The 57671-nt window shown below is 72.5% G+C and carries 50 protein-coding genes and 2 riboswitches (2 of these 52 running past the window's edge); of the genes, 18 read left to right on the forward strand and 32 right to left on the reverse strand.

Going from position 1 to position 57671, the window contains the following annotated elements; translation table 11 throughout:
• The 7 genes from gcvT to IOD16_RS28090 form a co-directional block, all read right to left on the reverse strand.
• Positions 1-715 carry the 5' portion of a glycine cleavage system aminomethyltransferase GcvT gene (gene gcvT, locus IOD16_RS28060; protein ID WP_201441607.1) on the reverse strand. The gene continues 428 nt to the left of window position 1, outside the view, so the window shows 715 of its 1143 coding nt (coding positions 1-715); the start codon lies at positions 713-715; the stop codon falls past the left edge of the window.
• 125 nt (positions 716-840) lie between these two features.
• A riboswitch (glycine riboswitch) is annotated at positions 841-935 on the reverse strand.
• 1 nt (position 936) lies between these two features.
• A riboswitch (glycine riboswitch) is annotated at positions 937-1024 on the reverse strand.
• 63 nt (positions 1025-1087) lie between these two features.
• Positions 1088-1390 (reverse strand): DUF3817 domain-containing protein, encoded by a 303-nt coding sequence (locus tag IOD16_RS28065; protein WP_123746210.1) that lies wholly within the window; start codon positions 1388-1390, stop codon positions 1088-1090.
• A gap of 14 nt (positions 1391-1404) precedes the next feature.
• Entirely contained in the window at positions 1405-1782 is a 378-nt protein-coding gene (locus IOD16_RS28070; protein WP_201436764.1) for a hypothetical protein, read from the reverse strand.
• A gap of 104 nt (positions 1783-1886) precedes the next feature.
• Positions 1887-2375, reverse strand: a complete 489-nt coding sequence (locus IOD16_RS28075; protein ID WP_123746208.1) for a helix-turn-helix transcriptional regulator — start codon at positions 2373-2375, stop codon at positions 1887-1889.
• A 201-nt stretch (positions 2376-2576) separates the two neighbouring features.
• Positions 2577-2738 (reverse strand): hypothetical protein, encoded by a 162-nt coding sequence (locus IOD16_RS28080; RefSeq protein WP_170185260.1) that lies wholly within the window; start codon positions 2736-2738, stop codon positions 2577-2579.
• Positions 2739-3140: 402 nt separating this feature from the next.
• Positions 3141-4265 carry a CaiB/BaiF CoA transferase family protein gene (locus IOD16_RS28085; RefSeq protein WP_201436765.1) on the reverse strand — a complete coding sequence of 375 codons (1125 nt, stop codon included), beginning with the start codon at positions 4263-4265 and terminating at the stop codon, positions 3141-3143.
• A complete protein-coding gene (locus IOD16_RS28090) occupies positions 4265-5389 on the reverse strand; it encodes an acyl-CoA dehydrogenase family protein (RefSeq protein WP_442978063.1) in 1125 nt (374 codons plus the stop codon). The genes IOD16_RS28085 and IOD16_RS28090 overlap by 1 nt, the downstream gene beginning before the upstream one ends.
• Before the next feature lie 168 nt (positions 5390-5557).
• Between IOD16_RS28090 and IOD16_RS28095 the strand changes: the two genes are divergently transcribed.
• From IOD16_RS28095 to IOD16_RS28105, 3 genes are read left to right on the forward strand one after another with little or no spacing between them, the layout of a single operon-like run.
• Entirely contained in the window at positions 5558-6010 is a 453-nt protein-coding gene (locus IOD16_RS28095) for a GNAT family N-acetyltransferase (RefSeq protein WP_201436767.1), read from the forward strand.
• Between the two features lie 56 nt (positions 6011-6066).
• Complete coding sequence (locus tag IOD16_RS28100; RefSeq protein ID WP_201436768.1) at positions 6067-7269, forward strand: acetyl-CoA C-acetyltransferase; 1203 nt, start codon at positions 6067-6069, stop codon at positions 7267-7269.
• Positions 7269-9332: a 3-hydroxyacyl-CoA dehydrogenase NAD-binding domain-containing protein gene (locus IOD16_RS28105; RefSeq protein WP_201436769.1), complete on the forward strand. Its 2064-nt coding sequence runs from the start codon at positions 7269-7271 to the stop codon at positions 9330-9332. Before IOD16_RS28100 ends, IOD16_RS28105 begins: the two co-directional genes overlap by 1 nt.
• A 143-nt stretch (positions 9333-9475) precedes the next feature.
• Here the strand turns inward: IOD16_RS28105 and IOD16_RS28110 are convergent, their stop codons facing one another.
• Positions 9476-10459, reverse strand: a complete 984-nt coding sequence (locus IOD16_RS28110; RefSeq protein WP_123746203.1) for an AraC family transcriptional regulator — start codon at positions 10457-10459, stop codon at positions 9476-9478.
• A gap of 246 nt (positions 10460-10705) precedes the next feature.
• Positions 10706-11257, reverse strand: a complete 552-nt coding sequence (locus tag IOD16_RS28115) for a DM13 domain-containing protein (protein ID WP_201436770.1) — start codon at positions 11255-11257, stop codon at positions 10706-10708.
• Positions 11258-11377: 120 nt separating this feature from the next.
• On the opposite strand from IOD16_RS28115, the gene IOD16_RS28120 reads away from it, so the two are divergent.
• The 5 genes from IOD16_RS28120 to IOD16_RS28140 all read left to right on the forward strand — a co-directional run bounded on the left by IOD16_RS28120 (position 11378) and on the right by IOD16_RS28140 (position 15589).
• Entirely contained in the window at positions 11378-11773 is a 396-nt protein-coding gene (locus tag IOD16_RS28120; protein WP_201436771.1) for a hypothetical protein, read from the forward strand.
• Positions 11770-12873 (forward strand): winged helix DNA-binding domain-containing protein, encoded by a 1104-nt coding sequence (locus IOD16_RS28125; protein WP_201436772.1) that lies wholly within the window; start codon positions 11770-11772, stop codon positions 12871-12873. Before IOD16_RS28120 ends, IOD16_RS28125 begins: the two co-directional genes overlap by 4 nt.
• A gap of 73 nt (positions 12874-12946) precedes the next feature.
• Positions 12947-13327: a hypothetical protein gene (locus IOD16_RS28130; protein WP_201436773.1), complete on the forward strand. Its 381-nt coding sequence runs from the start codon at positions 12947-12949 to the stop codon at positions 13325-13327.
• 77 nt (positions 13328-13404) lie between these two features.
• On the forward strand, positions 13405-14520 hold the full coding sequence (locus IOD16_RS28135; protein WP_201436774.1) for a GNAT family N-acetyltransferase: 1116 nt from the start codon (positions 13405-13407) through the stop codon (positions 14518-14520).
• A 37-nt stretch (positions 14521-14557) separates the two neighbouring features.
• Entirely contained in the window at positions 14558-15589 is a 1032-nt protein-coding gene (locus IOD16_RS28140; RefSeq protein ID WP_201436775.1) for a LacI family DNA-binding transcriptional regulator, read from the forward strand.
• A gap of 91 nt (positions 15590-15680) precedes the next feature.
• On the opposite strand, the gene IOD16_RS28145 is transcribed toward IOD16_RS28140, so the two are convergent.
• From IOD16_RS28145 to IOD16_RS28160, 4 genes are all read right to left on the reverse strand, one after another.
• Complete coding sequence (locus tag IOD16_RS28145) at positions 15681-17099, reverse strand: GH1 family beta-glucosidase (protein WP_201436776.1); 1419 nt, start codon at positions 17097-17099, stop codon at positions 15681-15683.
• A gap of 8 nt (positions 17100-17107) precedes the next feature.
• Positions 17108-17941, reverse strand: a complete 834-nt coding sequence (locus tag IOD16_RS28150) for a carbohydrate ABC transporter permease (RefSeq protein ID WP_123748426.1) — start codon at positions 17939-17941, stop codon at positions 17108-17110.
• A gap of 5 nt (positions 17942-17946) precedes the next feature.
• Positions 17947-18807, reverse strand: coding sequence for a carbohydrate ABC transporter permease (locus tag IOD16_RS28155; protein ID WP_236595231.1), 861 nt, complete (start codon positions 18805-18807; stop codon positions 17947-17949).
• 119 nt (positions 18808-18926) lie between these two features.
• Positions 18927-20210: an extracellular solute-binding protein gene (locus IOD16_RS28160; RefSeq protein ID WP_123746197.1), complete on the reverse strand. Its 1284-nt coding sequence runs from the start codon at positions 20208-20210 to the stop codon at positions 18927-18929.
• Positions 20211-20708: 498 nt separating this feature from the next.
• Here IOD16_RS28160 and IOD16_RS28165 point away from each other — a divergent pair, with 498 nt between their 5' ends.
• Positions 20709-20852, forward strand: coding sequence for a hypothetical protein (locus tag IOD16_RS28165; RefSeq protein ID WP_201436778.1), 144 nt, complete (start codon positions 20709-20711; stop codon positions 20850-20852).
• A 73-nt stretch (positions 20853-20925) separates the two neighbouring features.
• Here IOD16_RS28165 and IOD16_RS28170 read toward each other — a convergent pair whose 3' ends face one another.
• From IOD16_RS28170 to IOD16_RS28190, 5 genes are all read right to left on the reverse strand, one after another.
• Positions 20926-23448 carry an ABC transporter permease gene (locus tag IOD16_RS28170; protein ID WP_201436779.1) on the reverse strand — a complete coding sequence of 841 codons (2523 nt, stop codon included), beginning with the start codon at positions 23446-23448 and terminating at the stop codon, positions 20926-20928.
• A 4-nt stretch (positions 23449-23452) separates the two neighbouring features.
• Complete coding sequence (locus tag IOD16_RS28175) at positions 23453-24205, reverse strand: ABC transporter ATP-binding protein (RefSeq protein ID WP_123746195.1); 753 nt, start codon at positions 24203-24205, stop codon at positions 23453-23455.
• Between the two features lie 89 nt (positions 24206-24294).
• Positions 24295-27330, reverse strand: a complete 3036-nt coding sequence (locus IOD16_RS28180) for a helix-turn-helix transcriptional regulator (RefSeq protein ID WP_201436780.1) — start codon at positions 27328-27330, stop codon at positions 24295-24297.
• Positions 27331-27341: 11 nt separating this feature from the next.
• The gene (locus IOD16_RS28185; protein ID WP_201436781.1) at positions 27342-27530 is read right to left on the reverse strand and encodes a hypothetical protein; all 189 of its coding nucleotides are present in this window, start codon (positions 27528-27530) and stop codon (positions 27342-27344) included.
• Between the two features lie 180 nt (positions 27531-27710).
• Positions 27711-30056 (reverse strand): chitinase C-terminal domain-containing protein, encoded by a 2346-nt coding sequence (locus IOD16_RS28190; RefSeq protein WP_201436782.1) that lies wholly within the window; start codon positions 30054-30056, stop codon positions 27711-27713.
• A gap of 304 nt (positions 30057-30360) precedes the next feature.
• Here IOD16_RS28190 and IOD16_RS28195 point away from each other — a divergent pair, with 304 nt between their 5' ends.
• The gene (locus tag IOD16_RS28195) at positions 30361-30999 is read left to right on the forward strand and encodes a hypothetical protein (RefSeq protein WP_201436783.1); all 639 of its coding nucleotides are present in this window, start codon (positions 30361-30363) and stop codon (positions 30997-30999) included.
• A gap of 27 nt (positions 31000-31026) precedes the next feature.
• Here the strand turns inward: IOD16_RS28195 and IOD16_RS28200 are convergent, their stop codons facing one another.
• The 4 genes from IOD16_RS28200 to IOD16_RS28215 all read right to left on the reverse strand — a co-directional run bounded on the left by IOD16_RS28200 (position 31027) and on the right by IOD16_RS28215 (position 36383).
• Positions 31027-33882 (reverse strand): AfsR/SARP family transcriptional regulator, encoded by a 2856-nt coding sequence (locus tag IOD16_RS28200; protein WP_201436784.1) that lies wholly within the window; start codon positions 33880-33882, stop codon positions 31027-31029.
• A 615-nt stretch (positions 33883-34497) separates the two neighbouring features.
• On the reverse strand, positions 34498-35148 hold the full coding sequence (locus tag IOD16_RS28205) for a DedA family protein (protein WP_201436785.1): 651 nt from the start codon (positions 35146-35148) through the stop codon (positions 34498-34500).
• Positions 35149-35325: 177 nt separating this feature from the next.
• Entirely contained in the window at positions 35326-35517 is a 192-nt protein-coding gene (locus tag IOD16_RS28210) for a DUF397 domain-containing protein (RefSeq protein ID WP_123746190.1), read from the reverse strand.
• Between the two features lie 17 nt (positions 35518-35534).
• Positions 35535-36383, reverse strand: a complete 849-nt coding sequence (locus tag IOD16_RS28215; protein WP_201436786.1) for a helix-turn-helix domain-containing protein — start codon at positions 36381-36383, stop codon at positions 35535-35537.
• A gap of 168 nt (positions 36384-36551) precedes the next feature.
• Between IOD16_RS28215 and IOD16_RS28220 the strand changes: the two genes are divergently transcribed.
• Positions 36552-36875 carry a hypothetical protein gene (locus IOD16_RS28220; protein ID WP_201436787.1) on the forward strand — a complete coding sequence of 108 codons (324 nt, stop codon included), beginning with the start codon at positions 36552-36554 and terminating at the stop codon, positions 36873-36875.
• A gap of 208 nt (positions 36876-37083) precedes the next feature.
• Here IOD16_RS28220 and IOD16_RS28225 read toward each other — a convergent pair whose 3' ends face one another.
• The 3 genes from IOD16_RS28225 to gndA all read right to left on the reverse strand — a co-directional run bounded on the left by IOD16_RS28225 (position 37084) and on the right by gndA (position 41687).
• The gene (locus IOD16_RS28225) at positions 37084-39288 is read right to left on the reverse strand and encodes a SulP family inorganic anion transporter (RefSeq protein ID WP_123746187.1); all 2205 of its coding nucleotides are present in this window, start codon (positions 39286-39288) and stop codon (positions 37084-37086) included.
• 317 nt (positions 39289-39605) lie between these two features.
• On the reverse strand, positions 39606-40223 hold the full coding sequence (locus tag IOD16_RS28230; RefSeq protein WP_201436788.1) for a rhomboid-like protein: 618 nt from the start codon (positions 40221-40223) through the stop codon (positions 39606-39608).
• 24 nt (positions 40224-40247) lie between these two features.
• On the reverse strand, positions 40248-41687 hold the full coding sequence (gene gndA / locus IOD16_RS28235; protein WP_201436789.1) for an NADP-dependent phosphogluconate dehydrogenase: 1440 nt from the start codon (positions 41685-41687) through the stop codon (positions 40248-40250).
• A 123-nt stretch (positions 41688-41810) separates the two neighbouring features.
• Here gndA and IOD16_RS28240 point away from each other — a divergent pair, with 123 nt between their 5' ends.
• The 3 genes from IOD16_RS28240 to IOD16_RS28250 all read left to right on the forward strand — a co-directional run bounded on the left by IOD16_RS28240 (position 41811) and on the right by IOD16_RS28250 (position 46366).
• Positions 41811-42818, forward strand: a complete 1008-nt coding sequence (locus tag IOD16_RS28240) for a LacI family DNA-binding transcriptional regulator (RefSeq protein ID WP_201436790.1) — start codon at positions 41811-41813, stop codon at positions 42816-42818.
• A gap of 223 nt (positions 42819-43041) precedes the next feature.
• Positions 43042-44877, forward strand: a complete 1836-nt coding sequence (locus tag IOD16_RS28245) for a ricin-type beta-trefoil lectin domain protein (RefSeq protein WP_201436791.1) — start codon at positions 43042-43044, stop codon at positions 44875-44877.
• 100 nt (positions 44878-44977) lie between these two features.
• Positions 44978-46366, forward strand: coding sequence for a hypothetical protein (locus tag IOD16_RS28250; RefSeq protein ID WP_201436792.1), 1389 nt, complete (start codon positions 44978-44980; stop codon positions 46364-46366).
• A 117-nt stretch (positions 46367-46483) separates the two neighbouring features.
• Here IOD16_RS28250 and IOD16_RS28255 read toward each other — a convergent pair whose 3' ends face one another.
• Together IOD16_RS28255 and IOD16_RS28260 are read right to left on the reverse strand one after the other, a co-directional pair.
• Complete coding sequence (locus IOD16_RS28255; RefSeq protein WP_201436793.1) at positions 46484-48280, reverse strand: sigma-70 family RNA polymerase sigma factor; 1797 nt, start codon at positions 48278-48280, stop codon at positions 46484-46486.
• Positions 48281-48349: 69 nt separating this feature from the next.
• Positions 48350-48970, reverse strand: a complete 621-nt coding sequence (locus IOD16_RS28260; RefSeq protein WP_236594433.1) for a LysE family translocator — start codon at positions 48968-48970, stop codon at positions 48350-48352.
• A gap of 41 nt (positions 48971-49011) precedes the next feature.
• On the opposite strand from IOD16_RS28260, the gene IOD16_RS28265 reads away from it, so the two are divergent.
• Together IOD16_RS28265 and IOD16_RS28270 are read left to right on the forward strand one after the other, a co-directional pair.
• Positions 49012-49518, forward strand: coding sequence for an Lrp/AsnC family transcriptional regulator (locus IOD16_RS28265; RefSeq protein ID WP_201436794.1), 507 nt, complete (start codon positions 49012-49014; stop codon positions 49516-49518).
• A gap of 10 nt (positions 49519-49528) precedes the next feature.
• A complete protein-coding gene (locus IOD16_RS28270) occupies positions 49529-50914 on the forward strand; it encodes a pyridoxal phosphate-dependent decarboxylase family protein (RefSeq protein ID WP_201436795.1) in 1386 nt (461 codons plus the stop codon).
• On the opposite strand, the gene IOD16_RS28275 is transcribed toward IOD16_RS28270, so the two are convergent.
• From IOD16_RS28275 to pyk, 3 genes are read right to left on the reverse strand one after another with little or no spacing between them, the layout of a single operon-like run.
• On the reverse strand, positions 50904-51464 hold the full coding sequence (locus IOD16_RS28275) for a Uma2 family endonuclease (protein ID WP_201436796.1): 561 nt from the start codon (positions 51462-51464) through the stop codon (positions 50904-50906). The genes IOD16_RS28270 and IOD16_RS28275 overlap by 11 nt on opposite strands.
• Positions 51465-51511: 47 nt before the next feature.
• Entirely contained in the window at positions 51512-52435 is a 924-nt protein-coding gene (gene tesB, locus IOD16_RS28280) for an acyl-CoA thioesterase (protein WP_442978064.1), read from the reverse strand.
• Between the two features lie 8 nt (positions 52436-52443).
• On the reverse strand, positions 52444-53868 hold the full coding sequence (pyk, locus tag IOD16_RS28285) for a pyruvate kinase (RefSeq protein ID WP_123746177.1): 1425 nt from the start codon (positions 53866-53868) through the stop codon (positions 52444-52446).
• An 82-nt stretch (positions 53869-53950) separates the two neighbouring features.
• On the opposite strand from pyk, the gene IOD16_RS28290 reads away from it, so the two are divergent.
• On the forward strand, positions 53951-54301 hold the full coding sequence (locus tag IOD16_RS28290) for a VanZ family protein (protein ID WP_201436797.1): 351 nt from the start codon (positions 53951-53953) through the stop codon (positions 54299-54301).
• Positions 54302-54497: 196 nt separating this feature from the next.
• Here IOD16_RS28290 and IOD16_RS28295 read toward each other — a convergent pair whose 3' ends face one another.
• Positions 54498-55154, reverse strand: a complete 657-nt coding sequence (locus IOD16_RS28295; RefSeq protein ID WP_201436798.1) for a DUF2461 domain-containing protein — start codon at positions 55152-55154, stop codon at positions 54498-54500.
• A gap of 92 nt (positions 55155-55246) precedes the next feature.
• Here IOD16_RS28295 and IOD16_RS41120 point away from each other — a divergent pair, with 92 nt between their 5' ends.
• Positions 55247-57202: a helicase-associated domain-containing protein gene (locus tag IOD16_RS41120; RefSeq protein ID WP_201436799.1), complete on the forward strand. Its 1956-nt coding sequence runs from the start codon at positions 55247-55249 to the stop codon at positions 57200-57202.
• Positions 57203-57223: 21 nt separating this feature from the next.
• Here IOD16_RS41120 and IOD16_RS28305 read toward each other — a convergent pair whose 3' ends face one another.
• Positions 57224-57671: the 3' portion of a hypothetical protein gene (locus IOD16_RS28305; RefSeq protein ID WP_201436800.1), read on the reverse strand. Its footprint extends 293 nt past the window's final position; 448 of the gene's 741 nt are visible here — the last part of the coding sequence; its start codon lies off the right edge, out of view; its stop codon occupies positions 57224-57226.

The raw sequence follows: 57671 nt of genomic DNA on the forward strand, positions 1-57671 counted from the left end.
CGGCGGGCTTGAGGTCGTGCGGCGCGCCCGCCTCGAGCAGGGCCTGCCAGACGTGCGCGGCGTCGTCCGGGGCGACGAACAGCTCGAAGCCGTCCTCGCCGGTGTAGCCGGTGCGGGCCAGCAGCACGGGCTTGCCGGCGACCTCGGTCGGGTACGACGCGTAGTACTTCACCGCGGCCAGGTCGGTCGGTGTGAGGCCGGCGAGGATGGCGGTGGCCTTCGGGCCCTGCACGGCGAGCAGCGCGTAGTCGGTCGAGGCGTCCGTGACGGTCGCGTCGAAGCCCTCGGCCCGCTCGACCAGGGCCGCGTGCACGACGGCGGCGTTGGAGGCGTTGGCCACGACGAGGTACTCGTCGTGGCCGGCCGACGTGCGTCCCCCGGCGGTGGGCGCGGAGGGGTCGAGGCGGTACACGATCAGGTCGTCGATCACCCCGCCGTCGGCCTCGCAGATCATCGTGTAGCGGGCGCGGCCGACGCCGATCGCGGACGCGTGGCCGACCAGGGCGTGGTCCAGCGCGGCGCCCGCCTCCGGGCCGGTGAGCAGGATCTCACCCATGTGGGTCAGGTCGAACAGGCCCGCCGACGTGCGCACCGCGTGGTGCTCGGCCAGCTCGCTGTCGTAGCGCAGCGGCATCCGCCAGCCCGCGAAGTCGGTGAACATGGCCCCCAACGCCTCGTGTTCGGCGTGCAGGGGCGTGCGGCGGCTTTCCATCAGGCGGGCCCTCCCTGGGTGCGGACATGCCGATGGGCCGACCGGTCGGGTCGACGGGCGGGCACGTCCGAGAGATTCACGAGCGAAAGGATGACACGGTCCACCGGAGACTCCTCGTCGAGTGAGCCTCCCCCTCTGCCATGAGCCTGAGAGCTTCGCCACCGGGTGAGGGCGGCTTGCACCGTGGGCGAGGCGCACCGGGTGCGCCTGCTTTCCAGAGTTGCCTTCGTCGCGCGGTACCTGGGCCTGAGAGATTCCGGGGAGGAGTTGCTCCTTCGGCGCCCCGCTCGGGGACTCTCCCGCGCGACATCGACGGCCGTGTTCAGTTGGTACCGCCAGACGCTAGGGGTGCCCGGCGGGCGGGGTCAAGCCCGGTCACAGGCTCTTCTCGGCCCGGACGCTCTCGACCACCTTGCGCTCGGCGTAGAACGACACGAACGGGATCGTGCCCGCGAGCAGCACCAGCACCGTGCCCTTGATCGACCAGCGGGACTTGAGCGCGAGGTCGACGGTGAGCACCAGGTACACCGCGTAGAGGAAGCCGTGGATGGGGCCGATGACCTGCACCATGCCCGCGTTGCCGCCCGCGTACTTGGCGATCATGCCGACCACGAGCAGCAGCAGGCCGACACCGACCACGTAAGCCATGAACCGGAACCTGGTCAACGCGCCGCTCATCGCCCTACCTTCGCTCACCGCTGGTCCCGCGCGTTGAGTTCGGCGAGCATGCGGTTGTAGGCCGCGAGCTCTTCGTCCTCGTCGTCCCGCACGGGCGCTCTGACGGGCTCAACGGTAACGACCGGCCGCGACGGCGCGGCCACCGGCTCCGGCGCGGCCTCGTCGGCGGCCTCGGCCCGGCGGCGGGCGTCCAGCCTGCGGATGCGCCACACCATGAACGCGGGGAAGAGGCCGAACAGCGGCCACTGGAACACGTAACCCAGGTTCTGGAACGTGCCGCCGGCCTGGGAGAACCGGTCCCACTGCCAGTAGGCCAGGCCGCAGCACACGACCAGCGACGCCAGGCAGACGGCCCCGATGGCCAGGCGCTGGGGGGTGATGAGGCCTCGCACGCCTCAAGAGTACTTCGCACGGGGCTGGGGCTCCCCGCACGGGAGCCCGCACCCTCCACGGTGAGGGCTCCTCGACCTCAGGAGCCCGCCCCGACTCGTCGGACCTAGGCCACGCCGTCCCGGCGTTGCCTCTGCAACCTGGCCACGCACCAGGCCGCCGCGCTACCCCGACGCAGGTGCTGGAGCACCGTCATCGGGCCGAGGCGACGACCGAGGTCGGCGGGCGAGAGCCCGGCCGCCCGGTAGTCGAGAGCGCGCTGGTCCAGCGGGCTGATGCCCGCGTCCCACCACTGCTCCGCCTCGGACAGGTCGCCCACCAGCTGCCAGTAGCTGGCGGCCGCGGCGAGCAGGGGCTCGGGCACCTCGGGCGCCCGCTTCCGCATCGCCGCCACGTACGCCGGATCCGCGGACTCGACCTTCACCAGGCCGCGGGGACCGCCATTCGCCCGCTGCACCGGGATCCCCGGCGCGGACGGCGGCGCTTCCGCGAGCCACGCGTCCTTGATCCGGTTCACCTCCTGCAGCTCGGCGTCGTCCGAGCGCTCAGCCGCCCACTGCCGCAACAGCTCGTCGACTCCGGAGTCCTCGACCATTCTGCCTCCTCATCGGTCGAAGATCAGCCAATGCGACGCACCGTATTAGCGGGTACCGACAACCGCTAGACCCTGGTTTGTCAAAAACCCTGTTACCAGGGCGTTATAGCCCTCATTCCACCCGTACGGTGCAACGTTCGAGGGCCGTGGTCACCGATCGTGACCGCATTGAGCGGAGTTCGCGGGGCTGCCGCGCGTCCCCTAGGCGAAGAGGCTGCGAACGAAGGTGATGATCGACTCGGCGCCGGACTGGAGCCACCCGACCGCGGTCCGCACCGCTTCGGCGGACTCGTTCGGCTGGGTGATCAGGAGGAACAGCACCAGCGCGACCGCCGCCAGCGTCACCACCTTCTTGACGTTCACTGATCGGTCTCCGTCCGTCCGACTGGGAGGTGCGGCCGTGCGCCGCACCGGTCGTGTCAACGGCCATGGTCCCTCATTCACCCGGATGATGACGATCGAACCCGCCGCCGTCCCTCGACCGGTCGCACGAACACCACGCAACCACGCCTGAGGGACCCCGAGCGTCACCCGAACGGACGATCAAGGGGACCAGTGGTCCCGCCGATCACCAAGGTACGGGCCACTCGCCCACCCCCTGGCACGGACACCGAGGTTCTTCAGACACTGCCACCTCTGCACAGCCCATCACCTGATTGCGCCGAAGCACGCACCGAGCGTGACAAAGGTCGATGACGGCTGCCTCTCATTTCCGTTACCCCTTCAGGTGATTTCGCGCGCCTTTTTCCTTGCTCGATCGGGTCATCACCCGATCACGCCGGACGCCCGCAGCGCGGCGATCTCGTCCTCGCCCAGCCCCAGCCCGGTCAGCACCTCGGCGGTGTGCTCGCCGACCGCGGGCGGCGGGGTCGGCGTGGCCGCGGGCGTGCGACCGAAGCGCGGCGCGGGCGCGGGCTGCGCCACCCCCGCGACCTCGACGAACGTCCCCCGCCCGGCGTTGTGCCCGTGCCCCGGCGCCTCCCCCGGCGCCAGCACCGGCGCGAGGCACGCGTCCGTGCCCTCCGCGAGCGCGGCCCACTCGTCCCTGGTCCGGGTCGCCACCGCGGCGGCGATGCGGGCCCGCAGCTCCGGCCAGTTCGCCGGGTCGTGCCGGCCGGGCAGCCCGGCGTCGGCGAGCCCCAGCACGACCAGCAGCTCGGCGTAGAACTTGTCCTCCAGGGCGCCGACGCTGACGAACCCGCCGTCGGCCGCCTCGTACACGTCGTAGAACGGCGCGCCGCCGTCCAGCAGGTTCGTCCCGCGCGCGCCCGGCCAGGCGCCCACCGACGACATCCCGTGCACGAACGTGGTCAGCAGCGCCGCGCCGTCGACCATGGCGGCGTCCACCACCTGCCCGCGCCCGGACCTCCCCCGCTCGTACAGCGCCGCCAGCACGCCCAGCGCCAGCAGCAGCCCGCCGCCGCCGAAGTCGCCGACGAGGTTGAGCGGCACGGTCGGCGGCGCGCCCGCCCGGCCGATCGGCTCCAGCGCGCCCGCCACCGCGATGTAGTTGATGTCGTGCCCGGCGCGGTCGGCCAGCGGCCCGTCCTGGCCCCAGCCGGTCATCCGGCCGTAGACCAGCCCCGGGTTGCGGGCCAGGCACTGCGCCGGGCCGATGCCCAGCCGTTCGGTCACGCCGGGCCGGAAGCCCTCGACCAGCACGTCCGACTCCGCGACCAGGCGCAGCACCAGCTCGGCGCCCTCGGGTCGGCGCACGTCCACGCCGATCGAGCGCCGCCCGCGGCCGAGCAGCGGCACCTCCGTGCCGCCGCCGACGCGGTCCACCCGGACCACCGACGCGCCGAGGTCGGCCAGCACCATGCAGCCGAACGGCGCGGGCGCGAGACCGGCCAGCTCGACGACCTTCAGCCCCTCCAGCGGCCCCGGCACTAGAGCGACCTCGCGATGATTTCCTTCATGATCTCGTTCGTCCCGCCGTAGATCTTCTGCACCCGCGCGTCCGCCCACGCGCGCGCGATCGGGTACTCGGCCATGTAGCCGTAGCCGCCGAACAGCTGCACGCACTCGTCCACCACCTGGCACAGCCGCTCGGTGGCCCACCACTTGGCCATCGCGGCGGTGGGCACGTCGAGCCGGCCCGCCAGGTGCTCCTGCACGCACTCGTCGACGAAAGCCCTGGTCACGCGGGCCTCGGTGGCGCACTCGGCGAGCTTGAACCGGGTGTTCTGGAACTTGATCAGCTCCCGGCCGAACGCGGTGCGGTCCTTGACGTAGGCCACCGTGAGGTCCACCGCCGCCTCGATGCCCGCGATCGACGCCACCGCGATGATCAGCCGTTCCTGCGGCAGCTGCTGCATCAGCTGGATGAACCCCTGGCCCTCGCCGGTGCCGAGCAGGTTCGCCGCGGGCACGCGGACGTCGTCGAAGAACAGCTCGGCGGTGTCCTGGCCGTGCATCCCGATCTTGTCCAGCACCCGGCCCCGGCGGAAGCCCGCCGCCTGGGCGGTCTCCACGACCAGCAGCGAGATGCCGGTCGCGCCCTGGCCGGGGTCGGTCTTGGCGACCACGACGACCAGGTCGGCCTGCGCGCCGTTGGTGATGAACGTCTTCGAGCCCGACAGCAGGTACTCGTCACCGCGCCGCAGCGCCCGCGTCTTGATGTTCTGCAGGTCGGAGCCGCCGCCGGGCTCGGACATGGCGATCGCGCCGACGTACTCGCCCGAGGCCATCTTCGGCAGCCAGCGCCGCTTCTGCTCCTCGGTGCCGTAGGCGTTGATGTAGTGGGCGACGATCCCGCTGTGCACGCTGTTGCCCCACGCCGTGTCGCCGCACCGGGCCTGCTCCTCCAGCAGCACGGCCTCGTGCGCGAACGTGCCGCCGCCACCGCCGTACTCCTCCGGGATGGACAGGCACAGCAGGCCGAGCCCGCCCGCCTGGCGCCAGAAGTCCCGGTCCACCTGCTTCTGCGCGGCCCAGCGCTCCTGGTGCGGGACGGCTTCCTTCTCGAAGAACGTGCGGGCCAGCTTGCGCAACTGGTCCAGGTCCTCGGTCATCCATGCGGAACGGCGAGTTGGCATGTCCCGACGGTCCCACCGGCCGGCCCGCGCCGCCATGACCGCAGCGCGCTGCGTCCGGGTTGATCGTGAGCGCAAAAGTCAGTGTCCGTCGTCGCCGCCGCGCGGCGACGGGCGAGGTCGCGCGGACTTGCGGCACACTGGGGTATGCGACTGCGGCGGCTCGGGCCCGACGACTGGGCGACGTGGCGTGACATCCGGCTCAGCGCGCTGGGCAGCGACCCCGAGGCGTTCGGCTCGACGTTGGCCCTGGAGCGGCGGTTCGACGAGGCGCGGTGGCGCGAGCTGCTGACACCGGAGCGCGGGGTGAAGGTCGTCGCCGGGGACCCGGAGCCGGTCGGGCTCGTCGCCGGTGTGCCGCACGAGGTCGACCCGACCGTGCTGTACCTGTACTCCATGTGGGTCAAGCCGGAGTTCCGGCGGCGGGGCGTCGGCGAGGCGCTGGTCGGCGACGTGCTGGCGTGGGCGCGTGAGCACGGGTGGGCGCGGGTGCAGCTGCGCGTGTTCCGGGGCAACGACACGGCCCGGCGGCTGTACTCGCGGCTGGGGTTCGCCGGCGAGGGCGAGATCATGGACCACCGGCTCGCCCCGGTGAGCTAATAAGTCACCTCGGCAGGTCATGGGCAACCGAGGCCGCGCTGCCTACCGTGGAGTACATGAGCGAAGCCTTGATCTTCGACGCGGTGCGCACACCGCGTGGCAGGGGAAAGCGCGGTTCGCTGCACAGCGTCAAGCCGATCACCCTGGCTTCCGGGGTGCTCGCGGCGTTGGCGCGGCGCAACGACCTGGACACCTCCGCCGTGGACGACGTGGTGTTCGGCGTCGTGTCGCCGGTCGGCGAGCAGGGCGCGGACATCGCCCGCACGGCGGTGCTGGCGGCCGGGTGGGACCTGCGGCCGGCGGGCATGCAGCTCAACCGGTTCTGCGCGTCGGGCCTGGAGTCGGTGAACCTGGCCGCGGCCAAGGTCGCGTCCGGGTTCGAGGACCTGGTGGTGGCGGGCGGCGTCGAGTCGATGTCGCGGGTGCCGATGGGCTCCGACGGCGGCGCGTGGATGGCCGACCCGGAGACCAACATGGCGGTCAACTTCGTGCCGCAGGGCGTGAGCGCGGACCTCATCGCCACGCTGGAGGGGTTCAGCCGCGAGGACGTGGACGCGTTCGCGCTGCGCTCGCAGCAGCGGGCCACGCTGGCCCGGGACAAGGGGTACTTCGACCGGTCGCTGGTGGCCGTGGTCGACCAGAACGGCTCGGTCGTGCTCGACCACGACGAGGCGATCCGCCCGGAGACCACGCTGGACGGGCTCGGCAGGCTCAAGCCGAGCTTCGCGTTCCACGGCGACCTCGGCTTCGACGCGGTGGCCATCGACCGCTACCCGACCGTGGAGCGCATCGACCACGTCCACACGCCGGGCAACTCGTCGCAGATCGTGGACGGCGCGGCGGCGATGCTGATCGGCAACGAGCGCACCGGCCGCGAGCTGGGCCTCACGCCCCGCGCCCGGATCATCGCCACCGCGATCGTCGGCTCCGAGCCCACGATCATGCTGACCGGTCCCGCGCCGGCCTCCCGCAAGGCGTTGGACAAGGCCGGGCTGACCGTCGAGGACATCGACCTGTTCGAGATCAACGAGGCGTTCTCGTCGGTGGTGCTGAAGTTCCAGCGCGAGCTCGACCTGCCCGACGAGAAGGTCAACGTCAACGGCGGCGCGATCGCCATGGGCCACCCGCTCGGCGCGACCGGCTGCATGATCCTCGGCACCCTGCTCGACGAGCTGGAGCGCCGGGACCTGCGCCGGGGTCTGGCCACGCTGTGCGTGGGCGGCGGCATGGGCATCGCGACGATCATCGAGAGGGTCTGATGGCTATCCACTTCGAGCGGGACGACGAGGGCGTCGTCACCCTCACGATGGACATGTCCGGCTCGGCGAACGTGATGAACGCCGAGTACCACCAGGACATGGGCGACGCGGTCACGCGGCTGGAGGCGGAGCGCGACGACATCACCGGCGTGGTGCTGACGTCGGCCAAGAAGACGTTCTTCGCCGGTGGCGACCTGAACCTGCTGATCACGATCACGCCGGAGAACGCGGCCGACGCGCTCGGGTTCCTGGAGGAGATCAAGGGCCAGCTGCGGCGGCTGGAGCTGCTGGGCAAGCCGGTCGTCGCGGCGATCAACGGCAGCGCGCTCGGCGGCGGCCTGGAGATCGCGCTCGCGTGCCACCACCGGGTGGCCCTGGACGACGACCGGATCAAGCTCGGCCTGCCCGAGGCGACCCTCGGCCTGCTGCCCGGCGGCGGCGGCGTGACCCGGATGGTGCGGCTGCTCGGCGTGCAGCCCGCGTTGCCGCTGCTGATGGAGGGCAAGCAGCTGCGGCCGGCGCGGGCGTTGCAGGCCGGGATCGTGCACGAGCTGGCGTCCTCCCGCGAGGAGCTGATCGCCAAGGCGCGCGCGTGGATCAAGGAGAACCCCGCGCCGCAGCAGCCGTGGGACAAGCCGGGGTACGCGGTGCCGGACGTGCGGGTGGGCGACCCGAACCTGTACGGGCTGCTCGCCGCCGCGCCCGCCGTGCTGCGGAAGAAGACGCACGGCGTGTACCCGGCGCCGGAGAAGGTGCTGGCCGCCGCCGTCGAGGGCGCGCTGGTGGACTTCGACACCGCGCTCAAGATCGAAGCGCGGTACTTCCTGGAGCTGGCCGCGGGCCAGGTCGCCAAGAACATGATCACCACGTTCTGGTTCCAGCTGAACGAGATCAACGCGGGCGGGTCGCGGCCGGCCGGGGTCGAGCGGTCGACGGTGACCAAGGTCGGCGTGCTCGGCGCGGGCATGATGGGCGCGGGCATCGCCGAGGTCACCGCCAAGGCCGGGATCGAGGTCGTGCTGAAGGACGTGACGCTGGAGGCGGCGCGGCGCGGCGCCGGCGACACACCGGGCATCACGCCGACCGACTCCGACGCCGACCTGGCGGGCTGCGACCTCGTGATCGAGGCGGTGTTCGAGAACCGCGAGCTGAAGAACCGGGTGCTGCCGTCGGCCGAGGCCTCGGCGCTGCCGGACGCGGTGATCGCGTCGAACACGTCGACGTTGCCCATCACCGGGCTCGCGTCGGCGGTGGGCGACCCGTCGCGGTTCATCGGGCTGCACTTCTTCTCGCCGGTGCCGAAGATGCGGCTGGTGGAGATCATCCGCGGCGAGAAGACGTCGGACGAGACGTTGGCGCGGGCCTTCGACTACGTGCTGCGGATCGGGAAGACGCCGATCGTGGTGAACGACAGCCGCGGCTTCTACACGTCGCGGACGTTCGGCACCTACGTGACCGAGGCCGTCTCGATGGTGGCGGAGGGCGTGTCGCCGGCGTTGATCGAGAACGTGGCCCGGCGGGCGGGCATGGCCGTGGGCCCGCTCGCGGTGTCGGACGAGGTCACGCTGACGTTGCAGCTGAAGATCCGCGACCAGGCGTTGGCCGACGACCCGGCCGCGGCGGGCGCCTTGGGCGAGCACCCGGCGTTCAAGGTGCTGGAGGAGCTGGTCGCGGAAGGACGCACGGGCAAGTCCGGCGGCGCGGGGTTCTACGAGTACCCCGAAGGCGGCCGGAAGTTCCTCTGGCCGGGGCTCTCGCGGTACGCGCGGGCCGACGCGGGCGTGACCGAGCAGGACGTCGAGGACCGGTTGCTGTTCATCCAGGCGTTGGAGACGGTGCGGTGCCTGGACGAGGGCGTGCTGACGTCCGTCGGTGACGCGAACGTGGGCAGCGTGTTCGGGTTCGGGTTCGCCCCGTGGAGCGGCGGCACCGTCCAGTTCGTCAACTCCTACGGCCTCACCGGCTTCGTGGAGCGCGCCGACTACCTGGCCGACACCTACGGCGAGCGCTTCCGCCCGCCGACCTCCCTGCGCGACCGCGCCACCACCTCCACCCCCTTCTAACCCGCGTGTCCTACGTTCGGAACGCGCGTGTCCTACGTTCCGGTACCCCATGTTGAACGCTCAGGGTCGTCAGGCCTGTTCTGAACGTTCAACATGGGTGTTCCGAACGTAGGACACGCGTGACGCGAACGTAGGACACGCGGTCAGGTGGTGCGGTAGGTGCCGGGGCTCGTGCCGGTCCACCGCTTGAACGCGCGGTGGAAGGCGCTCGCCTCGGAGAAGCCCAGGCGCAGCGCCAGCTCCTCCACCGACTCGCCGCCGCGCACCAGGCTCGCCACGGCCTGGTCGCGCAGCAGCTGCTCGCGCACCTCGCGGAACGACGTGCCCTCCGCGGCCAGCTTCCGCCGCAACGTCGGCGCGCTCATCCCCAGCCGCGCCGCCACGTTCTCCAGACCCACCACGCCGCCGCCGAGCATCCGCCGCACCTGGCTGGACGCGTCCGCGCCGTAATCGCGCCGGGACAGCAACTCGGCCGGTGAATTGCGCAGGAACCGCCTCAACGCGGCTTCGTCCTGCACTACCGGCATCCGCAGGAACCGCGCGTCGAAGGTCAACGTGGTCGCGGGTGCGGAGAACCGCAGCGGAGCGCCGAAGATCAGGTGGTACTCCGCGCCGTGCGGCGGTTCGGGATAGGCGAGGTCGACCCCGCGCAACGGGATGCGGCGGCCGATCAGCCACGACGAGAACCGGTGCCAGAGCACCAGCAGCGACTCGACCAGGAACCGGTCCGGGTCGTCGACGCCCGCCGCCGACAGGGTGAACGCGGCGACGCCGTCGTGCTCGTCCAGCGCCATCCCCGGCCGCACGTCGAACAGCTCGTAGAACGCCAGACCGCGCCGCAGGGCGTCGTCCAGTGACGCGCAGTGCACGGCGAGCAGGCACATGGTCGGGAACGTGCCGCGCTTGCTCGGCCGCGGCCCCAGGCCCATGAACTCGTCGTCCAGCGCGTCCCAGAGCGCTTGGACGAGCTTGGTGTACTGGGCTGGAGTCACGCGGGCGCGCTCGTCGGAGACCAGGGCCTCGCCGATGCCCGCGGTCGCGAGCAGCCGCGTGACGTCGACGCCACGCCGCACGGCGCCACGCAGCGCGGCGTTGACGTAGTGGATGGCGATGGTCCTGGTGAGCATCACTCACAGTGTGCAGCACGGCGGGCCGCGGGCCGTGAGCGGCGGCGCGGAACGGGGAGAGAAAGCGCCGCGCCGCCGCCAACGGTGGCCCACCCCAGTGAGCCGGCTCCTCGTCGATGGGGCATCCGCCCGCCCATCCACGAGGGACGTTGTGCCCCCTACTGTAGGTGGTCTAGACCAGATACGTCAATACGGCGAAAAGGCTATAAATGGACCAGACCACCGCGCATTTGTTTCCCCTATGTGTCAGCCCTGTTCCAACGGGGCCACCGCGAAACCGGCGGAAAACCTCTTGCACCAGATCACGACGCTGCGGACGGTGCTCAAGTCGGTGTCGGCGGGCACCGCGTACACCTGGTTGCCGCGATTCGCCTTCAGTTCACCCAGGTTCGTGAAACCGGAGCCGAAGGCCGTTTCGGGCGAGTCCGACGGCTTGTCCGACAGGTACACGTAGAGGTCCGGTCCGTCGCTCGTGTCCAACGCCTCGAACTGCACCGCGTGACCGCCCTCGGGCAACCGGACCAACGTGGCGCTCCCGGTCGTCGCGTGCTCCAGCGAGCGGAACGGCCCGGAGGCCAGCGCGACCGGGCCCGGGGGCGGGGCGGGCGTCGTGGTGACCGGGACCGACGTCGTCGACCCGGCCGCCGAGGTCGTGGTCGTGGTCGAGGCCGGCAACAGCAGCGCCTCGTCGGCCGTCCGGTCGGTCAACAGCCGCCACGGCTGGAACAGGTACAGCCCCACCACCAGGGCGACCACCAGCACACCGGCCACACCGATCACCACTACCCGCTTGGACATCTCACGCCTTTCCGGAGTCGACTGCTACCGGACAACTCTGGCGAACCGGACGCCGGTTGGCGGCCGGAACGCGATTACGAAGTTCTGACGTCTGCCGTCCCGCGTTGTTAGGGTCGCCGGGTGGGTGAACGGGCCGGGTTGGCGATCGTGTGCGCGCTGATGCTGACCTGCGCCGCCCTCGGACCCTTCCCGCACCCGGTGCCGCTGCTGTTCGTGATCGCCGCGGTCGGCGCCGCCAACGCCGCGTTCCCGCTGATGCGCACGTTCGGGTCCGCGCTGCTCGGCGGGGTCGCGGCGGCCAGCATCGGCCTGGCCTCCGTGCCGTACGTGACCTGCTCCTCGGACAAGTTCACGAACGTGTTCACCTGCACGGGTGACGCACCGACCTGGCACATGACCGGCGCCGTGCTCGTGGCCGGGCTGTCCGGCGCCGGTCTCGTGCTGGCCCGGGTGCTGGGCACGGCGGTGCTGGAACGCAGGCTCGCCGCCGGTCCGGACCGGGCCGGGCGCCGGTGAGCGTGACGTGGCGGCAGGTCGCGGCGTGGCGCACCCGCAGGCACTTCCTCGACGCCCGGCGACCGGCCGGCGAGGCGTGGGAGGTGGTCTCGCGGCTGTGCGGGCTGCACGCGCAGCTCATGCCCTCGGCCGAGGCGACGTTGCGCGCACGCGTCGACGGGCTCGCGGACGACGCCGTCGACCGGGCGCTGTGGACCGACCGCACGCTGGTCAAGACGTGGTCGATGCGCGGCACGCTGCACCTGCTGCCCGCCGCCGAGTACCCGCTCTGGCAGGCCGGGTTCGCCACCTACCGGCACTACCTCAAGCCGGTGTGGCTGCGGAACTTCCACATCGGCGCCGAGGAGCTGACCGCGCTGGTCGACGCGGTGGGCGAGGCGTTGGCGGACCGCGTGCTGACCCGTGCCGAGCTGGCCGACGAGGTCGCCGCGCGCACGTCCGCGCACATCGGCGAGAAGCTGCGGGAGAGCTGGGGCGCGTACCTCAAGCCAGCGTCGTTCCAGGGCAGGCTGCTGTTCGGGCCGGGCGAGGGCCGGTTCGTCCGGTTCACCGCGCCGCGCACGTGGCTCGGGGTCGACCCGGCGGGGGCGGGGGCGGGCGCGGTCGAGGAGATCGCGTTGCGGTTCCTGGCCCAGCAGGGGCCCGCGACCAGGGAGGACTTCGCGCGCTGGTGGGGTGTGAGCCCGGCCGACGGCGGGCGGGTGTTCACCGCGCTCGGCGACCGGATCCAGCCCGTCGACGTCGAGGGCGCGCCGCACTGGGCGCGGGCGGAGGACGTCGCGGGCCTGCGCGCGGCGGAGCCGGTGAAGACCGTGCGGCTGCTGCCGGCGTTCGACCAGTACGTCGTCGCAGCAACACGCCACGCCACGCACCTTCTCGATGGTGGGACACCCGAAATGGTGTACCGACCGCAGGGATGGCTGTCTCCCGTACTCATGGTGAACGGAATGCTCGCCGGCGTCTGGTCGCAGGAGCGCAGGGGCGGCCGGGTGGTCGTCACCGTCGAGCCGTTCCGCTCGTTGTCCGCTGCGGCACGGAAAACCGTGCTCACCGAGGTGGACCGGATGACGGACCCGACCGAGGTGCACTGGGTCGGGTGAGACGGGTCCGGCGGGCTGTACTGTTCAGCCGCTCACCGTTGCGCCACAAGTGCGTTCTGTTAGGAGGCTTGCTGTGCGGGTGCTGTGGGCCACGTGCGGCTTGGCCGTGGCGGCGTCGGCGCTGGTCGGTGTCCTCATCGGGGTGTACCTCGACGGGGTGACCGACGAGCAGCAGGCCGACACCCCCGCCTCGACGTGGATCACCGATCGGCCGACGACCAGCAGCGTCACCACGCCGCCGAGTTCCGCCACCGCGGACGCCATCTCGTCGCCGGCGAGCTCGACCACCGCGGTCCGGACCACCACGACGACGACGCCACCACCGGCCGCGCCGCCGCCACCGGAGACGTCGACCGAGGCGCCGCCGACGACCACCACGACCACGACGGTGAAGAACACCGAGTGGCCGTGCAGCCCGCTCAACCCGCTGCCGCCACCGCACTGCCGGGACTGAGCGCCGGAGGGCCATCCCTCACGTCGCCGAAACGCCCGCGTCCCCGCGCCGCAACCTGGGCCGTCCAGCCTGGGCGCATGGACACCACACCGAACACCTGGCGGCTGCGCGTCGAGCTGGACGACAGTCCCGGCGCCCTGGCCCGGGTGACCATCCGGCTGGCGCACCAGGACTGCAACGTGCTGGCGCTGTCCGTGATCCCGGTGCCCGGCGGTGTGCTGGACGAGCTCGTGGTCCAGGCCGCGCCCGGTCTGCTGCCCGCGGACCTGGTGGACGCGGTGCGCGCCGAGGGCGGCCGGTGCGTCGGCATCACGGCCGCCGACCTGCGCGACCTGGTCGACGCGCCGACGGCGGCGTTGCGCGCCGCCGCGCTGGCGCTGCGCGACCCGAACGCCGTCGGCGAGGCCCTGCGCGTCGTGATGGGCGCCGACTCGGTGGTCGTCAAGCCCGCCGAGCCGGGCGCCGCCCTCGAGACCCGACCCGCACCCCACCGCGAGGTCGACTTCCGGGCGGGCGGGTCCGCGGCGCCGGAGGAGGCGCCGGCCTACGCCGTCAAGCGCGGCTGGTCGCCGTTCACGCAGGTCGAGCTGGCCCGGGGACAGGCGTTGATCGACCTGCTGGCCGCGGCCGGCGCGGCGGAGCCCCGGCCGACCGCGCTGCTGACCGACGACGGCATGGCGCTCGTGCTGCGGGCCGGCCGCGCGGGCGACGAGGAGGCGCTCGCCGAGCTGCACTCCCGCTGCTCGATGGGCACCCTGTTCAGCCGGTACCACTCGGGCCTGCGGACCGTGCCGAGGCGGTGGCTGCACCGGCTGCTCACCCCGCCGCGCGGCAGCACCGCGGTGGCGCAGTGCGCGGACCGGGTGGTCGCCCTGGGGCAGCTGATCCCGACGTCCAGCCCCGACTGCGCCGAGGTGTCGTTGCTGGTGGAGGACGAGTGGCAGGGCCGCGGGGTGGGCACCGCGCTGCTCGGCTCGCTGGCCGGCGCGGCGCGGGCGGCCGGGTACCGGGAGCTGGTCGGCTGGTGCCTGCCGGCGGAGACCGGTCTGGTGCGCACCGCGGCCCGCGCGGGGCTGCCGACTTCGGTGCGCCGCGAGGACGGGTTGCTGCGGGTCGCGGTCGCCACCGGCGGTTCGCCCGTCACCGGTCCGGGTCGTCTTGAGAGCGCTTCCCGGCAGGTCGCCTCCGGCTAAGCTGGGTTCGTAGCGCGATCGTCGAGGAGTGGTGCTCGTGTCGGTTCAATCGCACTCAGGCGCGCGGCCCACGTTGGAGGACGTGGCGGCCAAGGCCGGCGTCTCCCGTGCGACGGCGTCGCGGGTGCTCAACGCGTCGCCCAGAGTGAGCCCGGAGGCGCACGAGGCGGTCACGGCGGCGGTGATGGAGCTGGGCTACCAGCCGAACCAGGCCGCGCGGGCGCTCGTGACCAGGCGTTCCGGCGCGGTGGCGGTGGTGTTCTCCGAGCCCGAGCCGAAGATCTTCGACGACCCCCACTTCGCGTGGCTGATCCGCTCGGCGGCGCGGTCGCTGGCCGACGCGGACGTGCAGATGGTGCTCATGCTGGTGCACTCGACGCAGGACCAGGCCCGCGCCGAGCGGTTCCTGGCGGGCGGGCACGTGGACGGCGCGTTGTTGTTCGCGCCGCACAAGGGCGACCAGCTGCCGACGGTGGCGCGCAAGCTGCCGCTGCCGGTGGTGTACGCGGGCCGGCCGTGGGGCTCGCTGCGCGGGCTGCACACCGTCGACCACGACAACGAGGGCGGCGGACTGCTCGCCACCGAGCACCTGATCTCGTTGGGGCGCAAGAAGATCGTCTCGGTGACCGGTCCGCTCGACGAGCACTCGGCGATGGACCGGCTGGCCGGGTGGCGCACGGCGGTCGGCGCGGACGACGAGACCACGGCGTTGATGACGGCCGACGGCGGTTTCTCCCGCGAGGGCGGCAAGAAGGCGATGGAGGCGTTGCTGGGCCGCGTGCCGGACCTGGACGCGGTGTTCGTCGCGTCGGACCACATGGCGGCCGGTGTGCTGGACGCGGTGCGCGAGGCGGGCAAGCGGGTGCCGGAGGACGTGGCCATCGTGGGGTTCGACGACCACCCGATGATCGCGCCGCACACCACGCCCTCGTTGACGAGCGTGCGGCAGGACACCAGCGCGCAGGTCCGCCACATGGTGACCCACCTGCTGCGGCTGCTGCGCGGCGAGACGATCCGGGCGCGCCGCGAGGTCCTGCCCACCACGCTGGTCCGCCGCGAGTCCGCGTAGCGGGGCAGGTCGGGCCTGCACGGGGCCGGCCGCGGGCGGGTGAGCGCCGGGCGGGGGCCGCCGCGGCGACATGCGGCCCCCGACCGACAGGTCACGGCAGGTCGTGCCCGGCGGCCGGGACGGCGTTGGCGCCGATCACCCCGGCCAGCGTCCTGCCGCTCCGCTTCACCGTGCGCACCTGGGTGTCGTAGTCCACGTGCACGATGCCGAACCGCTGGCTGTACCCCGCCGCCCACTCGAAGTTGTCCAGCAGCGACCAGGCGAAGTACCCGCGCACGTCGACACCCGCCTCGACGGCCCGGTGCACCGCGCGCAGGTGGTCGACCAGGTACCGGGTGCGGTCCTCGTCCACCACCTCGCCGTCCTCGACCACGTCCGGGAACGCCGAGCCGTTCTCCGTGACGAACAGCGGCAGGCCGACCTCGCGCTGGAGGCGTTCCAGCAGCGCGGTGAGGCCGGTCGCGTCGATCTCCCAGCCGAACCCGGTCACCTCGCCGCGCGCCGGCAGGAACTCGACCCCGCGCAGACCCGGGAACGGCCCGCCGCTCACCTCCAGCGGGTCGGCCGTGGCGGCGACGCGGGTCGGGGCGTAGTAGTTCACGCCCATCCAGTCGATCGGCGAGGCGATCACGTCCAGGTCGCCCTCGCGCACCACGGCCGTCCAGTCACCCAGCCACGCGGTGTCCTCGACGACGTCCTGCGGGTAACCACGACCGGCCAGCGGGTCGAGGAACAGGCGGTTCTGGAGGCCGTCGACCTTGCGCGCCGCGTCGAGCTGCGAGTCGTCGTCCACCGTCAGGGCGCAGAAGTTCAACACGATGGAGAGCTCGTGGTCGTCCGGCGCCTGGTCCCGCATCACCTGCACGGCCAGGCCGTGCCCGAGCAGGAGGTGGTGCGCGGCCTCCAGCGACGCCTTCGGGTCGACCACCCCGGGCGCGTGGATGCCGTTGGCGTACCCGAGGAACGCCGAGCACCACGGCTCGTTCAGCGTGGTCCACTGCCGCACCCGGTCGCCCAGGTGCTCGTGGGCCAGCGCGGCGTACTCGGCGAACCGGTAGGCGGTGTCGCGGTTGCGCCACCCGCCGTTGTCCTCCAACGCCTGCGGCAGGTCCCAGTGGTACAGCGTGACCACGGGCTCGATCTCCCGGCTGAGCAGCTCGTCCACCAGCCGGTCGTAGAACGCCAGCCCTCTCGGCTCGACCCGCCCCGCGCCGACCGGCTGGATGCGCGGCCACGCCAGCGAGAACCGGTACGCGCCCAGCCCCAGCTCCGCCATCAGCTCCACGTCGGAGGGGTAGCGGTGGTAGTGGTCGCACGCCGGGTCACCGGTGTCGCCGCCGAGCACCGCGCCCGGCGTGGCCGCGAACGTGTCCCAGATCGAGGGGCCGCGGCCGTCCGCCGTCGTCGCACCCTCGATCTGGAAGGACGCCGTCGCCGCTCCCCACAGGAAGCCCGGTGGGAAGCGCAGCACGTCCCGCCGGACCTCGGTGTCCGGGTCGGTTGTCGTCATGTACGAGTTCACCCCTTCACAGCGCCCTGCATGATCCCGCCGACGATCTGTCGCGCCAGCAGGATGAAGATCCCCACCACCGGCAGCACCGCGAGCGACGCGCCGGAGAGCATGAGCGAGTAGTCCGTGTAGTAACCGCTGGCCAACGTCGACAATGCCACCTGCACCGTGGGGCTGTCGTTGGGGTCGAGCACGATCAGCGGCCAGAAGAAGTCGTTCCACGCGGTCATGAACGTGAACATGCCCATCACCGCCGCCTGCGGGCGCACCGCCGGGAACGCCACGTGCCAGAACGTCCGCAGCACCGAGCAGCCGTCCACCCGGGCCGCCTCGACCAGCTCGTGCGGCACGGACTCCTCGCACGCCTGCCGCATCCAGAACACCGAGAACGCGCCGATCAGCGCGGGCACGATCACCGCCTGGAGGGTGCCGTACCAGTCGAGGTCCGACATCAGCATGTAGAGCGGGATGACGCCCAGCTGCGTCGGCACCATCGAGGTGCCGACCACGACCAGGAACAGCGAGTTGCCGCCGCGGAACCGCAGCCGGGCGAACGCGAACCCGGCCAGCGTGCCCAGCACGACGTTGCTGATCGCCACCGTGCCCGCCACCACCATCGAGTTCTGCATGGCGAGCCAGAAGTCGACGGTGTCGAACACCCTGGTCAGGTTGTCGAACAGGTTCCCGCCCGGCACCAGCGACGGCACCGCGTCGCCCAGCGCGGAGTTGTCCTTGCTCGCGATGAGGAACGAGTAGTACAGCGGGAACACCGACGCGACCAGGATCACCACCAGCAGCGCGTAGGCGATCGGCCCGGAACGGGTGTGGCGCGTCGCGGTCACCGGCCTCACCCCTTCGACGCGATGCGCCGCGCCACCGCGAAGTTCACGACCGCGACCACCAGGATCACCAGGAACAGCACCCACGCGATGGCCGAGGAGTAACCCGCGTCGAACAACCGGAAGCCCTTCTCGTACAGGTACATCACCAAGGTCTGGAACTGCCGGTCGTCGCCGCCGGTGCCGGTGGCCGTGCCGCCCGGGTCGAACAGCTGCGGCTCCACGAACAGCTGCATCCCGCCGATCGTCGACACGATGACGGTGAACAGGATCGTCGGCCGGATGCTCGGCACGGTGATCGACCAGAACACCCGCCGGCGCGACGCGCCGTCCAGCATCGCCGACTCGTACATGTCCTTGGGCACCGACTGCATCGCGGCCAGGTAGATCAGCGCGTTGTAGCCGGTCCAGCGCCACACCACCATCGAGCTGATCGCCAGGTGGGACGCCCACGTCTCGGCGCGCCAGTCCACCGGGTCGACGCCGACGACGCCGAGCAGGGCGTTGACGACGCCGAAGTCGCGGCCGAAGAGCTGCGCGAACACCAGCGCCACCGCGGCCACCGAGATCACGTTCGGCAGCAGCACGCCCGCGCGCCAGAACGCCCGGCCGCGCAGGCCCCGGTCCAGCAGGGCGGCCAGGCCGAGCGCGGCGAACAGCTGCGGGATCGTGGAGAGCAGGAACAGGCTGACCGTGTTGCCCAGCGCGTTCCAGAAGTGCCCGTCCGACAGCAGTTCGGCGTAGTTGGCCAAGCCGGTGAAGCCCTGGTCGCCGTCGATGAGCTGCCAGTCGTGCAGCGAGACCCACGCGGTGTGGAGCAGCGGGTACAGGCCGAAGACCCCGAACACCACGAAGAACGGCGCGATGATCGCGTACGGCGTGTACTTCGTGTCGAGCCGGCCGAGCTTGTCCCGCCACGAGAGGCGTCGCGCCGGCGGCGGGGCGGGCGACGTGCCCCGCCCCGCCCCCGCCCGTTCCGGTGCGACCGTCACTTGGCCGCGTCCCGCGCTTCCCGGACCGCCTCGTCGAAAGCGTCCGAAGTGGACTGCTTGCCGGTCTCCACGCGGGAGAGCGCGTTGTTGAAGACCGGGGTCACCTTGGCGTCCTTGGTGCCGCGGTAGGTGGGCTTGAGGCTCTCCGCGGAGTTGCCGAAGATCTTGCCCACCGGCGCGCCGTTGAAGTACTCGTTGGTCGTCGCGGTGACCTCGGGGTCCTGGTACGCGGCGGGTTCGCTCGGCAGGTTCCCGGTCTCCTTGAAGATCCGCTTCTGCTGCTCGGGCGCGGTCAGCCACTTGGCCAGCTCGTAGGCCTCCCCGGGGTGCTCGGTCTGCTTGGGCACGGCCAGGAACGAGCCGCCCCAGTTGCCGCCGCCACCGGGCGCGGCGGCCACGTCCCACTTGCCCGCCGCCTCGTCGCCGGCGCCGGCCTTGATCAGCGCGAGCGCCCAGGCCGGGCACGTGGTGGTGGCGAAGGACGCCTGCTTGAGCGCGACGTTCCAGTCCTGGCTGAACGGGGCCAGCGCGCCGGTCTGCTTCTTCTCGCCCAGGCTCGCGGCGAGCGTGAAGGCCTGCTCCACCTTGTCGTTCTCGCCGCCGATGAACGAGTCGTCGGCCTTGGCGAAGTAGCCCTCCTCGGTCTGGTCGAGGATCGCCTTGTAGACGTTCTGGGCGGTGTCGACGAACTTCACGTCCGGCGTCGCCCGGGTGAAGGTGTCCGCGACCTTCAGGTACTCGTCCCAGGTCGGCCAGAGCTCGCCGACGGCGTCGCGGTCGGTGGGCAGGCCGGCGGCCTCGAACAGGTCACGCCGGTAGCACAGGGCGAGGCTGCCCATGTCGGTGCCGAGGCCGAGCACGAAGTTCCCGCCGTCGGTGGTGCCCTGGTTCCACTTCCAGGCCGCCCACTGGCCCTCCAGCTCCTTGGCGCCGTGGTCCGCGAGGTTCACGAACTTGTCCTTGGACTGGCGGAACTGCGCGATGTTGCCTTCTTCGATGGCCACGATGTCGGCCGCGCCCCGACCACCCGCGAGCTGCGTGGCGAGCTGCGTGTGGTGCTGCTCCATCTTGACCGTGCGCTGCTCGATCTCGATGTCCGGGTGCGCCGCCTGGTACTCCTTGATCAGCGTGGTGTAGCCGAAGTCGGAGAAGATCCCGATCGACAGCTTGATCTTGCCGTCGCCCGCGCCGCCTCCCCCGCCACCGCAGGCCGCCACCAGCGTGGCCGCCAGCGCCACCGCGGTGATCGACGTCGCCCGACCGCCCAGAGTCCTGCTCATCCGTCCTCCTCGACGCGCTCGCCGGGCTCGGACCCGACGCCATGAGAGCGCTCTCACAGTCGTGAGTCCCGGTCCGCGCGTCAACCCGGGAAGTACCGGTCGACACCGTTCCGCAACATTCTGAAGCGCTCTCGTGCGCCGACCGTGACGGCACGCGACTGTCCGTGAACCCGGCGGCGGGGCGTGGAAGCCGGGTGGCCCGGCCCTCGCCCGGGCCACCCCGCACCCTGTTAGAGGCGGTTCCCCGCCGGATGTGACGCGTGCTCAGGAGGAAATCTGCGACCCCTGTCGCACGGAGATCAGCCCGCGGTCAGGTTGCACGGGTGGTCCACACGCACGAGCTGACGATCTCGGAGTCCGCACTGGTCAAGCGGTACTCGTCGAGCAGGCTCGCCGATGACGGGCTGGACGCCCTGGAGGTCGCCCTGCGCGCACTGTGGGCGGTGCCGACCGACGGCCTGTCGCCGCGCCGCTTCCACCCCGGCCGAGGCGTGGCGGGTGACCGCCGAGGCGTTCGCCGCCACGGCACGACCCGCCGGGATCGCGGGCGAGGCGTTCGACGGCGCGGTCGAGCTGCTGTCGGGCCCGCCGCCGGACGCGGTGGAGCGCCAAGCCGGCCGCCTGCTGTCCCTCATGGGGTGAGGCGCCTGCCCCGCGCGGCGCGGAACCCGGTGGCCCGCTCCTCCCCCGAAGAAGAGCGGGCCACCGGGTTTCCTCACGCCTCGGCCATCCCCGCGACGACCGAGGTCCTGGCGGCGCGCCGGGCGGGTAGCGCGGCGGCCACGATCGCGGCGACCACGGCGCCGGCCAGCATCACGCCGATCTGCCCGAACGGCACGACCAGGTCGACCGCGAGGGTGTCGGTGGACAACGCCTCGGTGATCACCCAGCCGAAGCCGATGCCGAGCAGCAGCCCGATCGCCGCGCCCATCAACGCCATCAGCACCGACTCGACCACCAGCATCAGCCGCAGCTGGCCGCGCGTCAGCCCCAGCGCCCGCAGCAGCGCCGACTCGCGCGTCCGCTCCAGCACCGACAGCGTCAACGTGTTCGCGATGCCGAACAGCGCGATCACCACGGCCAGCCCGATCAGCGCCCAGATGAACCCCAGCACCTGGTTGAGCTGCTGGTTGAGCTGCTCCTTGGTCTCGGCCGCGCTGTCGAGCATCGCCAGCGGCGAGGGGTCGGTGACCTTCTCGACCGCCGCGCGCCCGTTCACGGCGCCGTCCTTGAGCTTGACCAGGATGCTGTCGTAGCCCTCGGCGGCCTGCTCGAACCGCAACGACGTCTCCATCGTCATGATCCCGTCGGACAGCCGCTGGCCCTCGACCACCGCGACCACCTTGAGGTCCTGCGCCTCGCCCCGACCCGGTTTGAACGACACCACCGAGCCGATCGACACGTCGCGGCGCTTGGCGTAGTCCGCGTTCACCGCGACCGTGCCGTCCCGGAGGTCGTCGAGCGACCCGCTGGTCACCGTCGGCCGGAACAGGCTGCCGAGCGCGTCGCGCGTGATGCCGGTGAAGTACTCGCGCTCCCCGTAGACGACGGTGGTGGGCGCGACCTGCGCCACCTCCGGCACGGCGGCCAGCTGGTCGGCCAGCTCCCGGGGCAGCGGCCGGTCGTAGACGGCGGAGGTCACCGTGTAGTCGGCGGGCATCCGCTGGTCGATCTCGGCGTTCGCGGTCTCCTTGGCGCTGTTGGCGACCACGGTCACCAGCGACACGATCGTCACGCCGATCATCAACGCCGCGGTGGTCGCGGCGGTGCGCTTGGGGTTGCGGCCCGCGTTGGCCGACGCGAGCTTGGCGGGCACGCCGAGCACCGCCCGGGGCAGCGCGCCGAGCACCCGGTTGACCGGGCCGACCAGCAGCGGACCCAGCACGAGCACCGCGGCCAGCAGCGCCATCGTGCCCGCGCCGCTGGTGATCATGGCGGCTTCCTCGTCGTCCATGCCCATGCCGAACACCACCGCGCCGACGCCGACCACCAGGAACAGCCCGGCGGTCAGCACGCGCACCACACCGGTGCGGGAGACCTCCTCGCCGCTGTCGGGCTGGCTGCGCAGCGCGGCCACCGGCGCGACCCGGGTCGCCTTGCGGGCGGGCAGCACCGCGGCGAGCACGGTGACCAGCGTGCCGACGGCGAACGCGGCGGCCACGGTCGTCCCCGTCACGGGCAGCAGCACGGCGCCCTCGCCGCCGTTGAACGAGAACATCACCCGTTGCAGCAGGGCGGACACGCCGATGCCGCCGAGCAGGCCGATCACCGACGCGGTCAGGCCCATCACCAGCGCCTCGGCCAGCACCCCGCGGAACACCTGGCCGCGGCTCGCGCCGACGCAGCGCATGAGCGCCAGCTCGCGGGTGCGCTGGGCGACCAGGATGGTGAACGTGTTGTAGATGACCATCGCCGCGACGATCAGCGCGATGATCGCGAACGCCAGCAGCAGCGACGTGAACTCGCCCGCCTGGGACTCGACCCGCTGCAACGTCTCCTCGGTCAGCTCCGCGCCGCTCTGGATCTTGAAGCCCCGGTCGCCGATGGCCTGCCGGACGTTGTCCACCACCTGCTGCTGGGTGAACCCGGCCGCGGCGGTGGCGACCACCTGGTACGGCGGGCGTTCCGGCTCCAGCGCCTGGAACCCCTCGGGGGTGAGCCCGACGTGGTCGTAGCCCGCCAGCGACAGCTGGTTCGTGCCCTGCTGGTAGGTGCCGACGAGCGTGTACGTGTGCCGCGACTCCTCCTTGCCCAGCAGCACGACCGGCTGGCCGATCGTCAGCTTGGCGGTGGAGGCGGTGCGCTTGTCGACCGCGATCTCGTCGTCCTCGGTCGGGTAGCGCCCCTCGACCAGGTCGAACTCGCGCAGCTTCTCGGTGCTCGCCAGCGGGACGGCCCACGCGGGCTTGGCCTTGCCGTTGGCCGCGACCACCGGCACCTGCTGGAAGTCGCGCGGGTCGGCGCCCGCCACGCCCGGCGCCTGCCGGATCTTCGCCAACGTCTCCGGGGTGATGCCCGGGATGTCGGTGGACTCGCCGGACGACGACCCGCCGTCCACGGTGACCGAGACGTCCACGTTGCGCGCGTCCTTGGCGAACTCGTCGCGCAGGCTCGCGTTCATGGCGTCGCCGAGCACCAGCGTGCCGGTCACGAAGGCGACGCCGAGGGCGATCGCCACCGAGGACAGCACGAGCCGCGCGGTGCGGGCCTTGAGGCCCGCGATGATCGTGCGCAGCATCAGGTCACGCCCCCAGGTGCTTGAGGGCGGACAGCACGGAGTCGGCGGTCGGGTTGTCGATCTCGCCGGCGAGGTGGCCGTCGGCCATCAGCACCACGCGGTCGGCGTAGGACGCGGCGACCGGGTCGTGCGTCACCATGATCACGGTCTGGCCGAGCTTGCGCACGGACATGCGCAGGAAGTCGAGCACCTCGGCGCCGGATCGCGAGTCGAGGTTGCCGGTGGGCTCGTCGGCGAACACCACGTCGGGCCGGGCGACCAGGGCGCGGGCGCAGGCCACGCGCTGCTGCTGGCCGCCGGACAGCTCGGTCGGCTTGTGCTTGAGCCGGTCGCGCAGGCCGAGCACGTCCACGATGGTGTCGAACCACTCGCGGTCGGGCTTGCGGCCGGCCAGTTCGAGGCCGAGCAGGATGTTGGCCTCGGCGGTGAGGGTGGGCAGCAGGTTGAACGCCTGGAAGACGAACCCGACCCGGTCGCGGCGCAGCCGGGTCAGCTCCTTGTCGCCCAGCGAGGTGATCTCGGTGCCGCCGATGTGGACGCTGCCGCCGTCGACGTTGTCCAGCCCGGCCAGGCAGTGCATCAGCGTGGACTTGCCGGAGCCGGACGGGCCCATGATGGCGGTGAACCTGCCCGCCGTGAACTCGACGCTGACACCGTCGAGCGCCCGCACGGCGGTGTCGCCCTTGCCGTACACCTTCACCAGGTTCGCGGCGGCTACAGCGGTGCGGGTTCCGACGTCGGACACCAGTGCGGACATGCTCCCTCAATTCCTCGGGTCTGGCTGACGTCGAGAAAGCTATGGGGCACGCGGGTCGGCAGGCGTCACCTCGGCGGCGGAACCGGAGGTCAACCGGCGGGATGACGGGCACTAGTCCCGAGGTCTGACGAAGCCTGCTCGACGGGCTGCCCGGGCAGGTCCAGCAGGCCGCGGTCGAACGCGTTGGCCACCGCCTCGGCCCGCCTGCTCGCGCCGAGCTTGGCCATGATCCGGCTCAGGTGCACGCTGACCGTCTTCTCCGAGATGTAGAGCTCCTCGCCGACCTGGCGGTTGGTGCGGCCCAGCGCGACCAGCTCCAGCACGGACCGCTCGCGCGGCGTGAACGGGTCCACCCGGTCACGCGGCCCGACGTCGCGCAACGCCACCCGGGCCCGCCGGGCGACCAGGTCGAGCACCTCGCGCAACGGCGCCGCGCCCAGCTCGTCGGCCACCGCGCTGGCCAGCCGCAGCTCCGCCGCGGCCTCCTCGCGCCGGTCCGCGCCGAGCAGCGCCTCGGCCAGCCGCCACCGGCAGACGGCCTGCTCGAACACCGATCCGAAGCCGAACACGTCGACCGCGCACCGCCACCGGTCCGGGTCGCCCGCGCCGGTCAACCGCGACTCCTCGGCCGCCGCGCGCGCCAGCCACGCCCGTCCTTCCGGGCCGAGCACGCCGGTGCGGGGCATCCCCATCTCGGCGGTCGTGCGCGCGTACTCGGCCAGCTCCCGACCGGCCCGCACGGCCTGCTCCTCGGCGTCCCGGTCCTTGCGCCGCCGGGCCCGCGCGGCGATCTCCACGTGCCCCGCCACGCCCAGGGCGGCCAGCCGGATGCCGGCCAGCGTCCACTCGCCCTCCTTGCGCGACCAGCTGATGGCGTCCGCGATCCGGTCCACGGCCAGTTCCGGCTGACCGCGCCACAGCGCCAGCTCCGCGCCCGTGCCGCCGGTGATCAGCGCGATCTGGAGGTCGCGGTGCCAGTCCGCGCGCAGCTCCCGGATCATCCGGTCGGCCTGGTCGAACTCGCCCCGGCCGACCGCCACGTGCGTGCCCGCCGCGGCCAGCCGCGCCGACACCGTGCTGGAGACCCGCAGGCCGGGCGGTTCGGCGGCGGTCGCCGCGCCGTCCCACTCGCCGCGGTAGTACTTGGTCAGCACCTGGAGGATGCGCAGCTCCAGGCCGAACGAGCTCCACGTCAGGCCGGTCGCCTTGGCCCGCGCCACGCCCTCGTCGAACGCCCGGCCCGCCTCGGCCAGCTCGCCGAGGTCGTAGTGGTGCAGGCCGAGGTAGTACCGGGCCCGCAGCTCGGTGGTGACCGCGTCGGCCTCCATCGCGCACGCCACCGCGTCCGTCAGGTGCTCGCGCGCCCGCGAGATCTCCCCGTCGGGCTCGTCGAGCAGGCCCAACGTGGTCAGCCCGTCCGCGACGGCCGAGTCCGCGCCGGCCGCGCGACCGTCCGCCACCGCCATCTCGGCGCGTTCACGGGCCTCCACGTACTTGCGGTCGTTGCGCAGCGCCGCCGCCCACACCGCCAGCACCCACGCGCGGGCCCGGCTCGCGGGCCGGTCCCGGACCAGCCGCCACGCCTCCTCCACCGCGTGGTACTTCTCGTCGTCGGTGCCGTCGAGCACCTGCAGAGCCTGCGCGAAGCGCCGCCACATCTCGGCGGCCTCCTCGGGGTCGGACTCGTCCACCGCGGTGGTGCCGGTCCGGGCGAACGCGATGGCCCGCTCGGGCTGGCCCGCCGTGCCCGCCGCCCACGACGCGCTGCGCAGCAGCGACAGCTCGGTCAGGCCGGCCGGCCGGTCGCCGGCGGGCACCGCGTGCCACAGCTTCAACGCCTGCTCCAGGTGCCGCAGCGACTCGGCGGGCGCGCCGGCCGCCTTGGCCTCCTCCCCCGCCTCGACCGACGCGCGCAGCGCGCGGACCAGGTCGTGGGACTCCAGGCTGTGGTGGGCCAGGGCGGCGGCGGCGCCCCGGCCGCCGGAGGACGCGAGCCGGTCCGCGTAGGCGGCGTGCAGCCGCACGCGCTCACCGGGCAGCAGGTCGAGGTAGACGGTCTCGCGCAGCAACGCGTGCCGGAACGTGTAGACCTCGGCGCCGTCGACCACCAGCACGTGGTGCTGCACGGCCTCGCGCAGCACGCCGTCCAGGCCGACGTCGTCCATCCCGGCCACGTCGCGCAGCAGGTCGTGGCGCACGGACCGGCCGCCGACGGACGCGACCCGCACCACGCGCTGCGCCTGCGGGGAGAGGCCCTCGATGCGGGTCAGCAGCACCTCGGCCAGCGTCCACGGCACCTCGCGGTCGCCGCAGCTGGCGACCGCGATCAGCTCCTCGGCGAAGAACGGGTTGCCGTCCGAGCGCTCGGCGACCTCCAGCACCACGTCGTCGGGCAGGTCGTCGGCCAGCGCGGCGACGAACGAGCGCGCGTCGATCGCGCTCAGCGGGGTCAGGTCGAGCCGCTGCACGGCGGGCAGCCGCACCAGCTCGTTGAGCAGGGGCCGCAGCGGGTGGCTGCGGTGCAGGTCGTCGGACCGGTAGGTGGCGACGACGAGCAGCCGCTGCGCGCGCAGCCGGGAGAGCAGGAACGACAGCAGGTAGCGGGTGGAGGCGTCGGCCCAGTGCAGGTCTTCGAGGACCAGCAGCACGGGCCGCTCCTCGGCCAGCTCGCCGAGCAGGCCGTGCACCGCGTCGAACAGCTGGAGCTGGCCGACGTCCTGCTCGGGGCGGCGGCCCACCAGGTGCGACGGCAGACCGGACACCGACGTGCCGCCGTCGCGGCCCGCGGGCAGCGCCAGCTCCGGCAGCAGCAGGCCGAGGGCGGGCCGGGCCGCGACGTCGAGCAGACCGGCCTGCCGCACCTGCCCCAACGCCTCGGTGAAGGGCAGGTACGGCAGACCGGTCTCGCCGACGTCGAGGCAGCGGCCGTTGAGCACGAGCGCGTCGCCCGCCGTGGCGGACAGCTCGTCCACCAGCCGGGTCTTGCCGACGCCCGCGTCGCCGGCCAGCAGGACCGCGCCCGCCTCGCCGCGCGCGGCCTCGTCGAGGGCGGCGCGCAGCCTGGTCATCTCCCGGCTACGCGCCACCAAGGGAATTCCGGAACCGATGCGTGCCACACCAGGCATGCTGTCACACCTCAGGCGGCCTCGCGGTGGCCATTATCGGCGCCGGGGGCGTCCGGGCCGGAACCGTGGCCGAGCCGCCGCCACCACGACCTCCGGGTCGGGTGCGTCCGCCGGCCGACGCGGTAGAGAGCCGCGTCCTCGCGCAGCGCGGCCTGCCGGTAGTCGATCTCCGCCTTCAAGGACTCGGGCGTCCACTCCATGATTTGCTCCTCGCGTCGTACCGCTTCTCCGGTGACACGAAGATTCGTCCTGAGGCGGAGGCGCGGGCATCGGGCGTTCACGTGGGTTGTGGCCCTGGTCCCCTTACCCGCCGCCGTAAGGGGTGGCAGACGGCGGGTAAGGGATGCCTCAGGCGCACGTCGGAGCACGTCGGGTGATCCTCAGCAGGCACCCTGGTCGCGCCAGACGCCCCACTCGCCGGTCGTGCCCGGCTCCTCGCCCTGCGTCCACCACTTCGCCTGCCAGCGCTTGCCCCGGTGCGAGACCTCGTTGCCGCTGTTGTAGACCTTGGCGCGGTCCCACGCGGGCACGGTGCAGCCGGGCTGGCCGGTCGTGGTGGTCGTCGTGGTCGTGGTGGTGGTGGTGGTCGTGCTGCTGGTCGGGTCCGGGCCGCCGCCACCGCGCGGGTGGTCGGAGGCGATGGCGTAGGACTGGCCGCCGAACGTGAGCTTGAAGTTCGACGGCGACGCGATCGGCAGCTGGTAGCTCAGCGCGACGTCCACCGACGCGCCGGGCGCGAGCGGCTGCCAGGTCGGCAACGTCAGCTCGACGTGCTGGAAGTCGCCCCTCAGGCCGCCGACGTTGCCGCCGGAGTGGCCCTTGGCGGTGACCCGCAGCCCGAAACCGGACTGGTCGGCCATGCTGCCCGGCGCGCTGGTGCCGTAGTCGAACTCGATCTTCGTGCCGCCCGGCAGGGTGGTGGTCGAGTTGTTGGTCAGCTTCAGCTTCGGCGTGATCGGGTAGTTGCTGTCGCCGAGCGCGAACCCGGAGACGGTGGCGCTCACGTTCAGCACCTGGCCCGGCGTCGTCCCGGCGGCCTTGCGCGCACCGTAGGGCGCCGCGCCGCGCAACCCGTCGTTGATCTTGGTGAGCAGGGTGTCACCGACCGTGTACTGGCCCTTGGCGCTGTCGAAGCGGTAGTCGCCCGCCAGCTCCCAGATCATGATGCCGCCGATGCCCTTGTCGGCCACGTACTTCGCCTTGGCCGCGATCGACTGCTCGTCCTCAGTGGACAGGAAGACCTTCTTGTCGGCGTTCCACAGCCACGGCGAGGTGAGCGTGCTGTCGTAGAAACGCTGGTAGGAGCCGGAGATCCGGTCGGCCGGGTCGTTCACCGGGTCGAGGCCGTGCCCGGCCAGGTAGTCCGGCGTGATCTCGTTCTCCAGGTTCTTGGCGTGCCACATGGGGTTCACGCCCGACGGGACCTCGGCGCCGCCCGCGGTGGAGTCGTGCCACAGGTTGTCGATGCCGACCGCGCCGTTGCCGCAGGGCGTGGTCGAGCCGACGCTGGACCCCGTGCCGGGCGGGCACTTCGTCTGGTCCGGCAGCGCGGCGCGGCCCCACAGCCCGTTCGTGCCGCCGGTGACGCCCTGCCAGCCGCGGCTGTAGAACGGGACGCCGATGTTGATCCGGCCGGCCTGCATCGCACCCCGGTAGTAGTGGTAGGCCCAGTCGGTGTTCAGGTAGCCCATGCCCTCGTACTGCGGCGCGGTGTAGACGCCGCCGGCGGCCAGCTCGCCGTCCTTGCCGTCGTCGTAGAGCGCGGCGTTCGGGCCGACGAAGTGGTTCCACGACCCGTGCAGGTCGTAGCTCATCACGTTCAGGTAGTCGAGGTAGCGGGTGACCTGGTAGGCCTCCTGCCCGCGCAGCAGCCAGCCGGAGGCGGGCACGGCGGCGGTGAGCAGGTAGTGCCGGCCGTCCTGCGCCGAGGCGCGGTCCAGCTTCTCCCGCAACGTCTTCATGATCTTCTCGTAGCCGGCCCACAGCGTGCCGCGGTTGGCGTTGGAGATCCAGAAGTCGTCCGGGTTGCCCGCGTGGTTGTTCGACGTGGCGTACTCGTAGTCGATGTCCACGCCGTTGAACCCGTACTTGCGGATGAACTGCACGGCGGAGTCGGCGAAGGCGTCCACGGTGGCCTGCGGCTGCGCGCCGAGCTTGTAGAAGCCGCCGGAGGCGTTGCGCGTGCCGTCCGGTTCGAGGAACCCGCCGGTCTCCGCCCAGCCGCCGACCGAGATCAGCGTCTTCACGTTCGGGTACTGCTTCTTGTACTTGTTGAGCAGGTTGAAGTGCCCCTGGTACGGCAGGGACGGGTCGAGCTCGACGCCCGGCCAGGTCATGCCGGTGGAGGCGTTGTCCGGGCCGTCGGGGCCGACCGAGACCCGGTTCTGCGCGTCGAGGTGCGCGAACGCGTAGTTGAGGTGCGTGACCTTGGTCCACGGGATGTCGGACGCCAGGTAGGCGGGCGCGCCGTTGCGGCCCGTGCGCCAGCTGGTGAAGTAGCCGATCACGCGGCGGGAGTGGTCGGCGCCCAACGACTCCCGGCCCTCGGTGTCGTAGACGGAGCAGTACGGGACGGCGACGCCGGGTGTCTGGTAGAGGCCGTCGGGACGGCACTCCTCCCCGGCGGCGGCGGCACTGGGCGGGGTCGGGGACACGACGGCGACGACGAGTCCGGCCACCGCGGCGAACAACGCCACGAGCGGCGACAACCTGGTTCTCTTGGGCACGACCGGCACACCTCCTGCACGAGGCGGCGGCCACGACGCAGCGAGTGAACCGTAAATAGGTCTAGACCTCTATGTCAATAGGTCCAGACCACTTCGGCCACCGGGGAGGTTGGGGCCAGGGGGCGTCGACCGCGGTGGACCGACCGCCGGACCGAGCAGCCCGACGGTGCCACCGCCATCGGGTGACGCATCACCGGAAAAGGTGAGGATTTCCCTCCGGACGGGTTCCGCGTGGAACTCTGCACATCGCCGGATGAGGCGCGGGACGCATGTCGCCCGCCATTCCCGTCGGAGGAGGACGCAGATGACCTACTCGATCCGCCCCGACTTCCTCGTGGACTGCTTCAGAGACACGTTCAACTCGCGGTACCCGGATTTCCAGGTCGCCGACAACCTCGCCGGCGGTGGTGGTTACGAGAACTGGACCCTCGTGAACTTCCTCCTGTACCTGAAGTACCGCTACGGGGACTTCGACTACCAGCGCGAGTTCACAGTGGACGGGAGCGAAGGGAGGCAGACGCGGGTGGACCTGGTGTTCAACTGGCACATGATCACGCCGACCACGCCGTTCATCCTCACCGAGTGGAAGTGCAATCCCGTCTACAGCGCCATGGCGACGGGCTGCTCCGCGGACGTCGGCAAGCTCGCCCGCATCATCAGCGACTATTCCCACAACCCGCCCGGACGGGTCTACCCGCTCCCGCTCGTCTTCGCCGTCGGACCCGACGGCGAGCCCCCTTTCGCCGGGTTCGGCAAGTACGGGTTCGGCGGTGGCACGTCCTTCTACCTCTCCGGTGCCGCCACCTGGGAAGCCGTGGGCGTTTACGCCTACACGTGGTACGCGCACAACGTGCGCCCGGAACCGACCGCTTCGAACCGCGACGCGGTCGACCGGTCGAAAGCCGAGGGCGCTCCGGAGAACACCGCCCACCCGTTGCCGTAGGCGGGTGCCGAGCCGGGTGACCGATGGTCAGACGGCCGTGGTGGCGCGGGCGCGGGCCAGGCGTTCCCGCACCTGGTCGGACTCCGGGGCGTCCAGCTCGGTGAACAGCGCCAGCGCCCGCTGCCAGTGCGCCACCGCGCCGGGCAGCCCCTGCCGGTCGAACACCGTGGCCAGCCGGTCGTGCGCCATCGCCTGGTGGTAGGGGCTCGCCGCGGCCGACGCGACCGACAGCGCCGTGCGCGCCGACGTGACGGCGTCCGCGCCCTCGCCCGCCTCCAGCAGCACCATCGCCAGGTCCGTGTGGCAGGTCGACTCACCGCACTGCTCGCCGACCTCCCGGTACATCGTCACCGCCGCGCGCAGCCACGTCTCGGCCTCGTCGTAGCGGCGGGACGACTGGTGCAGCAGCCCGAGGTTGTGGTGCGCGTTCGCCTCGGCCCACCGCGAACCCGCCGCCCGGCTCACCTCCAGCGCCTCCCGGTAGGAGGCCTCCGACTCGTCGACGCGACCCAGGAACGCCAGCATGTCCGCGACCGCCGTCAAGGCCCTGGCCTGCGCGTTCACGTCACCGGACGCCCGCGCCACCTCCAACGCCTCGCGGTGCCGGGCCAGGGACTCGTCCATCCGCTGGAACTGGGCCAGCGCGATGCCCAGGTTGAACAGCATCACGAACGTCGCCTCGGGGTCGCCGAGCCTGGTGGCCGCCTCCAGCGCGGCCTCCGTGGTCCGCAGCCACGTCGTCCGGTCCGCGCGCAGCCAGAGGAACCGGGACAGCGTGTACGGCAGCTGCCAGGCGTGCACGAGCCACCGCGGGTCCGACCCCGGCGCGGCGGCCAGCTCGGAGGCGGCGACGATGTTGCCCTGCTCGGCGTCCAGCCAGGCGATGGCCTCCGGCGAGCCGGTCAGCTTCGGCACCTCCAGCGGCACGTGCGCGGGCTCCACCCGCACGCTGCTGCCGCGCGTCACCGGCAGCCGGCCGTCGGCCAGGTCCGCGCAGTGCAGGTAGTAGTCGAGCATCCGGCCGGTCGCCTCGCGCCTCACGTCCGCGGGCAGTTCGGCGGCCAGCGTGCGCATGTAGACGCGCACCAGGTCGTGCGCCCCGTACCGGCCGGGTTCGTTGACCGACAACAGGTTCGCCGCCGTCAACGCGTCCAGCGCGCGCTGCGCGTCGCCGACGCGGACCTGCGCCATGGCGGCCACCACGAACGCCGTCACGTCCGCGCCGGGGTGCAGGCCGAGCAGCGCCAGCAGCCGCGCGGGCAGCGGCGACAGCGCCCGGCGCGACGCGTCCAGCGCCGCGCGCACCGTCGAGTCCTCGTCCTCCAGGCCGAGGGCGGCCAGCCGGCCGTGCTCGTCGTCCAGCTCGGCGACGAGTTCGGCCACCCGCAACGCCGGCGCCACCGCGAGCCGGGCCGCCGCGATCCGCAGCGCCAGCGGCAGCCCGTCGCACAGCACCGCCAGCCGGCGCAGCGCGGCGGCCTCGGTGGCGTCCCGCCCGGCGACCCGGCTGACCACGGCCACCGACGCGTCCGGGTCCAGCATGTCCAGCTCGACCAGCCGCGCCTCGGCGTGCGCGACCAGCCCGACCAACCGCCGGCGGGACGTCACCAGCACGCACGACGGCGGTCCCGGCAGCAGCGGCAGCAGCTCGGTGGAGCCGCGGGCGTTGTCCAGCATCACCACCATGCGCCGGTCCGCGATGAGCGTGCGGAACAACGCCGACCGCTCCTCGACCGTGACCGGGATGTCCGGCGACGGCACGCCCAGCGTGCGCAGGAACCGGCTCAGCACCTCGCCCGCGCCCAGCGGCTCCTGGTTGGGGTCGTAGCCGTGCAGGTCGACGTACAGCTGGCCGTCCGGGAACTCGTCGCGCACGCGTTGCGCCCAGTGCAGGGCCAGCGCGGTCTTGCCCACGCCGGCGGGGCCGGTGACCACGAGGACCAGGCCGCCCTCCGGGTAGGAGGCCAGCAGGCCGTCCAGGCGCTTGAGCTCGTCGTCGCGGCCGATCAGGGACGCCGAGACGCGCGGCAGCTGCGCGGGCGTGATCGCGGGCGAGGACTCGGTGACCGGGCGCACCGCCATCGGCTGGGTCGGGCGCTCGGGCTCGGGGTCCTCCCCCGCCAGCACGGCCCGCTGGAGCTTGCGCAGCTCCGGGCCCGGCTCGACGCCGAGCTCCTCGACCAGCACCCGGCGGGCCTCGCGGTAGACGCCCAGCGCCTCGGCGTGGCGACCCGCCTGGCACAGGGCGCGCATCAGCAGGCCGTGCCCGCGTTCCCGGAGGGGGTGCTCGCCGACCAGCGTGGTCAGGGACGGCACCAGCTCCGCGCCGCGGCCGATCAGCAGCAGCAGCTCGGCCCGCTCCTCCAGGACCGCGAGCCTGCGCTCGACCAGCCGGCCGCGCTCGACCTCGGCGAACAGGCCCGCGACCCCGCCGAGCGGCTCGCCGCGCCACAGGCCGAGCGCCTCGTCCAGCGCGGTGGCCGCCGCGATCAGGTCACCGGTCGCGCGCAGCCGGGCCGCCGTCACCACGCCGCGCTCGAACTCGTCCAGGTCGACCTGCTGCGGGTCCACGCGGAGCAGGTAGCCGTCGCCGACCGAGGTCAGCAGCTCGGCCGGGGCGCGGCGGGCGCGGCTGGGCTCCAGGGCCCGGCGCAGGCCGGCCACGTAGGTCTGCACCAGGTTGACCGCGCTGCTCGGCGTGTTGTCGCCCCAGACGGCCTCGATGATCTGGTCGCGGCTGACCGGCGTGTTGCGGGCCAGCAGCAGCACCGCCAGCACGGCACGCTGCTTGGCGGCGCCGAGGTCGACCTCCCCGCCACCGCGCGCCGCCCGGAGCAAACCGAGCACCTCGAACCGCAAGCGCTCGCCGTCGCCGTCTGCCACCGACCGATCCTTCGCCGAACGTTGGGCCCCAGACGGAGCCTAGGAGATCACTTCAGTCCGGCTCCAGTCGTCCTGTAGCCGCATTCTTACGCTAAGCGTGTCCGATCAACCACACAGGGCGAACCCCGGTGAACGAGGTTGGACCAGACAGCGGAACATCCGCTGCTCTCCCTGATCGACGAGGGCAGGCCGGCGTGCAAGGGGCATCCAGCCCGCGGCGGCGGAACGCCGGCCCGCCCTCGTCCCCTTCTCCACCGGAGAAGGGTCATCCGGTAGGGGATGACCCACCTCCATTGCCCTCCCCCCAGTCGAAGGGGCCGTGTCCGGGATCCGAACCCCCGGACACGGCCCCTTCGGCGTTGCGCGGCACCCGGCTCGGCGGTCCACGCCGGGCATCCGCTCCCGGGTCGGGCGACAGAATTCGGGCGGCAGGCTCCGGGCGACAGGATCGGAGTCGACGGCGGCTCCGGGCCGAGCGCTGGTCCCGGGTCGTCCGAGTCGGCCGCCGCCCGGTCGGGCAGTTCGACCAGGCGGCGGTCCGGGGCCGGTCCGGGTGGATCACCCGCAGTCGGCGACCGGTGGCGGCGGCTCGGCGGTGGCGGGTCCCGGCCTCGGTCAGGCGACCTCTTCCAGCTCCCGTGGCGGGGTGCCGGTCCTGGCGGCCTTTCGCCGCCGGCGCAGCACCACCACGACGCCGACCACGACCGCGAGGCCCATCAAGGCCCACATCGCGCCGTTGAACACCGACTCGACGTACTTCGCCGACGCGCCCGCCGCCGAGCCGATGCCGATGTGCAGCGCCGACCAGCTCACCGCACCCGCGATCGACGCCGGCAGGAACCGCCGGTACTCCAGCTTCGAGGCCCCCGCCGACGCGGGCACCAGGGTCCGCACCACCGGCATGAAGCGGGCGAAGAAGACGGCCCACGCGCCACGCCTGCGGAGCAGCGCGCCGGCCTTGTCCCAGTGCTCCTGGCCGAGCTTGCGCACCACCTTGCTGTCCCGCAGCCGATCGCCGTAGCGGCGGCCGAGGAAGTAGCCGATGCTGTCCCCCGCCACCGCGCACACCGACACGACCAGCCACATGACCAGGAACCGGGACGTGCTGGTGACCGTCGTCGCGGCCAGCAGCAGCGCGCTCTCGCCCGGCGCGATGAAGCCGACGCCCAACGTGCACTCCGCCAACGTCAACGCGCCCGTCACCGCGAGCACGGCGGGCTGCGGCAGACCGGCGAGCCCTTCCAGGGCGTCGGTCAGCAAGGCCATGGTTCGTCCCCCTGTGGATCATGACGTGCACTCGGAGTGCAGGCTAAGGGGAGTCCACCGCAACCACGCCGGCGGGCGCATCGGCCCGGGGTCTGACCGGTCGCCAGACCAAGGTCGTACGGGTAGGTGGTCGAAAGTCAGGGACGTGCCCGGGTCACACCCCGGGGTGGACGCCGGTCAGCGGCCGTCGAATTCGCCGTTCTTCGCGCCGCCGACGAATCGCGACCACTGCGCGAAACCGAAGCCCAACTCGCCGCGGCTTCGGTCCTTCGAATCACGCACACCGGCGCCGTTCCGGTCGAGCGCGATTTCCACGCACTCCGGACCACCGGCGGACGACCGCGCGCTCTTGCGCCACTGGCGTTGCATGTCAGTTCACCTCGGATTCAGGCGAGCTCGCGCGCCACCCGTCCGATCAGCGCGGACGAGGCGGCCGGGTCGAGCGATTGAGCGCTCAGCCGTGCGAACATGTCGGCATACCTGGCGACGTCCGCGGGCTGTTCCCAATACACATCGCCCTTCGGACTTTCGATGTATACCACGGCCGGATCGGACTGCTCGGGAAACGACAGGATGACGAACGGACCGTCCATCGCAGCGTGACCGCCCGCCTCGAAAGGGGCCACCTGCAGGGTGATGTTCCGCAGTTTCCCGACCTCGGTGAGTCGTGCCAGCTGCTCGGCCATCACCTCCGGGCCGCCGACCAGCCTCCTCAGGGCCGCCTCGTCCACGACCACGTGCAGGCGCAGCGGGTCGTCCTCCAGCAGCAGCGCCTGCCGCGCCTTGCGCAGCTCCACCCGGCGGTCCACCTCGGCCGGCTCCGCGCCCGGCAGCACGGCCCGGATCAGCGCCCTGGTGTACGCCTCGGACTGGAGCAGGCCGGGCACCATGAGGCCCTGGTAGGTGCGCACCCACTCGGCGTCGGCCTCGAACCCGACGTAGCGGCCGGGCGCGATGTCGCCGAACTCGTCCCACCACGCCCGCCTCCGCGCGTCGCGGGCCAGCTGCACGAGCTCCTCCGACGTGGCCCGGTCGGCGCCGTAGGCCGAGAGCATGTCGCGGACGTCGCGCGGGGTGACGCCGACGCGGCCGGTCTCGATGCGGCTGATCTTGGACGCCGAGCACTCCAGCCGCTCGGCGACGTCCTCGATGGTGAGGTCGGCCGCCTCGCGCAGCCGCCGCAGCTCGCTGACCAGCCGTCGCTTGCGCAGCGTCGGGCTGCTGCCCCGTGGCATCCGGACACCTTTCGTCGACGGCCCCGACCCGGGGGCCGTCGACCAGTCTGTGGCCGGCCGCGAACGGAGCAAAGTGACGTCATCCATTCGTGTACTGCAACTTGCAGAGGGCCGGCGTCGGTAACAGGCTGCGTGCAGCACACCGCCCCCAGGGAAGGAGCGCTGAAGGTGTCCACCACCGTCTTCAGCCAGCTCGACCGGTCCCTCCGAGAACACCTGGCCACGCTGGTCCGCCTCGCGTCGACCGGCGACGACGAGACGGCGGTCGAGCTGGCCCGCTGCGAGCTGCCGAGGGTGGTGACCGCGGTCAAGGCGCTGCTCGACGAGCACACCCCGGACGAGCACGGCCGCTGCCCGACCTGCCGCACCCGCCGCTGGAGCCGCCGCCTGCCCTCGCCGTGCCGGGCGTACCTCGGCGCGCAGCTGGCGCTGACCGCGGGCGGCGACGAGCCGTCCGGCAACCACCGCAAGCACCTGCGCAGCGTCGGCTAGCCAAGCCCGGTCGGGCGACGCGCCATCCCCGCTGATCGAGCCCCACCAGCGGCGCCCGACCCGATCCGAGCCCGCCGCCGGACCGGCCCCGCACCCCCGACCGGGGCCGGTCCGCCGCTCGGGGCTCGGCACGGGGTGGTCGGTCCGGTGAGGGGGCCGACCACCCTGTTCCACCCGCCGCCGCGCCGCGACCGGTCCGCGATCCGGGTCAGACGCAGACGGGTTCGAGGCCGTCGCGCTCCGGGTCCACCAGGTACACGCGGGCCGCCGAGATGTCGAAGTACATGCCGACCAGGCGCAACGACCGCGCGGCCACCGCTTCCCGCACGCTCGGGTACGCCATCAGGTTGTCCAGCTGCTGCGCCACGTTCGCCACCGACAGCCGTTCCACCACCGGCAGGTCGGACTCGCCCGCGTGGAACCGGATCAGGCTCGGCTCGACCGCCTTCAGCCACGTGTGCAGCTGCGTGCCCGGCCGCGTCGAGCCGTGCACCACCGCCTTCATCGCGCCGCAGTCCGAGTGGCCGCACACGGCGATCGTCTCGACCGCCAGCACCTCCACCGCGTACTCGATCGCCGCGCCGACGGAGTCGTCGCCGTCCAGCGGCACCAGGTTGCCGATGTTGCGCACGCAGAACAGGTCGCCCGGCCCGCTGGTGGTGATCAGGTTGGGCACCACGCGGGAATCGGCACACGTGATGAACAGCTGCCGCGGGCGTTGGCCTCGCGCGGCCAGCTCCGCCAGGAACGGGCGGACCAACGGCGCGGTGGTGCGCTCGAACTCGCGCATGCCGCGGATCATCGGGTCGGCGTCGGCGCGCTGCCTGGGCAGGGTGACGTGCCGGCCGCGCTGCCAGTGCGACCACGGCGCGAACCACCTCGGCAGCGGCGACAGCGGTGTCTTGCGCAGCGCGGGGATGCCCCTGGTGGCCTTGCTGAACCACGTGTCGTGCACCTCGTCCACCTCGACGTGGCCGCCCAGCCGCTCGTAGCCGACGCGCCAGTCGTCGATCGCCTCGTACGCGCCGTGGTCGAGGAAGTCGATGTGCAGCTCCAGCACCACGCGCTGCCCCAGCGGGATGGCGCGCAGCCCGCGCACCAGCCGCCCGGCGCCGAGGAACACCAGCGAGCCGCGGATCGTCACGCGCCAGGAGTCCGGCTCCTCCTCGATCCGCACCGACGAGCGGGTCAGCCGGTACAGCGACCGCAGCACCGCCGCCGCGACGCCGAGCAGCACGCCTTCGACCAGCCCGAGCACCAGCACGCCCACCACCGTGACCGCGTACGCGGAGAACTCGCCGTGCCGCCACAACGCCCGCATCCGGCGCACGCTCACCAGCCGCACGCCCACCACGAGCAGCACGCCGGCCAACGCGGCCAGCGGGATCAGCTCGAGCACCCAGCCGAGCGCGAGCACGAACACCGCGACCCACAGGCCGTGCAGCACGGTCGACGCGCGGGTGCGCGCGCCGGCCGCGACGTTGGTCGAGCTGCGCGCGATCGCGCCGGCGATGGGCAGCCCGCCGAGCGCGCCGGTCACGACGTTGGCCGCGCCCTGGGCGATCAGCTCCCGGTCGAGGTCCGCGCGCGGGCCGTCGTGCAGCTTGTCGACGGCGACGGCGGACAGCAGCGACTCGACGCTGGTCACCACGGCCACGGTCAGCACGGCGAAGGTGACCGCGCCGAAGCTGCCGGACGGCACCCGCGGCAGCACGACCTGGCCGAGCAGGTCGGCGGGCAGGTCGACCCGCGCCACGTCGAGCCCGACGGTGGCCAGCGTCGCCGCCAGCACCGCCACCAGGGGCGCGGGCACGAACCCGGCGCGCGGCACGTGCGGCCACAGCAGCAGCGCGAGCACGGCGAGGGCGCCGACCAGCAGGGCCGACCACCCCACGTCGGCGGTGAGCACGTTGGCCAGGTTGTCGAGCACGGACGTGGCCGCCGAGCCGCCGACGACGACCGAGAGCTGCCCCACCGCGATGCTCAGGCCGATGCCGGCCAGCATGCCGTGCACGACGGCGGGCGACAGGGACAGCGCGACCCGGCCGAGGCGGCCGAGGCCGAACGCGATCTGCACCGCGCCGGCGGCGAGCGTGATGGCGGCCGTGGCGGCCCAGCCGTACTCGGCGATGACCCCCGCGATGATCACCACCGATCCGGTCGCGGGCCCGCTGACCAGGACCGGGGTGCCGGACAGCGCGCCGGCCAGGATGCCGCCGACGACGGCGGAGATCAGCCCGGCCATCAGCGGCGCGCCGGTCGCGGCGGCGACGCCGAGCGACAGCGGCACGGAGATCAGGAACACCACCAGCGACGCGGGCAGGTCGTGGCGCAGCACGGCGGCGAGACCGCCCGGAGGGCCCGCCGTGGTGTGTTCGCCTGCGTGGGACTTGTTGGGGCGCGGACGGTTCATGGGTGGTCCTCTTCTCCTGGCAAGGGGGTATCGCCCCACGCGGGCGCGCGGGGTGTCGTTCGGGAGAGGTGTGCCTAGTGGCGCGCTAAGGGCGGCAGCAGGCGCGGCCAGCAGGCGGCGAGTCGGAACTCGGGCACGGCGCGGTGGTGAGGGGTCGCCACGGTGGCACCTCCGTGTCGGCACAGGGGAACGTGTCGGCACAGCCCGCGTCGCACAGGTCGCGTCCACACCATGATGACTGAGGAAGTGGGCGGTCTGACAGCGGTTCCACCCGGTCGTGTTGATCACGGGCGGGGTCGTCACCCCTGGTGACGGACCTACCTGCCGACGGCCGCGTAGGCGCGGCCGACCGCGAGCGTGCCGGCGCACAGTCCGATGAGGACGGCCGCGGCCTGGCCCACGGCGGCGAACTCGGGCACGGCGCCGAACCACTCGGCGCCCGCCAGCGGGAACGCGAGGAGCAGCACCAGCCACGGCGCGCGCAGCACCACCGGCCCCAGCACGGTGATGCCTGCGGCGGCGGCGAGCGCGACGTAGGCGGGGCCGACGTCGACCACGTCGGCCAGATCGGTCGGGTAGACACCCGAAGAGATGACGAGCGCCGTCACGAGCGTCGCGCCGACGTGTCCGGCGAGGACCACCGCCACCGCGCGCCACGGCCCGACCTCGCGCTCCAGCGCGCCGAGGCAGACCGCCACGCCGAGCAGGGCCAGCCCGGTGGCCGCCAGGCCGTCGCCGGCGGGGTCGAGCACGAACGCGCTGCCGAGCAGCGCGTTGACCGGGTGGTCGTCGAGGTTCGCCGCGTTCGTGCTCAGCGACGCCCGCACCTGGGCCGACATCGCGTCGGCGAACACGAAGCGCGTCAGCAGCGCGAGCACCGCCACGGCCGACAAGTAGCCGGCCGTGACGGGGTGGCGGCGGAAGCGTTCACGCACCCGGCCATGATCGGGCCGGTGGTCTCAGGCGTCCACTTGAGACCTGTCACCCGACCAGCGGGTGTGGAAGCTGCCCTCGCGGTCGGTGCGGCGGTAGGTGTGCGCGCCGAAGAAGTCGCGCAGCCCCTGGATCAGCGACGCGGGCAGCCGCTCGGACCGCAGCCCGTCGTAGTACGCCAGCGCGGACACGAAACCGGGCGCGGGCACGCCCGCGGACACCGCCTTCACCACGACGCGCCGCCACGCCTCCTCGGCCGACTGGACCGCGTCGCGGAAGTAGTCGTCCACGAGCAGGGACGCCAGCTCCGGCGCCTTGTCGTAGGCCTCGCGGATGCGGTCGAGGAACCGGGCCCGGATGATGCAGCCGCCGCGCCAGATCGTGGCCATCGCGCCCAGGTCGAGGTCCCAGCCGTACTCGGCGCTCGCCGCGCGCATCTGGTCGAAGCCCTGCGCGTACGCCACGACCTTCGACGCGTACAGCGCCTGCCGCACGTCCTCGACCAACGAGGTGTCCGCGCCGCCCACGACCGCGGCCGGGCCGAACGCCGACCGCACCGCCTGCCGCTGGCCGGCCCGCCCGGACAGCGACCGCGCGAACACCGCCTCGGCGATGCCGGTCACCGGCACGCCCAGCTCCAGCGCCTCCTGCACGGTCCAGCGGCCGGTGCCCTTCTGCTCGGCCTCGTCCGCGATCACGTCCACCAGCGCGGCGCCGGTCTCGGCGTCCACGTGGCCGAGCACCTCGGCGGTGATCTCGACCAGGTAGGACTCCAGGTCGCCGGTGTTCCAGCCGCGGAACACCTCGGCGACCTCGGCGGGCGACATGCCGCCGACCCGGTGCAGCAGGTCGTAGGCCTCGGCGATGAGCTGCATGTCGGCGTACTCGATGCCGTTGTGCACCATCTTCACGAAGTGCCCGGCGCCGTCCGGCCCGACGTGCACGCAGCACGGCACGCCGTCGACCTTGGCCGCGATGTCCTCCAGCACCGGCCCGAGGTGCTGGTAGGACTCCTCCGACCCGCCCGGCATGATCGACGGGCCGTTGAGCGCGCCCTCCTCGCCGCCGGAGATGCCCGCGCCGACGAAGTGCAGCCCGGCCTCCTTCAGCGCGGCCTCGCGGCGGCGGGTGTCGGCGTAGTGGGCGTTGCCGCCGTCGATCACCATGTCGCCGGGCTCCAGCAGCGGCACGAGCTCGTCGATGACGGCGTCGGTGGGTCCGCCGGCCTTGACCATGATGATGATCTGGCGGGGCGTCTGGAGGCTCGCGACGAGCTCTTCCAGCGTCTCGGACGGCACGAAGTCGCCCTCGTGGCCGTGGTCGGCGATCAGCGCTTTGGTGCGGGCGTGGCTGCGGTTGTGCACGGCGACGCGGTAGCCGTGCCGGGCGAGGTTGCGCGCCAGGTTGCTGCCCATGACGGCGAGCCCGGTGACGGCGATCCGCGCGGGTGCCTCGGAGGTGGTCATCTGCACAGCCTGCCCAAATCCGCGCCCGCGCGCACCTGTGCGCGACCCCTGCGCGCCCACTTCGTCGCACTGGCCCGATCTCCCTGTAACATCGTGAAACGCTGGTGGAACAGGGGGACGCGAATGGCCAGGGCGACGGTGCGGGACGTGGCGCGGGCGACCGGGCTTTCCATCGCCACCGTGTCGCGCGTGCTCAACGGCCAGGCCAACGTCGCCGAGCACACCCGTGAGCTGGTGCTGCGCGCCGTGGCCGGGCTGGGCGCGGAGGCGCCGCGGGCGCGGGGCGCGAAGCCGGCCGGCCCGATCTACGTGCGCTGCCCGTACCTGCTCACCGACTACTTCGGACTGATCGTGTCCAGCGTCGCCGAGACGTTGGCCCTGCACCACCGCCAGGTCGCGCTGAGCGCCGGGGTGTCGGCGCAGCGGGAGTCGGCGCTGCCCGGCCTGGCGGCCCGCGCGGACGTGGGCGGGGCGATCCTGATCCTGCCGCCGGAGCCGGCCGAGGAGCTGGTCCGGCTGCGCGACCGGCGGTTCCCGTTCGTGGTGGTCGACCCGCGCACCGAGCTGCCGCGCGACGTGGCGTCGGTGTCGGCGGCGCACTTCGCGGGCGCGCGGCGGCTGATGGCGCACCTGGTGGAGCTGGGCCACCGGCGGATCGGGATCATCGGCGGCCCCGGCGACTGGCTGGCCAGCGACGGCAGGCTCGCCGGGTACGCGGCGGCGTTGTCCGACGTCGGCGTGCTGCCGTCGGCGGAGCTGCTGCGGCACGTGGACGAGCCCACCGAGGAGAACGGCCACCTGGTCGCCCGCGACCTGCTGGCCCTCGCGGACCGGCCGACGGCGCTGGTCGCGTTCAACGACAAGATGGCCGTCGGCGCCTTGCGCGCGGCCCGCGAGCTGGGCCTCGACGTCCCGGGTGACGTGTCGGTGGCCGGTTTCGACGACCTCGACCTGAGCCGTGCCACGCGGCCGGAGCTGACCACCGTGCGGCAGCCGTTGCAGGAGATGGGCCGGATGGCCGTGACCCTGCTGATGCGGTTGCTCGACCGGCACGAGCTGGAGGCGCTGCACGTCGAGCTGGCCACGGAACTCGTGGTCAGGGCGTCCACCGGGCCCGTGCCGCGCGGCTGACGACCCGCGCGCCCACTCCTTTTTCACGGTCTTTACCGGTATTCACCGACCGGAAAGCGCGAACCTTGACACGGGTTCGGCAGCATTGTTTCCTTTCACCTGCGGACAAGTTCCACAAATGTTCCATTTTGTTACAGACTGCCGACCCCTGCCCACAACGTCGTGAAAGGAGTCCGGGGTGCCCTCTTCCCACCGTCGGGCTTTCGTCAGCGCCGGCATAGCCGTGATCACCGTCGCAGCCACCCTCGCCGCCTCGCAGCCCGCCGCCGCCGCGGGCGAGACCGTCAACGTCTACCTGACCACCACCTCCGACGGCGGCGGCCGGGTCGTCACCCGCGGCCTCCAGCAGCAGCCGTCGATCGCGTTCAGCGCCAACGGCGGCAGCGCCACCCACACCATCACCGTCAACGAGGGCACGACCTACCAGCAGTTCGAGGGCGGCGGCGCGTCGATCACCGACACCACCGCCCACCTGCTGCGCGGCGGCCCGGTCTCGGCGGCCACGCGGGACGCGGTGATGCGCAAGCTGTTCCACCCCGTCGACGGCATCGGCCTGTCGTTCGTGCGCAACCCGATCGGCGCGTCGGACCTGTCCCGGCCGGGCCACGTCTCGCTCGACGACACGTGCTGCGACCTCAACGACTTCGGCGCGAACGGCTACGACACCAACGTGCGGCTGCTGACGCAGCAGGCCAAGCAGCTCAACCCGCAGCTGCGGGTCAAGGGCGTGCCGTGGAGCGCGCCGGGCTGGATGAAGGACAACGGCCGCATGGACCAGATGGGCTGGCTCAAGTGGGAGTACGCGCCGATGTACGCGCAGTACTTCGTGAAGTACGTGCAGAGCTACCAGGCCGCGGGCATCCCGGTCGACTACGTGTCCGTGCAGAACGAGCCGAACTGCTGCCAGGCGTCCAACCCGACCGCGATGGACTACCCCGGCATGAGCTGGAACCCGGCGGGCCTGGTCGAGTTCACCAAGAACAACCTGTACCCGGCGTTCCGCGCGGCGGGCATCACCACCAAGGTGCTGGTGCACGACTGGAACTACGGCGACTACGCCAACTTCGGCTCCGGCGTCCTCAACGACGCGGGCGTGCGCAACGACCCGCTGTTCGGCGGCATCGCGTGGCACGGCTACTTCGGCGACCCGGCGGTCGGCACGCAGGTGCGCAACCAGTACCCGACCGTGAAGCAGTTCAGCACCGAGCACTCCGGCGGCACGTGGATCTCGAACCAGCACAACGAGGACATGGCCGACATCGTCAACTACGCCCGCAACTACAGCTCCAGCCTGGTGAAGTGGAGCCTCGCGCTCAACCAGAACATGGGGCCGCACAACGGCGGCTGCGGCACGTGCACCGGCCTGATCACCGTGCAGGAGGGCGGGTCGCGCGCCGGCCAGGTCGACTACACCGTCGAGTACTACACCACCGGGCACCTGACGAAGTTCGTCCGGCCCGGCGCGTACCGGATCGACTCGACGGCGAACGGCACCGTGCAGAACGTGGCCTACCGCAACCCGGACGGCTCCAAGGCCCTGATCGCGCACAACGGCGGCACCTCCGCCCAGTCCGTCCGGGTGAACTGGGGCAACCAGTCGTTCACCTACACCCTGCCCGCCCGCACGTCGGCGACGTTCACCTGGCAGGGCACGCCCGGCACCGGCAACCCCGGCGGCAGCGGCGGCGCGATCACCGGGCTGGGCGGCAAGTGCGTCGACGTCGCGGGCGCCAGCAGCGCGGACGGCGCGGCGGTGCAGCTGTACTCGTGCAACGGCACCGCGGCGCAGCAGTGGTCGCGGCCCGGTGACGGCACGCTGCGCGCGCTCGGCAAGTGCCTCGACATCAAGGACCGCGGCACCGCCGACGGCGCGCAGCTCCAGCTGTGGACCTGCGGCGGCGGGGCGAACCAGCAGTGGACCCACACCTCGGGCCGTGACCTGGTGAACCCGGCGACCGGCAAGTGCGTGGACGTCACGGGCAACACCAGCGCGGACGGGACCAGGCTGCAGATCTGGACCTGCACGGGCGCGGCCAACCAGAAGTGGACCCTCGCCTGACCGCTGTCGTCCGATCGCGGTCTCCGACCGCTGCGGGATCCCGCTCCGCCGAGGCGGGCCGCCGCTGACAACACGGCCGCGACAGCGCGAGAGTCCAGGCATGACACGACTCCTCGTGCTCGTCGCGGCCGTGCTCGCGGCCGGCCTGACCGGGCCCACGGCGCAGGCGCAGGCACCGTGGACCCTGACCGCCGCGCAACGGCAGGCGTACCTGACCCACTACGCGCCCGTCATCCTCAAGCGGGGTGACGAGAACGACGGCAAGCAGGGCCGGGACTGGCTCGCGAACTTCGACTTCGACCGGGACGGCGCCTACGCCACCAACCGGGCGAACTGGCGCCAGGTGCCGCAGTACGCGGCCGGCGCGGCGGGGTACGAGCGGTGGCGGATCCGGCCCACCCTCTACACCGCGCTGCTGGAGTTCACCGAGAACGGCGGCAAGTCGTTGGTGCTGCTCTACCACGTCTACAACGCGGCCGACAAGGACGGCGACGAGATCCACGACTGGGAGCGGGTGGAGATCGTGGTGCGCGGGGTGACCGGCACGCCGGGCGGCGCGGGCGAGTCGTTCGGCAACGCCACCGTGACGCACCACAAGGACCACGTGATGCGGCGGTCCTACGACCCGGACGTCAACTTCCTGCAGACGCCCACCGGCAGGCACTTGCTGCTGTGGCAGGCCGACGAGAGCGACTTCGACCTGCCCGGCGCCGGGCCGCACGCGCACGAGCTGCGGTTCGTGACCGACACGTGGGCCTCCGTCTCGGGCCGGATGGCGGCGGCAGGCAACGCCGAGGTGCACATCTCCGGCGCGGACGACCGGCGCAACGTGCACTACGCGTTCGTGCCGGAAGGCGCGGCGGGCGCGGTGGCGGCGTTCGGCGCGGTGCCGCTGACGTTCGCCAACGCGTCCGCGCAGGCGAGCCGGGTCGACAACGGCACCAAGGTGACGTGGCCGAGGGTGAAGCGGCTGACGTACGAGCTGCAAGACCTGGCCGACGTCGTGCCGACGCACTGGTCGCAGTCGGCGTGGCAGCGGCACTGGTTGGCCGCGGACGTGGTGGACGTGCGGTTCGAGACGCCCGCGCTGGGCATCGGGACGGGCGTGCAGCGGTTCTACAACCGGTCCCGCGACGACGCCGCGTCGGACCTCACGGACGGACGCGAGGGCTACCTGTCGAAGGCGTGGTTCTTCGGCGCGTACTCGGCGGAGCTGGACGAGGACACGCCGTCCGGGTCGGACGACTTCGGCGGGTTCGCGGGCACGGGCCTGGACAGCTCGGGCCGCAGCCGCGGCGCGGTCAGCGGCGACCCGGCCTCGCACGGCGCCTACTGGCGGCAGCACGAGTACTTCGTGCACTCGGGCGGGATCGACGACAGCACGAGCCGCGAGGTGGGCGTCTGGCTGCCGCCGGGCTGGCAGCTGGCGGCGAACGGCGGCTTCGACGGCCGCTGGCAACCGCTGTTCGACGACCGACCGGACGCCTGACACCGACCGGGCCGTCCACCAGTCGGAGGCCCGGGAGCCCGGCCCGCCGCCGCACGACCGGCGGCGGGCCGGTACCGCGGAGCGCCCGCCGCCGCACGACCGGCGGCGGGCGCTCGCCTAACCGGTGGCGCGGTAGGCCTCGCCGGCCCGGTTCGGCGTCCCTCCGGGCACGTACAGCCCCGTGCCCGGCTTGTCTGCGGGGAGCGCGAACCACGCGTAGCGCTCCAGGTAGGGCAGGTCTTCGAGCATCCGGGACGACGCGCCGGCGAAGTCGGCGAGCTGCCGGTCGTCCGGGTAGCGCACGCCGCCGCCGGAGAAGTCCATCAGCGAGTACTCGGTGAGCCAGACCGGCAGGCCGTAGCGGGCGCGCACGGCGTCCAGGTAGCTCTTCAGGTGGCCGACGGCGGCGGGGCCGAAGTCCGAGCCGTACCAGTGCAGCGTGATGAAGTCGACCCGCAGCCCGCGCTGCCGCGCCCCGGTCATGAACCGGTCGAGCCAGCCGCCCGCCTGGTCGCCGCTGTGCGCGACGGCCGGGCTGCCCAGGCGCATCCCCGTCGCCTGGAGCTGCGGCCACAGGTCCAGCGCCTGCTCGACGGTCATGTTCGACTGCTCGCCGAGGTCCGGCTCGTTGAACCCGAGCAGGGTCGTGCCCTGGCCCTTCACCGCGGCCAGGTTCGCGGGCGTGGCGGTCTTCGCGCCCCAGATCATCGGCACGTACTCCACGCCCGGCGGCGCCTGCACGTTCTCCCTGGTGGTGGCCCAGTTGTAGAACCAGCCCGCGCCGACGTCGGACAGCGCCCGCGTCACGCCCTCGAAGTGCCAGGTGCCGACGCCCTTCTTGACCGACCTGGTGACCGGCCGCACGACCGGCGCCGGCGCGACCGGCGGAGCCGTCGTGGTCGACGTGGTCGTGGTCGTCGTCGTGGTGGTGGCAGTGGTGGTGGTCGTCGTGGGGGCGGTCGAGGGCGTCCGGGTGGTCGTGACGGCGACCGGGGCCGCCGCGGGCGGCGGCGTCCGCTCGACGGGCAGCAGCACGACGGCGCCCGCCACCGCCGCGACGGCCGCCGCCGCGACCAGCGGCTTCGTGGCCGCGTTCGCCCAGACCTTGCCGACGCCGAAGCCCTTCTTCACCACCGCGACCACGGGCTCGGCGGCGGCCAGGTCGAACCCGGCGGGCAGCGGCACGAGCGGGATCCGGGCCAGCAGCCCGTCCACGGCGGCCAGGTCGTCGAACCCGCGGGCGCAGCGGGCGCACTCCCGGGCGTGCCGCACGATCCGCTTGCGCCACAGCGCGTTCGGCTGCCCGTCCCAGTCCGCGATCACCTCGGCCAGGTCGCCGCAGCGCGGCGCGGCCAGCACCCGGACGACCACCCGCGCCCCTTCGAGCTGCGCCTTCATCCGCTGCACCCGCACCGCCGCGTGCTGCGGGGTGATGCCCAGCGCCTCGGCCAGCTCGGCCCGGGTGATCCGCCCGACCTGCTCCATCCACCACAGCGACAGCAGCTCGCGCTCGTCGTCGCCGATCCACCGGGTGGCCGCGACGACCTCGCGGCGCTGGCCGGTGAGCTGGAGCCGGGTGATGGCCAGGTCGGCGAAGTCCGCGCCGGGGTCGGCGAGGTCGGCGGGCTCGGCGTCGACCAGCGGCGGCCCGGTGCGGTGGTGGTCGCGCACCTGGTTCAGCGCGATGGCCAGCAGCCACGACCGGAACGCCTCGGGCTCGCGCAGCTTCGGCAGCCCGTTCAGCGCGCGGAGCATGGTCTCCTGCACCACGTCGTCGGTGTCCGGGTGGCCCGCCAACGCGCGCCCGACCACGTTGTAGACCAGCGGCAGGTAGGCGGCCACCAGCGCGTCCAACGCGCCCGGCTCGCCCCGCTGCGCGGCCGTCACCGCCGCGGCGTCCCCTGGTGTGCGCATACCGTGTTCCTCTCGGCCGAGTCGGGCTCACCCACCGGAGACTCCTCGGCCGCGCCACGATAACGAGAATCAGGCGGCGAGCACCGAAGCCGCCATGCCGATCAGCGCCGCGCCGCAGAGCCGCTCGAACACCGGCCGCACCCGGGGGCGGGACAGCAGCGCCGCCAGCCGGCCCGCCAGCGGCACCACCACGGCCCAGAAGCACGCGAACACGCCCACCGCGACCGCCGAGAGCAGCGCGGCCTGCGGCAGCGGCGGCGACGCGGGGTCCATGGCCTGCGGCACGAGGCTCAGGAACGTCAGCATCACTTTCGGGTTGAGCAGGTCGCACAGCACACCGCGCAGGAACAGCGACCGGTCCGACTTCGGCGCCTGCCGGATCGGCCCACCGCGCCGGGCCGCCCGCAGCGTGGTCACGCCCAGGTGGGCCAGGTACAGCGCGCCCACCGCCTTGACCGCCAGCAACGCCGCCGGCGCCGCCGCGACCAGCGCGGACAGCCCCAGCGTGGCCAGCAGGGCGTGCACCAGCAGCCCGGTCACGACGCCCGCCGCCGTCAGCGCGCCGTGCCGCACGCCGCGCACGGCGTTGCCGGTGATCAGCACGAAGTCCGGGCCGGGCACGACGGTGATGACGACGAGGGCGAGGAGGAACGAGGTCCAGGCGATGTGCACGGGCGCATCCTGGGCCATTCGTTCTGCTGTATTCCACCTGACGGTTACAGTGTTCGGTTGTGCGCGAGACAGCCGAACTGGATTCGGTCGACTGGCTGATCCTGGAGGCGTTGCAGAACGACGCGACGCTGCCGAACCGGAGCCTGGCCGAGGCGGTGGGCATCGCGCCGTCGACCTGCCTGCACCGCGTGCGCCGGCTGCGCAACCTGGGCGTGATCACCGGGTTCCACGCCGTGGTCGACCCGCGCACCACCGGCCTGCCGCTGGAGGCCGTCGTCTCGGTCAACGTGCGGCCGCACACCAGGCCGGTGGTGGCGGCGTTCCGGCGGTTCGTGATGGCGCAGCCGGAGACGCGCTCGTTGTTCCACGTCAGCGGCCAGGCGGACTTCCTGGTGCACATCGCGGTGGCCGACAGCACGCACCTGCAGGCGTTCCTGATGGACAAGATCGCCTCCCGCGCCGAGGTGCGGAACCTGACCAGCTCGGTGGTGCTGGAGCGGGTCGAGACGCGGGCCCTGACGCCGCCGGACGACCAGCGCCCCACCCACCGCAGGCGGCGCGTATAGATTCCCGGCCATGGACCCCGACGAGTTCCGCCGGGTCGGCCACGAGGTGGTCGACTGGATCGCCGACTACCGCTCACGCGTCGAGGGCTTCCCGGTCAGGTCGCCGGTCGAGCCCGGCTGGGTGCGCGGGCAGCTCGCCGGGCTGCCCGAGCGCGGCGAGGGCTTCGACGGGCTGCTCGCGGACCTGGACCGGGTCGTGCTGCCGGGGACGACGCACTGGCAGCACCCGGGCTTCTTCGCCTACTTCCCGTCGAACGCCTCGCTGCCGTCCGTGCTCGGCGACCTGCTGTCGTCGGGCCTGGGCGTGCAGGGCATGTTGTGGTCCACCTCCCCCGCCGCGACCGAGGTCGAGCAGCACCTGATGGACGAGCTGGTCGGGGCGCTCGGCCTGCCGCCGTCGTTCGTCGGCGGCGGGGTCATCCAGGACACCGCGTCGTCCGCGGCGCTGGTCGCGGTGCTCGCCGCGCTGCACCGGTCGTCGGGCGGGACGTGGCGGCGGTCCGGCGTGGACGGGACCGAGACGGTGTACGTGTCGTCGCAGACGCACTCGTCGCTCGAACGGGCGGCGCGGCTGGCGGGGCTGGGCGAGCAGGCCGTGCGGGCGGTCGAGGTCGACTCCCGGCTGGCCATGCGCGCGGACGACCTGGCGGCCCGCGTCCGGTCGGACGTGGCGGCGGGCCGGCGGCCGGTGCTGGTGTGCGCGACCGTCGGCACCACGGGCACCGGCGCGGTCGACCCGGTGCGCGAGATCGCCGCCGTGTGCGCCGAGCACGGGATCTGGTTGCACGTGGACGCGGCGTGGGCGGGCCCGGCGGCGCTGTGCCCGGAGTTCCGCGACCTGTTCGACGGCGTGGACCGAGCCGACTCGTTCACCGCGAACGCGCACAAGTGGATGCTGACCGCGTTCGACGTGTCCCTGTTCTGGACCGCCCACCCGGACGTCCTGGTCGACGCCCTCACGATCCTGCCGGAGTACCTGCGCAACACCGCGACCGAGTCGGGCGCCGTCGTCGACTACCGCGACTGGCAGATCCCCTTGGGCCGCCGGTTCCGGGCGCTGAAGCTGTGGTCGGTGCTGCGCTGGTACGGCCTGGAGGGCATCCGCGAGCACCTGCGCGGCCACGTCGAGCTGGCTGCCCTGCTCGAGTCGTGGGTGGACGCGTCCGACGACTGGGAACTCGTCGTCCCCCGTTCGCTCTCCCTGCTGACCATCGCCCACCGCTCCGGCGACGACGCGGCCCGTGCCGCGATGGACCGCGTCAACGCCTCGGGTGACGCCTTCGTCACCCACACCACCGTCGACGGCCGCTTCGCCATCCGCGTGGCGATCGGCGCGGAGGCGACTCGCGAGCACCACGTGCGCGCGCTGTGGGACGCGCTGCGGCTCAGGGGTTGATCAGCGTGGTCATGTCGACGGTCACCGGGAAGGGCTCGGGGACCTGGACCTTCCCGGTGCCTTGCGCGATCTGCTTGTACCTGCCGGCGACCAGGCTGAACGCGATGAGCGTGGCCGGCTCGTCGAGTTCCACCACCCAGTAGTGCGGGATACCGACCTTGGCGTACTCGATCGGCTTGAACACGCGGTCTGTTCGGCCCGTTCCCGGCGACACGATCTCCACCGCCAAGTGCAGGTCATCGGGGTTGAACCGGCTCGGGTGCTCCCAGTAGCGCTCGGCAGGCACCACCACGACGTCGGGTGCGCGAAGCGAGAGCGGCGGCCCGGGGTCGATCACGACGTCGACGTCCTGGACCGCCACCACCCCAGCGGGCAGTTGCTCTTTGAGGCAGCTCCGGAGGTTCGCCATCGCCACTTGGTGTTTCGGTGCCGGCCTTGGCGCCACCAGCAAGACTCCTTCGACCAGCTCGAAGTGGCGCGACTTGTCCTCTGGAAGCGCGTCCCACTCCTCAAGCGTGAACAAGTGGTCAGGCCAGGGCATGGTGCTCATCGCGGCCACCTCTCTTGCTCCATCGACTGCGCAGCGTAGCCGGTCGATCACAGGACCCGGAGCAGGCCCTCCTGCACCACGGTAGCCACCAGTCGGCCGTCGTGGCTGTAGAAGTGGCCCGTCGCGAGGCCTCGGGCGCCGGAAGCCGAGGGCGACTCGCAGTCGTAGAGGAACCACTCGTCCGCGCGGAACCGGCGGTGGAACCACATGGCGTGGTCCAGGCTCGCGCCCAGGACCTTGTCGGTGCCCCAGTACACGCCGTGGCGGACCAGCACCGAGTCGAGCAGGGTCATGTCGGAGGCGTAGGCGAGCACGCACACGTGCAGCAGGTCGTCGTCCGGCAGCGTGCCGTCCGCCCTCATCCACACCTGGCTGCGCGCCTCGCCCGGCCCGTCCTCCCGCGCCCGCCACGGCGGCTCGGTCACGTACCGGATGTCGATCGGCCTCGGCAGGCGCGCCATGCCTACCTTCTCCAGGTACCCGGCCGCCGACTCGGCGTAGGTGGGCAGCGAGGCGGGCGGCGGCACGGCGGGCATCGGCTCCTGGTGGTCCAGGCCCGGCTCGTCGAGCTGGAACGACGCCGACAGCGTGAAGATCGCTTTGCCGTGCTGCACGGCGACCACGCGGCGGGTGGTGAAGGACCGTCCATCGCGGACCCGGTCCACCTCGTACACGATCGGCACGCTCGGGTCGCCGCCGCGGATGAAGTACGAGTGCAGCGAGTGCACCCGGCGGTCGCGCGGCACGGTGCGGCCGGCGGCTACCAGGGCCTGGCCGGCGACCTGCCCGCCGAACACCCGGACGGGCGACTCGGCGGGTGACACACCGCGGAAGATGTTCTCCTCGACGCGCTCCAGGTCGAGCAGCGCGACGAGTCGGTCGAGCACGGGCTGCCCGTGGGGCACGCCGTCGGCGTCCAGTGGAACGTCCGAGAACTCGGCGGTCGCCGCGGCACGGGCAGCCTCGGTCACGTCATCTCCTAAGCGTGGTCGTCCTCCCCCAGGCGGTGCACCCGGATGAGGTTGGTCGAGCCGATGGTGCCAGGCGGCGAGCCTGCCACGACCACGACGAGGTCGCCCGGCTGGTACCGACCGATGTCGATCATCGACAGGTCCACCTGGCGGACCATCTCGTCCGTCGAGTCCACCTTAGGCACCAGGAACGTCTCGGTGCCCCAGGTGAGAGAAAGCTGACTGCGCACGCTGGGCTCCGGCGTGAACGCCAGCAGCGGCAGCGGGGTGTGCAGGCGGGCGAGCCGCCGCACGGTGTCACCGGACTGGGTGAAGGCGACCAGCGCCTTCGCGTTCAGCCGCTCGCCGATGTCGCGCGCCGCGTACGAGATCACGCCGCGCTTGGTGCGCGGGACGTGCGTCAGCGGCGGGACCACGGTGGACTCGGTCTCGACGGCCACGATGATGCGGGCCATGGTCTTGACGGTCTCGATGGCGTAGCGGCCGACCGAGGTCTCGCCGGACAGCATCAGCGCGTCGGCGCCGTCGAGCACGGCGTTGGCGACGTCCGAGGTCTCGGCGCGCGTCGGCCGGGAGTTCGTGATCATCGAGTCGAGCATCTGGGTCGCCACGATGACCGGCTTGGCGTTCTCGCGGGCGATCTGGATGGCCCGCTTCTGCACCAGCGGCACGTGCTCCAGCGGCAGCTCGACGCCCAGGTCGCCGCGGGCGACCATGACGCCGTCGAAGGCGAGCACGATCGCTTCGAGGTTGTCGACCGCCTCCGGCTTCTCGATCTTGGCGATCACCGGCTTGCGGCCGTGGCCCACGCGGTCCATGACCTGGTGGACCAGGTCGATGTCCGCGGGCGAGCGCACGAACGACAGGGCGATGAAGTCCACGCCCAGGTTGAGGGCGAACTCCAGGTCCTCGATGTCCTTCTCGGACAGCGCGGGCACGGACACGTCCATGCCGGGCAGCGAGAGGCCCTTGTTGTTGCTGACCGGGCCGCCCTCGGTGACCTCGCAGACCACGTCCGGCCCGTCGATCTCGGTGACGGTCAGGCCCACCTTGCCGTCGTCCACCAGCAGGCGGTCGCCGGCCTTGGCGTCCTGCGCGAGCTGCTTGTAGGTGGTGGAGACCCGGTCGTGGGTGCCCTCGACGTCCTCGACGGTCACCCGGACGATGTCACCGGTGCGCCACTCGACGGGACCGTGGGCGAACCGACCGAGGCGGATCTTCGGTCCCTGGAGGTCGGCCAGGATGCCGACCGCGCGGCCCGACGCCTCGGCCGCGTTGCGGACGAGGTCGTAGACCTGCTTGTGGTCGGCATGGCTGCCGTGGCTGAAGTTCATCCGGGCAACGTCCATACCGGCCGCCACCAGCTCGTTGACCTTGTCCTCGGTCGCGGTGGCAGGACCCATCGTACAGACGATCTTCGCGCGTCGACTCACGTCTAGTCAGAGTAGTCCCTGTCACTGGACCGATCAGGATGTACCGGGAAGTAATCTCCGCGAAACAGGCAGAATCTGCACCGTGGGCCCCAGAATCCTTCCGTTCGTGGTCGCGGTGTCGCTCAGCGTCATCGTGCTGTTCACCCCCGCGTCAGGTGTGCCCACAGCCCCTCCGGGCACCGACAAGGTGGTGCACTTCGTGCTGTTCGCCCTGCTCATGGGCACGGGGAGGTACGCGCGGCTGCCGTCCGGACCACTCCTCACCGGCCTCTTGGGTTACGCCGCGGTCTCGGAAGCGTTGCAGTGGCTCATCACCGGGCTGCACCGGAGCGGCGACGTGCTGGACGCCCTCGTGGACGTCGCCGGCGTGGGCTTCGGAGCCCTGGTCGCACGGTCGCTCACCCGAAAACGTCGTACCCCTCTGGGAGAATGAAAATCAGGGGTCCCCTGGCGGGTGACGCCTGCGCAGCCCGGTCCGACGCCCTGCGCAGCCCGGTGTGAAACCCTGCGCAGCCGGGTCTGATGCCCGCGCGCGCCGGGTCCGACGACCCGCGGGTGTGAGGCGCGCCACCGGTGCCGAGAGCCCGCACACGATCAGCGGCGAAGTCCGGCGCCCCGGGGGGCGGCTGTCAGCGGCGGAAACCGACTTCGGTCAGGCCGATGTGGTCGGCGCACCAGTCGACGAGCGGGGTGGCCTGGTGCCACGCGTCGCGGACCCGGTCCAGGCAGCCGGGCTCGTGCAGCACGTCGTCCGGCGGCCACACCTTGGCGACGTAGACGCGCTTGTGCTTGAGCAGCTCGATCCGGGGGTGCTCGGGGTCCACGCCGCGCGGCGCGCGCTTGAGCTTGTCCCCGCGCAGCTCCCAGCCCGCCCCGGCGAGCTGCGCGAGCAGCTTCTCCAGCGCACGACCGCGCACGTCGTCGGCGACCGACTCGCGGTAGCGGGCGAGCTGGTCGGAGGCCATGGCGAACGACCCACCGGCCACGAACAGGCCTTCGGTGCCGAGCTGCACGTAGTGCGCGCCGCCACCCCGGCCGAGTTCCACCACCCCGCCGCAGTGGTCTTTGTACGGCGTCTTGTCCTTGCTGAACCGCACGTCCCGATAGGGCCGGAAGACCTTTCCCTTGCCGAACTCGGGCTCGAGCGCGGCCAGCAACGTCTCCATGGGCGCGCGCACATCGCGCAGGTAGACGTGCTTGTGGTCGTCCCAGTAAGCCTTGGAGTTGTCGGCGACGAGTCCGTCGTAGAAGTCGATGGCGTGTTCGCCGAACCCGGTGAATTCCACGGCGCACAGCTTACGTTCGTCCATTCGTGGCCCATTCGAACGCTCTATCGCACCGCATCACCGAGCCGTCACGTTCTGTGCATAATCGGCTGGTGGGTAGGAAAACGGCGCTGGCCGGATGGCTGCGCGAGCTCGACGCGGTGGAGGTCCGGGACATCCTGGCGCTGCGCAAGGACGCCGCCGACCGCAGGCCCCACTCGTTGCGGGCGCTGGCGGACGAGCTGACCTCGGCGGCGTCGCTGCGGGCGGCGGTCGACGGGCTCGACCAGGCGTGCCGGGACGTGCTGGACACCGTGCTGCGGCTGGGTGACGAGGCCTGCGCGGAGGCGCTGGCGGAACGGTTGCGCTGCACCGGGAAGGCGTCGCGGGCCGAGCTGAAGCGGGCGTTGGGCCAGTTGCGCGCGAGGGCGCTGGTCTGGCCGGCGGAGGGGCGGCTGGTGAGTTCGCCGGGGTTGCGGCCGGTGGAGGACGAGCCGCCGCAGCGCATCACGCCCGCGCCACGCGCGCCGCGCCGCGCGCCGCAGAACCGGGGTTTCGCGGACCGGGCCGCGATCACCCCCGCGACGTCCACTGTGGACGGTGTGACGCGGCTGGTCGACCTGTGCGACGTGGAGCAGGTGGCGTGCCGCGCGGTGATGGGGCTGCGGGAGCTGCGGCGGCTCGCGGGCGTGCTGCGCGCGGACGAGGGCCGGACGCGGTTGTGGGTGGGGCTGGCGGTCGAGGCGCGGCTGCTCGCGGTGGACGACGGCAGGCTGGTGCCGACCGTCGGCGCGGACCCGTGGCGGGCCGCGTCGCCCCCGGAGCGGTTGACCGCGCTGGCCCGGGCGTGGCCGCGGTTGACGTGGACGCCGGGCAAGCAGCGGCCCGCGTCGGCGGAAGCGTCCTCGTCGGACTCGGGCGACCGGATCCGGCGCGGGCTGCTGGAGCGGTACGCGCTGCTGGACGAGGACGAGGCGTTCGAGCACCGGCACGAGGTGGTGGCCGACCTGGTGTGGACGCGGCCCGCCGTGCACGGGCGCGCGGCGACCGAGGCGGCGTTGGTGGAGGCCGAGTCGGTGGGGTTGGTGGCGCTGGGCGCGGCGACCTCGCTGGGCCGCGCGGTGCTGGCGGGCGGGGTGGACGAGGTGGCGGGCCGGTTCGTGCCGCCCGACGCGTCCACCGCCCACCTGCGGCCGGACCTGACCGCCGTGGTGGCCGGGTTGCCGTCACGCGAGCTGAGCGCGGTGCTGGACCTGGCGGCGGACGGCGCGGCGGGCGGGTGGCGGTTCAGCGGGGCGAGCGTGCGGCGGGCGTTGGACGCGGGGCACGAGCCGGACGCGCTGCTGGCCCGGTTGGCGTCGGTGGCCGAGCACGGCGTGCCGCCCACGTTGGCGCACCTGGTCCGCGAGGTGGCGCGGCAGCACGGGCGGATCACGGTGACGCCGGTCGCGTGCTGCGTGCGGACCGAGGACCCGGTGCTGTTGAGCGAGATCGCCGCGCACCGGTCGTTGGCGCAGCTGTCGTTGCAGCCGTTGGGGCCGACGGTGCTGGCGTCGGCGAAGCCCGCCAAGGAGACGTTGGCGTTGCTGCGGGCGGCCGGTTACGCGCCCACGACGGCCGCCGTGGACGGCACGGCGGTGATGACGCGGCTGCCTCGGCGCCGGGTCGAGGCGCCGCCGCCCGCACGTGCCGCGACCGGCGGGTGGCGGGCGCCGTTGACCGGGCACGAGGTGGCGAAGCTGGCGGCGGCCCTGGTGGAGCAGGAGCGGCCCAGGCCGAAGTTCGTCCTGCCGCCGGTGGAGTCGCAGCGGATCGGCACCGTGCGGCTGTTGCGCGACCAGTCGCTGGTGCTGCGCGACTCGGAGGTGGTGCTGCTGGCGGACGCGCTGGTGAGCCGCACGTCGGTGGAGATCGCGGTGGCGAACGGCCCGCGGAGCACGGTGAAGCACGTGATCACGCCGGTGGACCACGCGGCGGGCAACCTGAAGGCCAACTGCGCGCCCCGCGGCGAGCACCGCGAGTTCCTGGTCAGCCGCATCCGGTCGGTGCGCGCGGTGACCAGCGTGTGACGGCGCTCGCGCGGGGTCCCGTCAACGGCCGGTGCGCGGGGCGCGGATGGGGGCGTTGACCAGTTCCGGCGCCGATCGTCGGATGCCGAGGCGGATCTTCCCGTCCGGGGTGGCGCCCGGCTCGTCGGCCGCCGCCCCGACGATCTCCAGCCACGGCGGCAGGACCGATTCGGCGACCTCGCAGCGCGTCAGGAACGGCCCGTAGGTGAAGGACGCGAGGAATCCTTCGTCCGCGATGTCGACCGACACCTCGTGCCAGGGGTGCTGCCGCGGCTCCGCCGCGCTGATCGTGAACCCCCGCGCGAACCCGGCCGCCGCCCGGGTCGTGGCGTCGGCGAGGTGCGGCCTGGTGTGCGTGGTCGCGAAGGTGAACGTGTCGGCGACCTGCGCCCCGGAGGCGAGGTGCTCGCCGAACCCGACCTCGTCCACCGAGGCCCAGTCGGTGTCCCGGTCCCACGTCGAGCGCCGG

The sequence above is a fragment of the Saccharothrix sp. 6-C genome (assembly GCF_016695385.1).
In the GTDB taxonomy this organism is placed as follows: Bacteria; Actinomycetota; Actinomycetes; order Mycobacteriales; family Pseudonocardiaceae; genus Actinosynnema; species Actinosynnema texasense.

Excerpts from the sequence above, each read along its gene's own strand:
- IOD16_RS28240 (WP_201436790.1), top strand. The coding sequence starts at position 41,811 with ATGGCCAGGGCGACGGTGCGGGACGTGGCGCGGGCGACCGGGCTTTCC.
- IOD16_RS28215 (WP_201436786.1), bottom strand. The coding sequence starts at position 36,383 with ATGCCACGGGGCAGCAGCCCGACGCTGCGCAAGCGACGGCTGGTCAGC.
- IOD16_RS28160 (WP_123746197.1), bottom strand. The coding sequence starts at position 20,210 with ATGAGCAGGACTCTGGGCGGTCGGGCGACGTCGATCACCGCGGTGGCG.
- IOD16_RS28255 (WP_201436793.1), bottom strand. The coding sequence starts at position 48,280 with ATGCGCACACCAGGGGACGCCGCGGCGGTGACGGCCGCGCAGCGGGGC.
- IOD16_RS28105 (WP_201436769.1), top strand. The coding sequence starts at position 7,269 with ATGGCTATCCACTTCGAGCGGGACGACGAGGGCGTCGTCACCCTCACG.
- IOD16_RS28100 (WP_201436768.1), top strand. The coding sequence starts at position 6,067 with ATGAGCGAAGCCTTGATCTTCGACGCGGTGCGCACACCGCGTGGCAGG.
- IOD16_RS28275 (WP_201436796.1), bottom strand. The coding sequence starts at position 51,464 with ATGAGCACCATGCCCTGGCCTGACCACTTGTTCACGCTTGAGGAGTGG.
- IOD16_RS28185 (WP_201436781.1), bottom strand. The coding sequence starts at position 27,530 with ATGGAGTGGACGCCCGAGTCCTTGAAGGCGGAGATCGACTACCGGCAG.
- IOD16_RS28195 (WP_201436783.1), top strand. The coding sequence starts at position 30,361 with ATGACCTACTCGATCCGCCCCGACTTCCTCGTGGACTGCTTCAGAGAC.
- IOD16_RS28135 (WP_201436774.1), top strand. The coding sequence starts at position 13,405 with ATGGACACCACACCGAACACCTGGCGGCTGCGCGTCGAGCTGGACGAC.
- IOD16_RS28170 (WP_201436779.1), bottom strand. The coding sequence starts at position 23,448 with ATGCTGCGCACGATCATCGCGGGCCTCAAGGCCCGCACCGCGCGGCTC.
- IOD16_RS28270 (WP_201436795.1), top strand. The coding sequence starts at position 49,529 with ATGGACCCCGACGAGTTCCGCCGGGTCGGCCACGAGGTGGTCGACTGG.
- IOD16_RS28065 (WP_123746210.1), bottom strand. The coding sequence starts at position 1,390 with ATGAGCGGCGCGTTGACCAGGTTCCGGTTCATGGCTTACGTGGTCGGT.
- IOD16_RS28145 (WP_201436776.1), bottom strand. The coding sequence starts at position 17,099 with ATGACGACAACCGACCCGGACACCGAGGTCCGGCGGGACGTGCTGCGC.
- IOD16_RS28095 (WP_201436767.1), top strand. The coding sequence starts at position 5,558 with ATGCGACTGCGGCGGCTCGGGCCCGACGACTGGGCGACGTGGCGTGAC.
- gndA (WP_201436789.1), bottom strand. The coding sequence starts at position 41,687 with ATGACCACCTCCGAGGCACCCGCGCGGATCGCCGTCACCGGGCTCGCC.
- IOD16_RS28260 (WP_236594433.1), bottom strand. The coding sequence starts at position 48,970 with ATGGCCCAGGATGCGCCCGTGCACATCGCCTGGACCTCGTTCCTCCTC.
- IOD16_RS28110 (WP_123746203.1), bottom strand. The coding sequence starts at position 10,459 with ATGCTCACCAGGACCATCGCCATCCACTACGTCAACGCCGCGCTGCGT.
- IOD16_RS28090 (WP_442978063.1), bottom strand. The coding sequence starts at position 5,389 with ATGACCGAGGACCTGGACCAGTTGCGCAAGCTGGCCCGCACGTTCTTC.
- IOD16_RS28075 (WP_123746208.1), bottom strand. The coding sequence starts at position 2,375 with ATGGTCGAGGACTCCGGAGTCGACGAGCTGTTGCGGCAGTGGGCGGCT.
- IOD16_RS28210 (WP_123746190.1), bottom strand. The coding sequence starts at position 35,517 with ATGCAACGCCAGTGGCGCAAGAGCGCGCGGTCGTCCGCCGGTGGTCCG.
- IOD16_RS28180 (WP_201436780.1), bottom strand. The coding sequence starts at position 27,330 with ATGCCTGGTGTGGCACGCATCGGTTCCGGAATTCCCTTGGTGGCGCGT.
- IOD16_RS28115 (WP_201436770.1), bottom strand. The coding sequence starts at position 11,257 with ATGTCCAAGCGGGTAGTGGTGATCGGTGTGGCCGGTGTGCTGGTGGTC.
- IOD16_RS28250 (WP_201436792.1), top strand. The coding sequence starts at position 44,978 with ATGACACGACTCCTCGTGCTCGTCGCGGCCGTGCTCGCGGCCGGCCTG.
- IOD16_RS28205 (WP_201436785.1), bottom strand. The coding sequence starts at position 35,148 with ATGGCCTTGCTGACCGACGCCCTGGAAGGGCTCGCCGGTCTGCCGCAG.
- IOD16_RS28175 (WP_123746195.1), bottom strand. The coding sequence starts at position 24,205 with ATGTCCGCACTGGTGTCCGACGTCGGAACCCGCACCGCTGTAGCCGCC.
- IOD16_RS28225 (WP_123746187.1), bottom strand. The coding sequence starts at position 39,288 with ATGAACCGTCCGCGCCCCAACAAGTCCCACGCAGGCGAACACACCACG.